This window comes from Rathayibacter sp. AY1E8 (assembly GCF_002931415.1).
In the GTDB taxonomy this organism is placed as follows: domain Bacteria; phylum Actinomycetota; class Actinomycetes; order Actinomycetales; family Microbacteriaceae; genus Rathayibacter.
The window spans coordinates 1-55570 of record NZ_PSVI01000021.1; the positions used below are offsets into that span (position 1 = coordinate 1).

Here is a 55570-nt window from a genome sequence, read left to right on the forward strand (position 1 = left end):
GCGCCGCCGACGGACTCGTCGCCGCTCTGGAGGAGGCGGGGCTCGCGGTCACCCGCTGCCGGGCGCTCGGCGAGCGCGTCAGTCCGTAGGATCGAGGAATGGCCGACTTCACCCCCGCCCCCGCCACCGGGCGCCAGTTCTCGCTCGACCTCACCGCCGAGGGACGCACCCTGCACGCCGTCGTGACGGAGGTGGCCGCAGCGCTGCGCCACCTCTCGGTCGACGGAGTGGAGATCACCGCCTCCTACCCGGAGAGCACCGTCCCGCCGTTCGGCTCGGGCATCGTCCTGATGCCCTGGCCCAACCGCGTGAAGGACGGGCGCTGGCACCACCGCGGCGAGACGCTCCAGCTCGCGATCACCGAGCCGAAGTACCACAACGCCATCCACGGCCTGCTGGTGAGCACCCCGTACCGCCTCGTCGACCAGGGCCCGTCCTTCGTCGAGCTGGCCGCGCCGGTCGTGCCCCAGGCGGGCTACCCGTTCCACCTCGAGACCTCGGTCCGCTACGAGCTGCAGGCCGACGGGCTGAAGGTCGTCCACCGCGTCGTCAACGTCGGAGCCGACGAGGCGCCCGTCGCCATCGGCACGCACCCCTTCCTCGCCATCGGCGACGTCCCGACCGACGAGCTCGAGATCACCGTCGACGCGGCGGTGCACATCGAGGTCGACGAGCGCCTCAACCCCACCGTGCAGAACCCGGTCGAGGGCACCGAGTGGGACCTCCGCTCCGGCCGCCGCATCGGCGACCTGGAGCTCGACGACGCCTGGGCCGACGTCCGGATGGTCGACGGCGAGAGCGTGCACGGCCTCCGCGCCGCGGACGGCCGCCGCGTGCTCCTTTGGGCCGACGCCTCGCACAACTTCATCCAGGTCTTCATCACCCGGATCTTCCCCGACGGCGACGACGTGAAGACCGCGATCGCCGTGGAGCCGATGACAGCTCCCGCAGAGGCCTTCAACAGCGGGCAGGGCCTGCGCTGGCTCGACCCGGGCGAGGAGTGGACCGTCGCGTGGGGCATCCGCCACGAGGGGTTCCCCACCGCGTCATGACCACCCTCGCGGCCGTCGGGCGCGACGACGAGGCCAAGCGCGTCGCCCTCGTCCGGATGAAGCGGCTCGCCACGGGCCTGCTCGTGGTGATGGCCGTCGTCTTCGCCGTGTCGTTCGCCCTGCAGGAGCGCTACCCGTGGCTGCAGTGGGTCCGGGCCGCGAGCGAGGGCGGGATGGTCGGCGCGCTCGCCGACTGGTTCGCCGTGACCGCGCTGTTCCGGCGGCCGCTGGGCCTGCCGATCCCGCACACCGCGATCATCCCGACCAAGAAGGACGAGATCGGCGCGAGCCTCGCGCAGTTCGTCGAGGAGAACTTCCTCCGCGGCGCCATTGTGCGCGAGAAGCTCGACTCCTTCGGGATCGCCCGGCGGGCGGGGCTGTGGCTCGCCGAGCCGGAGAACGCGCACCGGGTCGGCGGCGAGAGTGCCGCGGCCGTCCGCTCGGCGATCGCCCTGCTGGACGACTCCGACGTGCAGCGCGTGATCGAGGCGCTGGCGCGGCGCCACCTCCTCGACCCGCAGTGGGGCCCGCCGCTGGGCTCTCTGGTGGGCAGCGTGGTCGAGGCGGGCCACCACCGGCGCCTCGTGGACACGCTGGTGGAGCAGGCGGAGGCGTGGCTGACCGCGAACCCGCAGAGCTTCACCCGCATGGTCAGCGGCCGCCTGCCGAGCTGGCTGCCCTCCGCGGTCAGCCGAGCGGTGGACGAGCGGCTGTACCGCGAGGCGCTCGTCTTCGTCGCCGCGGTGCGCGAGGACCAGGTGCACCCGTTCCGGATCGCGATCGACGGCTACCTCGCCACGCTGGCGCAGGATCTGGGCACCGACCCCGACCTGATCGCCCGGGTCGAGGAGATCAAGAACCGCGCCTTCGACAGCCCGCGCGTCCGCGAGCTCGCCGGGGACGCCTGGGAGGCGACGAAGGCCTCCCTCCTCGGCGCGATGGACGACCCGTCGAGCCCCCTCCGCGGCAGCATCGAGTCGATCGTGGTCGATCTGGGCCGCCGGCTCTCGACCGACGCCGGTCTCGCGGCGACCGTCGACTCCTGGATCGGATCGGTAGCGGCCAACCTGGTCGACCGCTACCGCACCGACATCGCCAGCATCATCGGCGACACCATCCACCGCTGGGACCCGCGCGAGACGTCCGAGAAGCTCGAGCTGCAGGTCGGGAAGGACCTCCAGTTCATCCGGATCAACGGCACCGTCGTGGGCTCCCTGGCCGGGCTGGTCATCTTCACCGTCGCGCACGCGCTGCTCGGCTCGTGAAGCGGGGCGCCCGGGCCCGCTCCGCAAGCCCTCGTCGGCGTCGGTGGTCGGGCGTACGGTCGCACCATGAGCGATGACAACACCACCGATCCCGATGTCAAGACCGAGGGCGACGTCCTCGGCGCCCGTGCCGACGACGGCAGCGACACCAGCGCCAGCAAGGACCCGTCCGACTGGGTCACCGGCGATGAGCCGATGACCGGCCCGCAGCGCAGCTACCTCGACACCCTCGCGCGCGAGGCGGGCGAGACCCTGCCCGCCGACCTCACCAAGGCCCAGGCCTCCGAGCACATCGACCGCCTGCAGTCCTCCACGGGCCGTGGCGACGGCAGCAACGGGCACGACTGATCCCGCCGGGGCGCCCCGGGGCTGAGCATCAGTCCCCGTCGGCGCCCCCGTCCGGGGCGCGCACACCGCGCCCCGGCGTCCCTAGGGTTCCGTCATGGCGATCTCCCGCACCACGCGCAACGCCCTCGACCTCATCGACGCGATCCGGATCCCCGGCCGCATCGATCCCCGTCTGGCCCGGCAGGTGACCCTGTCCCTCCGCCAGCTCCTCGAATCCGGAGCCTTCGGCCCGAGCGAGCGGCTCCTCCGCCGCCGCGCGAGGAGGCTCCGCTCCCGCACCCGCGAAGCGGCCGCGTTCCGGCAGACGCGCTCGGCCGGCTGCACCGTCCAGCCCTGAGTCCGCTGAACGGAGCCGCTCCGCTGTGACCGGCGACGGGACAGACACCGTTCGCGCGGTCGTCTAGAGTTCCTGGCATCCGGTCCGCCGGATGCCCGCCGCAGTCTCCCGGCCGGTCGACAACGGAGTCGTCCCGGTGCGGGTCATCCCCCCGTTCGCGCGTCGAACGCCCCGCTGGTTCCAGCACCCCGCTCCCTCCTCGAGAAGGGACTCCCGCGATGACGACTCGCGTCTCGCACACCGCGACGACCGTCCGCCTCGTCCGCTGGTACCGGATCGACTCCGACTGGCTCTCGGAGGTCGTCGCCGGCCGCCTGCTCGAGCACCAGGACGGCCGCTGGCGCCTGCTCGTCGGCGAGAAGGTCCGCGACTACCCGGACGAGGTGTGGTCGCTCTGCCACGAGTGACGCCGTCGCGGAGCACCGCGGCCCGGACGAGCCGTCAGAGGTAGAGGTAGTACGTCTTCGCGCAGTCCGTCGAGCAGAACGGGTCACGGCGGCGGGCCGGCCGGACGCGGCACGCCTCGCACAGCCGAGGCCGGCGCAGGAGGACGCGGAGGACGGTCAGCACCTCTGCACGGTAGTGCGGCGACCTGGCGGCGCCCTGGCACTGTCCGGAAAGCGCGACCAGGCGGTCGTGTGGTGGGCCCCGTCGGGCTCGAACCGACGACCCGCGGATTAAAAGTCCGCTGCTCTGCCAACTGAGCTAGAGGCCCGCGCGCTCCAGGGTAGCGGGCCGTCGACGCCCCCGGAGCAGGTGCGGCCCGGAGCAGGTGCGGCCCGGAGCGCGGACGATCCCGGAGCGGACCGCGTCCTCCGCGCGGGCATACCCGCCCAGCCGCGGGCGTTACCCTCCTCGAACCCCCTACGGAGCGCGAGCGCGAGAGCGTCCGCGCGCACGACCGCGGAAGGCGGCCCCATGACAGACGGCTTCCACAAACCGACCAAGTTCCCCTCCCACGTCTTCGAGGCGTTCCAGGGAGGGGAGGACCCGGCGCAGATCAGCCGCGTCGCCCACGAGACCGCGATCGCGCTGCTGAGCCGTGTCCGGAACGACCCCGACCCGGTGGTCATCGACCGCCTGGTCGAGTACACCGACCACAACGGCATCGACGCGCTGGCCGAGCTCTGGGCGCGCTCCAGCGCGGCGAGCCTGCCGGGCGCCCTCTGGCGGATCTACCTGCTGCGGCTGGTCATCCGGCAGGACCCGGAGAGCACGAGCTTCCTCTACCAGCGCGGAGTCGAGCTGTCCGCCACGATCGACCCGGTGGTCGCCGGAGCCAGCACTCCCACGGGGCCGGCCGAGATCACCGAGCTGGCCGACCGGATCCTCCGCGGCGTCTTCGACGGCGACTTCGCGGTGGCACTGGACCGCGCCGCGGCGTTCTGCCGCGTGAGCGCCTCCGGAGCCGTCTCGGTCGCCGACGACGTGGAGCCGGTGGACCCCGCCCGGGCGAGCGAGCTGACCACCCGCGCCCTGCGCCTCTCGACCACCGCGGCCGAGCTCGTGAGCTGCGCGCGGCTGTGGCGGAGCGACTCCCTGGAGTGAAGCGCAACCCGCGTTCACCCACTGCGAACGCCGCTCGCCGCCACCGCGGAGGCCTTTGGTAGACTGGCGGAAGCCGGATCGCAGTAACCCCGGGCTCCACTTATAGCCGCTTCGAGCGGCCTCGCGCCGAGAGGCGTTCCTGCGGTCCGGCCCCTTCTCTGCTCGCATCGCCGCCACGGTGCGCGAGGCGAGGGCCCAGGAGGAGTCGATCCTCGCCCGAGTCCCCACAGACAGGCGCCAGCGGAATGAAGAACAGCAGAGCTCTCCGGATCGGCGCGCGCGTCTGGGCGGGGGCGGGGCTGCTGGTCGTCGCCGCTCTCTACCTCCTCGCCGCGCCGAGCGTCGACGACGCGGAGGGCGCCCAGTTCGCCGCGGGGGTCTCGCTCTCGCAGGGCACGGTGATGCGCGTCCTCGCGGTTCTCGACCTGCTCGCCGGGCTCTGGGTCCTCATCCGCCCGCGCAGCTACCCGGGCATCACCGCTGCGGCTGTGGCCGTGATCTCGCTCTGGCTGGCCCCCCGGCTGGGCGATCCCGCGCTCGTGCCGATCGGCACGTTGGCGCTGGATGTCCGATTCGTGACGCATCCGATCGAGGTGTCGGTCGTCGTTGCAGGCCTGGCCGTGACAGCCTTCTGGATGACGCGGAATCTTTCAGCCCGGGCGCGGGCGAGGCGGGGCTGATGACGGACGACACCACAGCGGAGGCGGCTGTCCTCCTCGAGCGCATCGCCGGAGGAGAGCAGGCCGCGTTCGCCGCGCTCTACGACCAGATGGCCGGCCGGGTCCTGGGCCTGATCATCCGCGTCCTCGTCGACCGCTCCCAGTCCGAGGAGGTGGCCCAGGAGGTCTTCCTCGAGATCTGGCAAACCGCTGGGCGTTTCGCTCCGAATAAAGGAAGCGCGGCGACCTGGATCCTCACGATGGCACACCGCAGGGCCATCGACAGGGTCCGCGCGGCTCAAGCCGGCCGTGATCGGGACATGCGCATCGGAATCCGAGACCTCGGACGCGATTACGACCAGGTCTCCGAGCAGGCGGAGGTGTCCCTCGAGCACGAGAAGGTCGCGGCCGCCATGGGCCGCCTGACGGAACTGCAGCGGCAGGCGCTGCAGCTCGCTTACTACGGCGGATACTCGCACAGCGAGATCGCGGGGATCCTGCAGTGCCCCGTGGGAACCGTCAAGACACGCCTGCGTGACGGAATGATCAGACTTCGAGAAGAGATGGGGGTGGCCCTGTGAACGATGTGCGACTCCCCGACGGGATGGACGACCCGCGCGATCTCGCGGCGGGTCACGCACTGGGCATCCTGACGCCCGAGGAGCAGGAGCGCTACGAGCGCTTCCTCTCCGAGCACCCGGAGGCGCGCGGCGAGGCCGACGCGTTCGCCGAGGTGGCGGAGGCGCTGGTCGCCGACGCACCCGCCGTGGAGCCCTCGCCGGGCTTCAAGGCCGACCTGATGGCGCTCATCGCCACCACTCCGCAGCTGCCGCTGGAGGAGCCCGACGAGGACCACGAGGCGCCCGCCGCGCCCCGTCTGGTCCCCGTCGCCTCCGAGGGCGAGCGGAGCGGTCCGACGGCTCGCCGGGACGGTGGCGGCAGCGCCGCGAACCGCGCCCGGAGCCGCTGGTTCGCCCGCCCCGCGGTCTACCTCTCGGCGGCCGCGGCCGCCGCGGTGATCGTGGTCGGCGGAGTGACCCTTCCGCCGCTGCTCTCGTCCGGCCCCGGCCAGACGCAGCAGCAGACGGCTCTGGAGCAGATCCGCAGCGCCCCCGACGCGCAGGAGACGACCGGCACGGTCGCCACCGGCGAGCAGGCGACGCTGGTCTGGTCGAGCTCGCTCGGCCGCTCCGCCCTCGTGGTGGACGACCTGGCGCCGCTGCCGGAGGACAAGACCTACGAGCTCTGGTACATCGGCTCATCCGGTCCGGTCGCCGCAGGGACGTTCGACGGGGGAGAGGGCAGCACCGTGGCCCCGCTCGAGGGGAGCCTGACCGAGGGCGGAGTCGTCGCCGTGACGGTCGAGGACGCCGGCGGCTCGCCGACTCCGACCACCGATCCGATACTGGCGATCGACATCGCCTGACGGCCCGAGCACGAGAAGAGCCGCACTCCCATGACGGAGTGCGGCTCTTCTCGTTCCCGGAGGGAACGCGGTGGAACGAGAGCGAGCCGCGACCCCGGAGGGACGCGGCTCGCTCTCGTCTGCGGCGGATCAGCCGAAGCGGCCCGAGACGTAGTCCTCGGTCGCCTGGACGGACGGGCGCGAGAACATCGTCGCGGTGTCGTCGTACTCGATGAGCTTGCCCGGCTTGCCCGTGCCCGCGATGTTGAAGAACGCGGTGCGGTCCGAGACGCGCGAGGCCTGCTGCATGTTGTGGGTCACGATGACGATCGTGTAGTCGTTCTTGAGCTCCTCGATGAGGTCCTCGATCGCGAGGGTCGAGATCGGGTCGAGGGCGGAGCAGGGCTCGTCCATCAGGAGGACGTCGGGGGAGACGGCGATCGCGCGGGCGATGCACAGACGCTGCTGCTGGCCGCCGGAGAGACCGGAGCCCGGCTTGTCGAGGCGGTCCTTCACCTCGTTCCAGAGGTTCGCGCCCTGGAGCGAGCGCTCGACGAGCGCGTCCGCGTCCGACTTCGAGATGCGGCGGTTGTTGAGCTTCACGCCGGCCAGCACGTTGTCCCGGATGGACATCGTCGGGAACGGGTTGGGGCGCTGGAAGACCATGCCCACCTGCCGGCGGACCTGCACCGGGTCGACGCCCGGGCCGTACAGGTTGTTGCCGTCGATCAGGACCTCGCCCTCGACGTGCGCGCCGGGGATGACCTCGTGCATGCGGTTGAGCGTGCGGAGGAAGGTCGACTTGCCGCAGCCGGACGGGCCGATGAAGGCGGTGACCGTGCGGGGCTCGATGGCGAGCGAGACGCCCTCCACCGCGAGGAACTGGCTGTAGTAGACGTTGAGGTCGTTGACCTCGATGCGCTTGGACATTGCTTCCTTCGGGGATTCCGGCCGGAGCCGAGTGGTGGGTGTCAGCGGCCGAGCTTGGGGGCGAAGATCTTCGCGATCAGGCGGGCGACCAGGTTCAGCGCCATGACGATCAGGATGAGGGCCAGCGCGCCGGTCCAGGCCCGGTTGAGGAACGCCTCGGCGTCGGGGCCCTGGTTCGCGTACTGCGTGTAGACGAAGACCGGGAGGGTCATCATCCGCTCGCTGAAGAGGTCGTAGTTCATCGACGCGGTGAAGCCGGCGACGATGAGCAGCGGGGCGGTCTCGCCGATGACGCGGGCGATCGCGAGGGTGATGCCCGTCGTGATGCCGGCGATGGAGGTCGGCAGCACGATCTTGACGATGGTCAGCCACTTCGGCACGCCCAGGGCGTAGGACGCCTCGCGCAGCTCGTTCGGGACCAGCTTCAGCATCTCCTCCGACGAGCGGACGACCACGGGGATCATCAGCACGGCGAGGGCGATCGAGCCGGCGAAGCCCATCCGGACGCCGGGCCCGAGGAGCAGCGCGAAGAGCGCGTAGGCGAACAGGCCCGCGACGATGGAGGGGATGCCCGTCATCACGTCGACGAAGAAGGTGATCGCCCGGGCGAGGTGGCCGCGGCCGTACTCGACGAGGTAGATCGAGGTGAGCAGGCCGATCGGCACCGAGATCAGCGCGGCCATGGCCGTGATCTCGAGCGTGCCGATGATCGCGTGGAGGGCGCCGCCGCCCGCGTCGATGACGTTGCGCATCGACGAGGAGAAGAAGAGCGGATCGAACCGCGCGACTCCGTTGGAGACGACCGTGTAGAGCAGGGAGATCAGCGGGAGCAGCGCGATGATGAACGCGGTCGCGACCAGCGAGGTCACGAGGCGGTCGACAGCCTTGCGGCCGCCCTCGACCAGGCGCGAGACCACGTAGATGGCGACGTCGAAGAGGACGGTGCCCCAGAAGATCGCGCCGACGAGGCTGAAGTCGTTCATCATGCCGGCCGCCTGGAGGATCAGGAAGACGGCGGCGAACACGACCCAGCTGCCGACGAGCAGCATCCAGGGGGTGCCCTTGGGCAGCTTGCCCGCCTGCAGCGAGAAGGGCATCGACGAGGTGGCGGCGGACATCAGTTGGCTCCCGAGAAGGCCTTGCGGCGGTTGACGATGAACCGCGCGACCGAGTTCACGACGAGGGTGATGACGAAGAGGATGAGGCCCGAGGCGACGAGGACGTTGACGCCGACTCCGCTCGCCTCCGGGAACTGCAGCGCGATGTTCGCGGCGATGGTGTTCGAGTTCTGCGAGGTGAGCAGGAGGAAGGAGACGACCGTCGCGGGCGAGAGCACCATCGCGACGGCGAGCGTCTCGCCGAGGGCCCGGCCGAGGCCGAGCATGGCGGCCGAGACGATGCCCGGGGCGCCGAAGGGCAGGACGGCCATGCGGATCATCTCCCAGCGGGTCGCGCCGAGCGCGAGCGCCGCCTCCTCGTGCAGGCGCGGGGCCTGGAGGAAGATCTCGCGGCAGACCGCGGTGATGATCGGGATGACCATGACGGCCAGCACCACCGAGGCGGTGAGGATCGTCTTGCCGGTGCCCGACGCCTGGCCGCCGAAGAGCGGGAACCAGCCGATGTTCACGTTGAGGAAGAGGTAGAAGGGCTGCACCATCGGCGCCAGCACGGTCGCGCCCCAGAGGCCGAAGACCACCGAGGGGACGGCGGCGAGGAGGTCGACCACGTAGCCGAAGGCCATCGCGATGCGGCGCGGCGCGTAGTGCGAGATGAAGAGGGCGATCGCGATCGAGAGCGGCAGGGCGATCACCAGGGCGATCACCGCCGACCAGACCGTGCCGAACACCAGGGGGCCGACGTAGGCCCAGAAGCTCGTCGCGTCGCCGGGGAGGCTGCCGGCCGGCGCGGTGAACGCGGGGATCGACTGCGCGATGAGGAAGATCGCGACGGCGGCGAGGACGAGGAGGATGAGGGAGCCGGCGGCGACGGTCGAGATCGAGAAGACCCGATCTCCGACACGCACCTTCGCCTTCGGGCGGACGACGGTCTCAGTTGCCATTCCAGGGGACTCTCTTCAGACGAGGGGGTTCGGCGGGGCGCACAGGGAGATGCTAGGGCTCGGAGGGGCGTCCGGTGGGTCGAGCCCGGCACAGGCGGGGCCCGTCCCGCGGATCGTGCTGCGAGACGGGCCCTGCCGGTGGGACTACTTGATCGACTCGATCGCGGTGGCGACGGTCGAGGCGAGCTCGGAGCTCAGGGGAGCGGAGCCGGCCTGAGCGGCGGCGGCCTCCTGGCCCTCCTCGCTCGCGACGTAGGAGGCGAAGGACTTGACGACCTCGCCCTTGTCGGCGTCCGCGTACTCCTGGCACACGATGAGGTAGCTGACCAGGACCATCGGCCAGGCGTCCGCCTCGGTGCCGGTGCGGTCGATCTTGATCGCGAGGTCGTTGTCCTCGCGGCCGTCGGCGATGGGCGAGGCGGCGACGACCGCCGCGGCTCCGTCGGCCGAGATGGTCGAGAACGCGTCGCCGACCTTCAGCTGGGCCATGTCCATGCCCTGGGCGCCGGACTCGTCGGCGTAGCCGATCGTGTTGGTGCCGTTCTTGACCGCGTCGACGACACCCGAGGTGCCCTTGGCGCCGTCACCGCTCTGGTACGGGAAGGTCTGCGCGGCGGGAGCGTCCCAGACGTCGCTCGCGGTGGCCGCGAGGTAGTCGGTGAAGTTCTGCGTGGTGCCCGAGTCGTCCGAGCGGTGCACGGAGGTGATGTTCGCCGACGGGAGGGTCGCGTCGGGGTTCAGGGCCTTGATCTCCGGGGCGTCCCAGGAGGTGATGGTGCCCTTGAAGATGCCCGCGATGGTGGCCGCGTCGAGCTTGAGCTCGTCGACGCCCTCCACGTTGAAGATGACCGCGATCGGCGAGATGTAGACCGGGAGGTCGATCGCCTTGGTGTCGGGGGCGCAGGCGGCGAAGGTGCCCGCGAGCTCCTCGTCCTTGAGCGCGGAGTCGGAGCCGGCGTAGTCGGCGGCGCCGTCGATGAAGTTGGTGCGGCCGGCGCCGGAGCCCTGCGGGTCGTAGTTGACCGTGACCTCGGGGTTCGCGGTCTGGAACGCGGCGGCCCAGGTGGTCTGCGCGGTGCCCTGAGCGGACGAGCCGATCCCGGTGATGGTGCCGGAGAGCGTGGAGGTGGTGGCGGAGCCGGAGCTGCCGCCTGCGGCCGGTGCCTCGTTGGCAGCGCAGGAGGTCAGCGTGATCGCTGCGACGGCGGCGACGACGGCCGCCTGGCCGAGACGCGAGAATCTCACAAGTATCCCTTTCGGGTAGGAAAGCGTGGAAAACAGAACAGGGCCTGGTGCAGCCCGCGAGCGAGAGTACGGAGGGGTCGTGTCCTGGCACCGACCGCTCGGTGAACGCGCGGTGAACGGGTCCGCCTCGGGGATTGCGGAGCGACGGGGCGGCGGGGAAGGCGCGGTGCGTCGGGCGGGTCCCGGCGGCGCGACCGGCCCGGTCCGGAGGGACCCGTCGAGCCGGTCGCGCAGCGCCCGGGCGGGTCAGGCCAGCGGCGTGTGCGTCTCGATCGCGACGATGCCGGAGCCGGGGTGCCCGGTGGAGAGGTGCACCACGGCGAAGCCGCCGGTCGGGAGCGCTGCCGCCTCGTCGAGGTAGGCGCCGAGAGGGGTCGCCGTGGCGAGGGCGATCTCGCGCAGGATCTCGGGGATCACCGGCCGGTGGCTGCAGAGGACGGCGGTGCGGCGGGCGCGGACCCGCTTGCCGACGAGGGCGCGGACGTCGGCGGTGCCCTGCTCGTGCGCCTCCTGGCTGAGGTCGTCGCGCAGCTTGACCGGCTTCCTGACCAGACCGGACAGCGGGGCGATGGTCGACCGGCAGCGCTTGGCGGTGCTCGAGACGAGGCGGCGCGGGCGCCAGGCGGCCACGGCCTGAGCGGCGGCCGCGGCCTCGACCCGGCCGCGCCCGGTGAGGCGGCGGGTGGAGTCGCGGCCGTCCCAGGAGGAGGCGGGCACCGCCTTCGCGTGCCGCAGGACCACGATCGCGAAGGTCTCGAGCGCACCGCGTGCGGCGATCCGGGCGAACTCGTCGACGATCGTCACGTCGTGCGGATAGGTCAGGTAGCTCCGGGCCCGCTTGAGCGTCACCCACTCGAGCGCCTCGACCTCGTCGTTCGGGAGGAAGTCGGACGCCAGGACGGCCTTCTCGGTCACCTGCGCCGCCCAGTAGTAGACGGCCTTCGGGCGCCCGCTCGGCAGCGTGTACTCGGTGCACCCCAGCGGCACCCCGAGCGCCACCGAGAGCCCGGTCTCCTCGCGGATCTCGCGGACCGCGGTCTCCGGGAGGGACTCGCCCGCGTCGACCTTGCCCTTGGGCAGGCTGACGTCCCGGCGGTGCGGCCGGTGGATCACGAGGATGTGCGGGCGGCCCTCGATGATCCGCCAGCACACCGCTCCTGCTGCGTAGACGGTGCCCGTCACGGGCGTCAGCGGCTGGAGGCCCGGTTGGCGGACCGTGTCGCCGCGCGCTTGCGATGGGTGATGTGCTGCATCAGCTGGTTCTGCAGGTCGGCGAGCGGAGCGCCCTCCTCATCGAGGTGGTGCCGCGTCCAGTCGCCGTCCGGGCCGAGCCACCAGGAGGCGGTCCGCTCGTCCATCGCCCGCTCGAACATGTCGTCGATCTCGCTGAGGTGCGCCGGCTCGACGATCCGCACCAGAGCCTCGACGCGGCGGTCGAGGTTGCGGTGCATCATGTCGGCGCTGCCGATGAAGACGTCCGGCTCGCCGTCGTTGACGAAGCTGAAGATGCGGGAGTGCTCGAGGTAGCGGCCGAGGATCGAGCGCACGCGGATGGTCTCGGAGAGCCCCTCCTGGCCGGGCTTCAGCCCGCAGATGCCGCGCACCCACACGTCGACCGGCACGCCGGCCTGGCTGGCGCGGTAGAGCGCGTCGATCACGGACTCGTCGACGATCGAGTTGACCTTGATCCGGATGCCCGAGGGGCGCCCCGCGCGGGCGTTCTCGGTCTCGGCGGCGATCCGCTTGAGCAGGCCCTTCCGCAGGTGGCGCGGCGCGACGAGCAGGCGCTTGAACTTCTTCTCGATCGCGTAGCCCGAGAGCTCGTTGAACAGACGCGTGAGGTCCTTGCCGACCTCGGGGTCGGCCGTCAGGAGTCCGAGGTCCTCGTAGATGCGCGAGGTCTTCGGGTTGTAGTTGCCGGTGCCGATGTGGGAGTAGTGGCGGAGCACTCCGCCCTTCTCCTGGCGGATGACGAGCGCGAGCTTGCAGTGGGTCTTCAGCCCGACGAGCCCGTAGACCACGTGCACGCCCGCCTTCTCGAGCTTGCGCGCCCACGAGATGTTCGCCTGCTCGTCGAAGCGCGCCTTGATCTCGACCAGGGCGAGCACCTGCTTGCCCGACTCGGCCGCGTCGATGAGCGCCTCGACGATGGGGGAGTCGCCCGAGGTGCGGTAGAGCGTCTGCTTGATCGCGAGCACGTCCGGATCGGCCGCCGCCTGCTCGAGGAACGACTGCACGCTCGTCGCGAAGGACTCGTAGGGGTGGTGAAGGAGCACGTCGCCGCGGGAGACGGCCTTGAAGACGTCCTGCCGCTGGTTGGGCTCGCTGGGCGAGAGCTGCACCGCCGTCGTCGGGACGTGATTGGGGTACTTCAGGTCCGGGCGGTCGATCTTCTGCAGGCTGAAGAGCCCGCTGAGGTCGAGTGGGGCCGGGAGCTTGTAGACCTCCTGCGTCGTGATGTCGAGCTCGCGGACCAGCAGGCCCAGCGTCTCGTCGTCCATGTCGTCGGTGACCTCGAGGCGGATGGGCGGGCCGAACCGGCGGCGCAGCAGCTCCTTCTCGAGGGCCTTGATCAGGTTCTCGGTCTCGTCCTCGTCGACCTCGACGTCCTCGTTGCGCGTCACCCGGAACACGTGGTGGTCGAGGATCTCCATGCCGGGGAACAGGTCGTCCAGCTGGTTGGCGATCAGGTCCTCGAGCGAGATGAACCGCATCGGCTCGCCCGGCGCCGCGACTCCGGCGATCCTCACGAAGCGGGGGAGCATCTGCGGCACCTTGAGGCGCGCGAACTCGACCTTCTGCGTCTTCGGGTTCCGCACCCGCACCGAGAGGTTGAGCGAGAGGCCGGAGATGTAGGGGAACGGGTGCGCCGGGTCGACCGCGAGCGGCATCAGCACAGGGAACACCTGGGCCGAGAAGTAGTCGTCCAGCACGGTGCGCTCGGCGTCGCTCAGCTCGTCCCAGCGGACGAGGTCGATGCCGCCGTCGCGCAGGGCGGGCTCGACGAGCTCCTTGAACGCTCGGGAGTGGCGCTGCTGCAGCAGGTGCGCCTTCTCCGAGATGTCGGTCAGCACGTCGACCGGCACGCGGCCGATGTTCGTCGGCAGGGCGAGCCCCGTGAGGATGCGGCGCTTGAGGCCGGCGACCCGGACCATGAAGAACTCGTCGAGGTTGGACGAGAAGATCGCCAGGAAGTTCGCCCGCTCGAGCGCCGGAACCAGCGGATCCTCCGCGAGCTCGAGCACGCGCTGGTTGAACGCGAGCCAGCTCAGCTCCCGGTCGAGGTAGCGGTTGTCGGGGAGGAGCGGGTCCGAGTGCTCCTCCTCGTCGTCGAAGTCGTCGTCGAGGTCATCGCTGAGACCGTCTTCGAGAAGCAGGTTGTCGCCGTCCATGCGACCATCCTGGCACCGCGTCCGTCCGCTCCGCGCCGCCGCTCGTGAATGACGGATGAACGGGGCCGGGTGAGGCCCTGTGGAGGAGTGCCGGCTCAGCGCAGCGGCGCGGCGCGCTGCAGGTACTGCACGTCGACGGAAGCGTCCGTGAACCCCAGCGAGCGGTAGAGCGCCACCGCCGACCGGTTCTCGGCCTCGACGTAGAGGTCGGCCGTGGTGCAGCCGCGCTCGAGCATCCGCGCGAGCCCGGCGTTCAGCAGGGTGCGGCCGAGTCCCCGTCCGGCCGCCTCGGGGGCGACCCCGAGGACGTAGATCTCGCCGGTCGTCGATCCGGGCTCGATCTTGATCCAGTCGTAGCCGAGGAGCGTGCCGTCGGCGTCGCGGAGCAGGAGGAAGTCGCCCTCGTCGAACCACGGCTCGGCGCGGCGGGCCGCCAGGTCCTCCTCCGTCATCCGCCCCTGCTCGGGGTGCGCGGCGAAGATCCGCGCGTTCAGGGCGATCCACTCGGCCGGAGCGAGGTCGCGGGCGTCCGAGAGGACGACGCCCTGGGGGACGCGGACCTCGGGGGCGGCGAGCGGCTCGAGCTCGAGGTGCAGGAGGGTGCGCACCGGTGCGAAGCCGTGGGAGGCCGCGAGGGCCCGGGCGGCGGGGTGGTCGCCGTGCGCCCAGGCGAGCAGGCCCGTCCGCCCGCTCGCGAGGACCTGCTCCAGGGTCGCGGTGCCGAAGCCGACCCCGCGCCACTCCGGATCGACGACGAACTCGAGCTCGCCCTGCCCGAGGATCGCCGCCGCCACGACCACGTCCGCGCGCAGCCCCACGAGGAGGGTGCGCGAGCCGGCCCGGGCGTCGACGAGCGTCTGGTCGCTGAAGGGGGGCTGGTGGTCGAACCAGGCGGCGCGCCCGATCAGGTGCTCGAGGCCGGCCGCCACCGCGGGATCGGCCAGATCCTCAACGGACAGGTTGAGCGACTCGCTCATTGTCCTCTTCGTACACGTTGAAGCGGTATCCGACGTTGCGGACCGTGCCGATCAGCGACTCCAGGTCGCCGAGCTTCGCGCGGAGGCGCCGCACGTGCACGTCGACCGTGCGGGTACCACCGAAGTAGTCGTAGCCCCACACCTCGCTCAGCAGCTGCTCGCGGGTGAAGACGCGCGAGGGGTGCGTGGCGAAGAAGCGGAGGAGCTCGAACTCCTTGAAGGTGAGGTCGAGCGGGCGCCCGTGCACCTTGGCGGAGTAGCTGGCCTCGTCGATCACGACGCCCGACGCCTGGATGCGCGAGGTCGACTGCTCCTGCGCGAGCCGGCCGATCACCAGGCGGATGCGGGCGTCGACCTCGGCGGGGCCGGCCGAGTCGAGGATGACGTCGTTGACGCCCCAGTCGGCCGAGACGGCCGTGAGCCCGCCCTCCGTGAGGATCAGGATGAGGGGGACGTTGATGCCCGTGGTCGTGAGGATCTTGCAGAGCGACTTGGCGCTGGCGAGGTCCTGCCGCGCGTCGACCAGGATCAGATCGCAGCTCGGGGCGTTCACGAGCTGGGCGGGCTCCGCGGGGATCTGCCGGGTCCGGTGGCTGAGGAGCCCCAGTGCGGGGAGCACCTCGGCGCCTCCCGCCGAGGTCAGTATCAACAACTGCGCCACGGATCCTCCAGAACTGGTCTGCCCGCAATACTAGCGGCGGGCCGGGAGGGGCGTCCGCCTGGGGCACAATTGTCGGATGGGCAGGGATCGGGTGGGCATCGGAGTCGTCTGGGCGCTCGCACTCGCGGGCTCCGTGCTGACGCTGGCGATCGCCGCTCCGGAGTCCCGGCAGCTCTGGCTCGCGCTGACGTTCGGCGGCTGCGTGCTCGCGACCTTCGCGGTGCAGCTCGCCGTGGCCCGCGCCGAGGGGTACCTCCTCCGCGCGATGACGAGCATCGTCGGAGCGATGGCCGTGGTCGCGGTCGCGAGCGGGATCGCCCTCCTCCTCCCCGCCTGAGCAGTCGCGCCCTCCCGTCCCGAGCGCCCGGATCCGCACCGCCTGAGCGGCCGCGTCCGCCCCGCCCCGGCGTCGGAGGCGGCGGGTAGGATGAGCGCATGCTTCTCGCCCTGGAACTCTTCTACCTCGGTCTGCTCGGGCTCGCCTCCCTCGCCATCGCGTGGGTCTCCGGCGTGGTCGTCTACAAGCTCTACCGCGGCCAGCGCTAGCCGCCGCCGGAGCCCGAGTGATCTCGCTTCCGTCGGGCCTGCCGCCCGAGCTCGTCCCCCTGTCCTGGCTGCTCGGCGTCTGGGAGGGCTCGGGCGTCATCGACTACACGATCGGCGACGACTCCGTCCAGGCTGAGTTCGGCCATCGCATCAGCTTCAGCTACGACGGCCTCCCGTACCTCAACTACAGCTCCTACACGTGGCTGATCGAGGAGGGCGCCGAGGAGGCGCCCCGGCCGCTGGTCACCGAGACCGGCTACTGGCGCCTCAGCCGCGCTCTGACCGACTCCGACGCGGGCCCGGGAATGCTGCCCGGCCGCGGCGCACCCGCCTTCCCCGACGCGGAGTCCGTCGAGACGCTGCGCAACGCCGCCGGCGGCTTCGACATCGAGGTCTCGCTCGTGCACCCGGACGGGGTCAGCGAGCTCTACCTCGGTCAGGTCAAGGGGCCGCGGATCGACCTCGCGACCGACGCGGTGATGCGCACCGCCGCGGCGAAGGACTACGCCGCCGCCACGCGCCTCTACGGCCTGGTCGACGACCACCTGCTCTGGGCGTGGGACATCGCCGCGCTCGGCCAGGGCCTGCGGACCCACTCCTCCGGACGGCTCGCCCGTGTCGACTGACGCGCCCTCCCCGCTCCTGGCCGCCCCGGGCGCCGTCGCGACGACGAGCGTCGCCGAGCCCGGCGTCGCCGCCCACTACGGCGAGCCCTTCCGCGAGCAGCGCGCTCTCGCCGCGGGCACCGCGCTCGTCGACCTCTCCGGCCGCGGCGTCGTGACCGTCACGGGGCCGGACCGCCTCACCTGGATCGACTCGCTCACCAGCCAGGCCGTCTCGCGCCTCGCTCCCGGCGCGTCCGCCGAGACGCTCCTGCTCGACCCGACCGGCCGGATCGAGCACGTCATCCGCCTCGTCGACGACGGCGAGACCGCCTGGCTCCTGCTCGACCGCGACGAGACGGCCGGCCTGGCCGCCTGGCTCGACCGGATGCGCTTCATGCTCCGCGTCGAGGTCGCCGACCGCACCGACGACTTCGCGACCCTCGCCGCCCTCGGCGACGGGCCGGCCCTGACGCTCGCTCTGTCCCTGGCCGAGGAGCCCGTCGTCTGGAGCGACCCGTGGTCGCAGGTCCAGCCGGGCGGCTGGCAGTACGCGCTGACCACAGAGCACCCCGGGGCCTCCTGGGAGCTCCGCGAGGTCCTGGTCCCGCGAGCGGCCCTCGAGGCCCTCGCGGAGACGGCCGTCGGGGTGGGAGTGGCCCTCGCCGGGGTCGACGCCCTCGAGGCGCTGCGCATCGCCGCCTGGCGCCCGCGCCACGCGACCGAGGTCGACGAGCGGTCCATCCCGCACGAGCTCGACCTCCTCCGCTCGAGCGTGCACCTCGCCAAGGGCTGCTACCGGGGCCAGGAGACGGTGGCGAAGGTGCACAACCTCGGCCACCCGCCGCGGCGCCTGGTCCTGCTGCAGCTCGACGGCTCCGACTCGGTCCTCCCCGCCCACGGCGACGTCGTCACGGCGCTCAAGGGCGGCGAGCCGGTCGAGGTCGGCACGGTCACCTCCAGCGCCTGGCACTACGAGGACGGACCGGTCGCCCTCGCGGTCGTCAAGCGGAGCGTCCCGGTGGACCTCGAGCTGACCGTGCTGGCCGGCGACTCGCGCGTGGCCGCGGCCCAGGAGGTCGTGGTCCCGCCCGGAGCCGGAGCGGAGGCGGGAGTGCCCCGCCTGCCCCGCCTCGGGGCGACGACCAGGTAGGCCACGCCGTGGTGGCCGCACGTCCCGCCGAGCGGGGCCGGGCGGCCGAGCGGCTGCGCGGTCTCGTCCGGACCCCCGAGCTGAGTCCCGCGCGCGCCCTCGCCCGCGCGGGGGCGTCGCTCCCCGCCGTGCTGCAGATCGTGCTCGCGGCGACCCTCGCCTACTCCGTCGCGCACTTCCTCCTCGGGCACCCCGCGCCGGTGCTGGCGCTGACGGCCACGATCTCGAGCCTCGGCATCGCGCGCGACACCCGCCCCAAGCAGGTGGCCGAGACAGCGACGGGGATGCTCATCGGCATCACGGCCAGCGAGGTCCTGCTCCTGCTGTGGGGGAGCGGCGTCTGGCAGCTCGCCGTCGTCCTCGCGATCGTCTTCACGCTCGGCCGGGCCCTCTCGCCCTCGCCGGGGTTCGCCGTGGCCGCCGGGACCCAGGCGATGCTGGTGATGGTCCTCCCTGCGCCGGACGGAGGCGTCTTCACCCGGAGCGTCGACGGCCTGATCGGCGGGCTCGCGGCGCTGCTCTGCACGGCGATCGTGCCCCGCCCGCCGCTGCGCACGGCGCGGGCCGAGGCGCACCGGCTCCTCACCGCGCTCAGCCGGACCGTGGAGGAGCTGGCCGAGGCGCTCCGCCGGGGCGACTCCTCGGCGTCCACCGCGGCCCTCGAGCGGATCCGCGGGACGCAGCCGGTCATCGACGGCTGGACCGCGGCGCTCGACTCCGCGACCGGCGTCGCCCGGATCTCGCCGTTCGTCCGTCGGCACCGCGGCGAGCTCTCCCGCCAGGCCGTGATGCTGTCCGCGCTGGATCTCGCGACCCGGAACCTGCGCATCGTCGCGCGCCGCACCGACTTCCTCGTCGGGGACGGCGCCCCGCGGCCGGCGCTCGCCGCAGCGGTCGCCGCCCTCGGCCCGGGCATCGCGCTGCTCGGCCGCGCGGTCGCCGATCCGTCGGTGCTCGCCCTGGCGCGTCAGGACCTCGTGCTGCTCGCGACCACGCTCGACCCCCAGCGGCTGATCCCGGAGGCGCGCCTCGCCGAGAAGACGGTGCTCGTCCTGCTCCGCCCGCTCGTCGTCGACCTGCTCACGGCGACCGGCGCCGCTCCCGCCGAGGCTCGGGCCGCCCTGCCCCCGCTCGCCTAGGGCTCAGGAGGTCGGGTGCTCAGGTCCGGCGCTCAGGAGGAGGGGGCGACCGCCTCCCACGCGACCGTCACCTCGCCCAGGCGCCAGCGCCGCGGCCCGCCGAGGACCGGCCACTCCGGCCGGAGGTCCCGGACCGCCGCGATCCAGCGCTGACCCGGACCGTAGACGGCGAGAGGGGCGTTCAGCGTCCACGCCCGCTCGAGGGAGGAGAGGAAGGCGTGCACGCCCTCGCCGGGCACGTTGCGGTGGATGAGGGCCTTCGGCAGGCGCTCGGCCGCCGTCATCGGCGAGGGGATCGCCGCGAGCCGGAGCGAGAGGGTCAGCGAGCGCGGGCCCTCCCGGCCGACCTCGATCCAGGTGCAGATGCGGCCGATCTCGTCGCAGGTGCCCTCGACCAGGACGCCGTCGGGCTGCAGACGGTCCGTCATCGTCGCCCAGGCTCCCTCCACCGCGTCCTCGTCGTACTGGCGGAGCACGTTGAAGGCGCGGATGACGCCCGCCCGCCGCCCCGCGGGCAGGGGCACCTCGAAGCCGCCGCGCTCGAAGCGCACGCGCGCGTCCGCGGGGAACGGCGTGCCGCCCTCCCTCACCCGGGCGAGCTGGCGCCGAGCGGTGTCGACCCGTGCGGGCTCGATCTCGAGGCCGAGCACCTCGACGTCGGGCGCGGCCCGGACGAGCCGGCGGTGCAGCTCGAGCGTGGTGACCGCGCTCGCCCCGAAGCCGAGATCGACGACGAGCGGGGAGGCGGTGCTGCGCAGGACGGGCAGCTCGGCGAGCCGGCGGTCGACCCGGCGGAGGCGGTTCGTGCCCGTCGTTCCGCGGGTGACGGCTCCGATGGGCATGCTCTCCAGCGTATCCGCGGGCGAGGGGGCCGCCTCTAAGCTGGACGCATGTCCGAGACCTACACCCTCATCCTCGTGCGCCACGGCAACAGCGAGTGGAACCAGAAGAACCTCTTCACCGGCTGGGTCGACGTGCGCCTGACCGAGCAGGGAGTCGCGGAGGCCACCCGCGCCGGCGAGCTGCTGACCGAGGCGGGCCTGCACCCCGACATCGTCTACACGTCGCGCCAGACGCGTGCGATCCAGACCGCCAACATCGCCCTCGAGGTCGCCGACCGCCTGTGGATCGACGTCAAGCGATCCTGGCGCCTCAACGAGCGCCACTACGGCGCCCTGCAGGGCAAGGACAAGGCGCAGACCCTCGCCGAGTACGGCCCCGAGCAGTTCCAGACCTGGCGCCGCTCCTTCGACGTGCCGCCGCCCCCGCTCGACGACGACGACCAGTACTCGCAGGCGCACGACGAGCGCTACGCCGACCTCGGCGACGCCCTGCCCCGCACCGAGTCGCTGAAGCTCGTGATCGAGCGGATGCTCCCGTACTGGGAGTCCGACATCAAGCCGGACCTCGCCTCGGGCAAGACCGTCATGATCACCGCGCACGGCAACTCCCTCCGCGCGCTGGTGAAGACCCTCGACGGCATCTCGGACTCGGACATCGCGGAGCTCAACATCCCGACCGGGATCCCGCTCGTCTACGAGCTGAACGAGGACTTCGAGCCCATCGGCGAGGCGCGCTACCTCGACCCCGAGGCCGCGGCCGCCGGTGCCGCCGCCGTCGCCGCCCAGGGCGCCAAGAAGTAGCACCGCCCCGCACACGCGAACGGCCCGCCCGAGTCCTCGACTCCGGCGGGCCGTTCCCGTCCGCAGCTCCGACGGGGACGGCACGGACACGTCCGGCCCGCAGGAGACGATCGTTCCTGCGGGCCGGACGGTGAGACGGGCCGGAGCCCGAGGTGTCGACTAGGAGTAGTCGCCCGAGATCAGGTACTGGACCTTCTTGGCGATCGACACGGCGTGGTCGGCGAAGCGCTCGTGGTAGCGGCTGGCGAGGGTCGCGTCGACGGTGTCCGCTGCCTGGCCCTTCCACGCCTCGCTGAGCACCTTGTCGAAGACGCTGACGTGCAGCTCGTCGATCTTGTCGTCCTCGTCGCGGATCTCCTCGGCGATGCGCGGATCCTGCGAGCGGAGCAGGTCGGTCAGCTTGTGCGCGACGACCACGTCGAGGCGGCCCATCTCGACGAACGTCGGACGCAGGCTCTTGGGGACCACCTTGTCGGGGAAGCGGTAGCGCGAGAGCTGGGCGATGTGCTCGGCGATGTCGCCCATCCGCTCGAGCGACGCGCTGATGCGCAGCGCCGAGACGACGATCCGCAGGTCGCGGGCGACCGGGTTCTGCCGGGCGAGGATGTCGATCGCGAGCTCGTCGAGGCTGATGGCCAGCTCGTCGATGCGCGCGTCGCTCGCGATGACCTCCTCCGCGAGGGTGACGTCGGAGTGGTTGAACGCCTGGGTCGCCTTCTCGATGGCGATCTCGACGAGTCCGGAGATCTCGACGAGTCGTTCCTGGACCTCGGCCAGCTCCTGCTGGAAAACTTCGCGCATCTGTGTTCGACCCTCTCTACGGCGCGCGCGGACGACGGCGCCGGATCTGCGGCGAGCACCTCGCACGCCGCTGCGACTGCACTCCGTGGGCGCAGGCGCAGTCATGATGACCACGGCAGGTTAACGGACGGTGCCGGGCGTTTGAACAGTACTCGACCCCCGGAGGATCGACGGGCGTCCGGTAGGGGGACGCCCGGTGGATGGTTAGCCTGGGTCCGTGGATTCGGGCTTGATCGTGGTTCTGTCGCTCGTTCTCGGTGTCGCGATCGGGATCCTTCTGACGACCGTGCTCACGCTCGCCGCCCGCCAGGGCCGCATCGCGCAGGACGTGATCTCGGTCGGGCTCCCCGAGGGGATCGAGGCGATCATCGACGCCGTCGGCTCGCCCGCCTTCGTGACCGACCCGTCGCACAACGTGCTGAAGGCGTCCACCCGCGCCGTCGCGCTCGGCCTGGTCTCGCAGGACACGCTGCTCCACCCCGACCTCGCCGCCATCGTCGACCGCGTCCGCCGCTTCGGCGACGACATCGTCCAGGACCTCGAGCTCGCGACCAGCCCGCTCTCCGACGCCGCCGTGACGCTCGTCGTCCACGCGACCCGCCTGGGCTCCCGCTACGTCCTCGTCATCGCCGAGGACCACACCGAGGCGCGCCGGCTCGAGGCCGTCCGCCGGGACTTCGTCGCCAACATCTCCCACGAGCTGAAGACCCCGATCGGCGCCGTCGGCCTGCTCGCCGAGGCCCTCGACTCCGCCGCCGACGACCCCCAGCAGGTGCGCCGCTTCGCGCACCGGCTGACCCAGGAGTCGCACCGCCTCGCGAAGATCACGCGCGAGATCATCGAGCTCTCCCGCCTCCAGGCCGCCGACGTCGCCGGCTCCGCCGAGATCATCCGCGTCGACGACGTCGTCACTGCGGCGCTCGAGACCACCCACGTCATGGCGGAGTCGCACGACGTCACCCTGGTCAAGGGCGGGATGAAGAAGGCCTACGTCGTGGGGCAGGAGAAGATGCTCGTCTCGGCGCTGCACAACCTCCTCGCCAACGCCATCCAGTACTCACCCGCCGGCTCCCGCGTGGGCATCGGCGTCCGCTCCACCGGCGGCGTCGTCGAGATCGCCGTCACCGACCAGGGCATCGGCATCCCGGAGGAGGACCTCGACCGGGTGTTCGAGCGCTTCTACCGCGTCGACCAGGCCCGCTCCCGCCACACCGGCGGCACCGGCCTCGGCCTCAGCATCGTCAAGCACGCCGTGCAGAACCACGGCGGCGACGTCCGCGTCTGGTCCAAGCCCGGCCGCGGCTCCACCTTCACCATCCGGCTCCCCGAAGCCGACCCAGCCCGGACGCCCTTCGCGGCGACCGCCCCGATAGGAGAACACGCGTGACCAGCATCCTGCTCGTCGAGGACGAGAGCGCCCTCAGCGAGCCCCTCAGCTACCTGCTCGAACGCGAGGGCTACGACGTCACCGTCGCCGAGGACGGCAACCGCGCCGTCGCCGCCTTCGACGAGGGCGACTACGACCTGATCCTCCTCGACCTCATGCTGCCCGGCATGCCCGGCACCGAGGTCTGCCGCGAGATCCGCACCCGCTCCTCCGTCCCGATCATCATGGTCACCGCCAAGGACTCCGAAGTGGACATCGTCGTCGGCCTGGAGCTCGGCGCGGACGACTACGTCACCAAGCCCTACTCCACCCGCGAACTGCTCGCCCGCATCCGCGCCGTCCTCCGACGCCGCACCGAGGAGCCCGGCGAGGAGCGGATCGTCGTCGCCGGCCCCGTCCGCATGGACATCGAACGCCACACGGTCGAAGTCGACGGCGTCGAGACCCCGATGCCCCTCAAGGAGTTCGAGCTCCTCGAGATGCTCCTCCGCAACGCGGGCCGCGTCCTCACCCGCGGCCAGCTCATCGACCGCGTCTGGGGCAGCGACTACTTCGGCGACACGAAGACCCTCGACGTCCACGTCAAGCGCATCCGCTCCAAGATCGAGAAGACGCCGAAGGAGCCGGTGCTCCTGGTTACTGTCCGCGGCCTCGGCTACCGCTTCGACGCTTGATCGCGGGCCCTGGCGGGGCGATCTGCGGCGTTGTCGTCGGTTGCGATACCGCTGGTATCGCGCCCTCCTCCGCCTTGCAGCTCACCCCGCCAGGACCCGCGATCAACCCTGTGCTGGAGGGGTGAGGAGCGGGGCCGTCGCTGCGCGACGAGCCGCGGGGTGGGGCCGTCGCTGCGCGACGAGCCGTCGAGGGGGGCCGTCGCTGCGCGACGAGCCGGGCGGGGGCGTCGCTCAGGGCGTGGTGCTCGAGTGGTCGGCGTATCGAGACCCGCGCAGCCGGACGCCGCCCGCCTGGTGGTGAGTGGTTGGCCGAGCGGGTGTGTCGAGAACTGCGGGGACGACGAAGGGCCGCCCACCGGGGTGGACGGCCCTCGAGGGCGGAGGGGGCTACTCCGCGGTGGGAGCGTCGACGCCGGGCTCGGCGGTCGGAGTGGGGAGCGCGGTCCGGGCGGGGTCGGCCGTCGGGGTGACGGTCGGCGTCGCGGAGGGCGCGGGGGTCAGCGTCGAGTAGGCCTCGAGGGCGTTCGTCAGGACGGGGACGAGGAGCTCCTTGCCCTGCTCGGAGCCGTACTGGAAGTAGACGGGGAGCAGGCCGCCGGGGATCGTGTCGATGTCGTCCATCTGGACGGCCTCGGTGCTGTCGGGGCGGACCTCGGTACGGCCGGGGACGGCGTCGACGGTGTCGCTGGTGCGGCCCGCGGAGCCCTCGTACTGCACCTCGACGCTCAGCGCCTCATCGGTGGAGTTCACGAGCGTCACGATCAGGGTGCCGGCCTCGCCGTCGTCCGAGACGATCATCGCGTTGCGGATGGCGAGATCGCCGATCGTCGCGCCGACTCCGTCGCTCGGGTCGTAGATCTTGCGCGTCGCCTGCGGGGCGACGAGGTTGCAGCCGGCGGTAGCGAGGGCGACGCCGACCGCGAGAACGACGGATGCAGCGATACGCGCCTTCACAGGAACCTCCAGATCGTCGGCCCCGCTCGCCCCGGACAGGGCGACTTCACTGTGCACGAGCCGACACCAGGCTAGCGTAGCGAGCACCGCGGCTCCGCCCGTCCGGACTCCCTTCCCGCTCGGCGCGCATGGTAATCTGTCCGCCGCTGAAAGGACGTCGCATGCAGTTCGAGGTCGGAGAGACGGTCGTCTACCCCCATCACGGAGCCGCCACGATCGCCGAGGTGAAGACCCGGACGATCAAGGGCCAGGAGAAGACGTACCTGAAGCTCCGCGTCGCGCAGGGCGACCTCGTCATCGAGGTGCCCGCCGACAACGTCGACCTGGTCGGCGTCCGCGACGTCATCGGCCGCGAGGGCGTCGAGCGCGTGTTCGAGGTCCTGCGCGCCGAGGTCGTCGAGGAGCCGACCAACTGGTCGCGCCGCTACAAGGCCAACCTCGAGAAGCTCGGGTCCGGCGACGTCGTCAAGGTCTCCGAGGTCGTCCGCGACCTCACCCGCCGCGACCGCGACCGCGGCCTCTCAGCGGGGGAGAAGAGCATGCTCGCCAAGGCCCGCCAGATCCTCGTCTCCGAGCTCGCCCTGGCCGAGAAGACCGACGAGGACGCCGCCTCCGTGCTCCTCGACGAGGTCCTCGCATCCTGAACGGTCCGGCCGGCGCGCCGACCGCGGCCGTCGTCGTCGTCGCCGCCGGCAGCGGCACGAGGCTCGGCCGCGAGCGCCCCAAGGCCTACGTCGACTGCGCGGGGCGGACGATCCTCGAGCGCAGCCTGCGCACGGTGCTGCTGCTCGCGGAGCCGGTCCAGATCGTCGTCGTGGCTCCCGCCGCCCTCCTCGAGGAGACGGCCGCTCTCGCGCACGCCGCCGGCGCCCCGGACGGCTCCGTCAGCGTCGTCGCCGGAGGCGCCAGCCGCCAGGAGTCGGTCGCTCGGGGGCTCCGGGCGCTCGGCCCGGCCGTGGAGACGGTGCTCGTGCACGACGCCGCCCGCGCCCTCACGCCCGTCGACCAGTTCGAGCGGGTGATCGCGGCGGTCCGGGAGACGCGCGGTGGAGTGATCCCGGGTCTGCCGGTCACCGACACGATCAAGCGCATCCGCGCCGACGGCGGGATCCTCGGCACGGTGGACCGCTCCGAGCTCGCCGCGGTGCAGACGCCGCAGGGCTTCCCGCGCGCGCTCCTCGACGAGGCCTACGCCTCGGCGGAGGAGGACTTCACCGACGACGCGGCGCTCCTCGCCTCGCGCGGCGGCCCCTCGATCGTCGTCGCCGGCGATCCGCTCGCCTTCAAGATCACCACCCCCTGGGACCTGGCCCGCGCCGAGCAGGTGCTCGCACCGCCGCCCGTCGTCGTCGTGCCGCGCGTCGGCATCGGCACGGACGTGCACGCCTTCGACGACGCGTCGCCGCTCTGGCTCGCCGGGCTGCACTGGCCGGGGGAGCGGGGCCTGTCCGGGCACAGCGACGGCGACCCGGTCGCCCACGCGATCTGCGACGCGCTCCTGGCGGCGGCGGGTCTCGGCGACATCGGCTCCCGCTTCGGCACGGCCGACCCGCGCTTCGCGGACGCCCACGGCGAGGTCTTCCTCCGCGCGACCCGCGAGCTGGTGGAGGCCGCCGGCTTCGCCATCGGCAACGTCTCGGTGCAGCTCATCGGCAACCGCCCGAAGTTCTCGCCGCGGCGCGAGGAGGCGCAGAGGCTGCTCTCGGAGCTGCTCGGCGCACCGGTCAGCGTCGCCGCCACCACCTCGGACGCGCTGGGCTTCACCGGCCGGGGCGAGGGGGTCGCCGCGACCGCGACGGCACTCGTCCTCCCCACCCCCGCTGTCGCCCGGTAGTCCCCGGGCGGAGCCGCCGACCCGGCCGGGAGCGGTCCGCCCGGTAAACTCGCCCGCGTGACTCTGCGACTGCATGACTCGAAGGCCCAGGCCCTCGTCGATTTCGTCCCCCTCCGCGAGAACGAGGTCGGGATGTACGTCTGCGGACCCACCGTGCAGTCCTCGCCCCACATCGGGCACCTGCGCTCCGCCCTCGCCTACGACCAGCTGCGCCGCTGGCTGGCGTACCGCGGCTTCCAGGTCACCCTGGTGCGCAACGTCACCGACATCGACGACAAGATCCTCGCCATCGCCGAGGACGCGCGGCGTCGGGCGCCCGAGGGCGCGCCGGTCGAGCAGTGGTGGGCCCTCGCCTACCGCGTCGAGCTCGAGTTCACCGCCGCGTACACGGCCCTCGGCATCCTCCCGCCGACCTACGAGCCGCGCGCGACCGCGAGCATCGCCGAGATGATCACGCTCATCCAGACCCTGATCGAGCGCGGTCACGCCTACCCGGCGCCCGACGACTCCGGCGACGTCTACTTCGACACGCGGTCCTGGCCGGACTACGGCTCACTCACCCACCAGCGCCTCGAGAGCATGGAGGCGGCGACCGACGCCGACCCGCGCGGCAAGCGCGACCCGCACGACTTCGCTCTCTGGAAGGGCGCCAAGCCGGAGGAGCCCGAGTCGGCCGCCTGGGCCTCGCCGTGGGGCGCCGGGCGCCCCGGCTGGCACATCGAGTGCTCCGCGATGTCGACGAAGTACCTCGGCACCCAGTTCGACATCCACGGCGGCGGGCTCGACCTGCGCTTCCCCCACCACGAGAACGAGCTCGCCCAGTCCAGCGCCGCCGGCCACGCCTTCGCCAGCTACTGGCTGCACAACGGCCTCGTGTCCGTCATCGGCCAGAAGATGAGCAAGTCGCTCGGCAACTCGGTGTTCGCCTCCGAGCTGCTCGAGGCGGCCCGCCCGCTCGTCGTCCGCTACTACCTCGGCTCGGCCCACTACCGCTCCACCCTCGAGTTCCACGACGGGGCCCTCGAGGAGGCCGAAGCGGCGCTGGAGCGGATCGAGGGCTTCCTCGAGCGCTCCCGCCGCCGCCTCGACGGCACGCGGTTCGCCGCGCTCGGCGAGCCGGTGGTTCCGGAGGAGTTCGCCGAGGCGATGGACGACGACCTGTCCGTCCCGCAGGCCATCGGCGTCCTGCACGAGACCGTGCGCGCCGGCAACGCCGCCCTCGACGCCGAGGACCTCGGCTCCGTCTCGGCCCTGCGCACCCAGGTGCTCGCGATGGCGGCCGTGCTCGGCATCGACCCGGAGGCGCCCGAGTGGGCGCGCTCCGACGACGAACCCTCGTACCGCGCGCTCAGCGTGCTGGTCGACCGCCTGGTCGCCGAACGCCAGACCGCGCGCGAGCAGCGCGACTGGGCGAGCGCCGACCGCATCCGAACCGATCTCGCCGCGGCGGGAATCACGATCGAAGACACCCAGACGGGTGCGCATTGGAGTCTCGATGGCGAATAAGCCCGGCCGCCCCGGAGCGGTCCGAAAGAAGAGCAAGGGCAAGGCCGTCGGTTCCGGCGGTCAGGGCCGTCAGGCCCTCGAGGGCAAGAAGCCCACGCCCAAGGCCGAGGACCGGCCCTACCACCCCGCAGGCAAGGCGAAGCTGGCGCGTGAGCGCTTCGTCGCCGCCGGCGGCAAGGGGCGCCCCGGCGGAGCCCTCTCCGCGGCCGCCCGCGGACAGGGGCGCCCCGCTCCGTCGCGCAAGCCCAAGAGCGGCGACGACTTCGAGATGGTGACGGGCCGGAACTCGGTCCTCGAGGCGTTGCGCGCCAGCATCCCGGCCACCACCCTCTACCTCGCGACCCGCATCGAGATGGACGACCGGGTCAAGGAGGCGCTCAAGATCGCCACCGCCCGCGGCCTTCCCGTGCTCGAGGTCATGCGCCCGGAGCTCGACCGCCTCGCCGGCCCCGACTCCGTGCACCAGGGCCTCGTGCTGAAGGTGCCGCCCTACGAGTACGCCCACCCGAGCGACCTGCTCGAGCGCAGCGTCTCCCGCGGAGCGGTCCCCCTCCTCGTCGCCCTCGACGGCATCACCGACCCGCGCAACCTCGGAGCGATCATCCGCTCCGTCGCCGCGTTCGGCGGCCAGGGCGTCATCGTCCCGCAGCGCCGCTCCGTGGGCCTCAACTCCGCCGCCTGGAAGACCTCCGCCGGAGCCGCCGCGCGCATCCCCGTCGCGATGGCGTCCAACCTCACCGCCACGATCAAGGACTTCAAGCGCGCGGGCGTCTTCGTCATCGGACTCGACGGCGACGGCGACGTGATGCTCCCCGGCCTCGAACTCGCCGACCGGCCGCTCCTCGTCGTCGTCGGCAGCGAGGGCAAGGGCCTCTCCCGCCTCGTCACCGAGCAGTGCGACGCCGTCGTCTCCATCCCGATCAGCTCCGCCACCGAATCCCTCAACGCCGGGATCGCGGCGTCGGTCGCGCTCTACGAGATCTCCAAACTCCGCTCCGCCTCCGAGTAGCGCGGGCACCGGCACGGCGATCTGCGGCGTTGTCGTCGGGCGCGATACCGCCGGTATCGCTTCCTCCTCCGCCTTGCAGCTCACCGCGCCGGCACCCGCGCTACGGGTCTGGATGTCGGAGGCGCCGCCTGCGGCGAGCGGAGCGGAGCGCCGCCTGCGGCGAGCGGACCGAGTGCGCCGCCTGCGGAGAGCGAGCCGGGGGGATGCGGAGAGGGCCCGTGCTGACAGCGCGGGCCCTCTTGCGGCGGTGGGAGGGGTCAGACGTTCTTCGTCCAGTCGACGTCGGCGTCCTCGTCGGTGAGCTCGGCGTCGCCGGACTCGTCGAGGACGAGGTTCGGGAGGGTCAGCGCCTCGGTGGGAGGAGCTATCACCGTCGCCTCGTCGCGGCGGTGACGCAGGATGTCGTTCACGTAGGCGGTGACCGCCTCCGCCAGGGGGACGTCGCGCGCCTGCTGCTGCGACATGAACCAGCGGTGCTCGAGCAGCTGGTGGAACATCTCAGCCGGCTCCAGGCGACCCTTGAGATCGCGGGGGATCGAGCGGATGACCGGCTCGAACACCTGCGCCAGCCACTCGTGCGCCACCATCTCCTCGTCCAGGCCCTGCTTGTCGTAGGTCGCCGTGTACGAGTCGAGGTCGTTGAGCAGGCGCCGCGCCTGGTTCTCCTGCGCGTCCAGCCCGGTGAGACGGAGCAGCCGCCGCTGGTGGTGGCCGGCGTCGACCACCTTCGGCTGGATGCGCACCGTCGACCCGGCCTCGTCGGTCTTGATCGCGAGCTCCTCGATGTCGAAGCCCAGCTCGTTCAGCCGGTTCACGCGGTCGTTGATCCGCCAGCGCTCCGACGTCGCGAACGACTCGGCACCGGTCAGCTCCTTCCAGAGGCTGCGGTACGCCGCGACGATGCCGTCGGAGACCGTGATCGGGTCGAGGTCGTCGTCGACGCGACCGCCGGCCTCGAGGTCGAGCAGCTCGCCGGCGATGTTGACGCGGGCGATCTCCAGATCGTTCTCGCGCTGGCCGTTCGAGAGGCCGCCCGAGTAGAGCTGCCCGGTCTCCGCATCGACCAGGTAGGCGGCGAAGGCGCCGGCATCGCGCCGGAAGAGAGTGTTCGAGAGCGAGACGTCGCCCCAGAAGAAGCCGATCACGTGCAGGCGGACCAGGAGGAGCGCCAGCGCGTCGACCAGACGGGTCGCCGTGTCCGGCCGCAGCGTCTGCGAGAAGAGCGCCCGGTAGGGGAGCGAGAACTTGAGGTGACGGGTGACCAGCACGGCGGGCAGGGCCTCGCCCTCGTCGTCGGTGCGGTTCGTGATCACCGCGCCCGGCACCACGCACGGCACGTCGAGGCGCTGCAGCGTCTTCAGCATCTCGTACTCGCGCCGCGACATCTCGGCGGTCGTCTCCTTGACGGCGACGACGTGACCGGAGAGGTGGGCGAAGCGGACCGTGTGCCGCGAGATGCCCTTCGGCAGGGCGGCGATGTACTCGTCGGGCCAGTCGTCGAGCCGCAGGTTCCACGGCAGGTCGAGCAGGGCCGGGTCGACGGTGGCCGAGGTGATGTTCAGGGAGCCGGACATGGTGCGCCGTTCGTGTCGCGTGTCGGACGGTGGGGGAGCCGCAGACGACGCTGCCGCCGCCCTGGAGGGGACGGCGGCAGCGTGCGGTGCAGGAGGAGGCTCAGGAGAGGCGCTCGCCCGACTCCGCGTCGAAGATGTGCACGCGGTGGTTCGCGGTCACGTATACGCGGTCGCCCGCGGTCGGGTGCACGCGGCCGTCGACGCGCGCGACGATGTCGGTGCGGCGGCCCTCGACCTCGGTGTGGCCGTAGAGGTAGCCGTCCGAGCCGAGCTCCTCGATGAGGTCGACCTCGATCGGCAGTCCGCCGGGCTGGGTCGAGACGGTGACGTCCTCGGGTCGCACGCCGAGCGTGACGACCTTCTGGCTCGTCTTCGCGAGCGCCTCGCGGGCGATCGGGAGGACGGTGTCGCCGAACTTGACGCCGCCGTCGGTGACGTCCGCGTGGAACAGGTTCATCGCGGGCGAGCCGATGAAGCCGGCCACGAAGACGTTGTTCGGGTTCTCGTACAGGTCGCGGGGCGAGCCGACCTGCTGGAGGAGGCCGTCCTTGAGGACCGCGATGCGGTCGCCCATGGTGAGCGCCTCGGTCTGGTCGTGGGTGACGTAGACCGTGGTGATGCCCAGGCGGCGCTGCAGCGTGCCGATCTGGGTGCGGGTGGACACGCGGAGCTTGGCGTCGAGGTTCGACAGCGGCTCGTCCATGAGGAAGACCTGGGGCTTGCGGACGATGGCGCGGCCCATCGCGACGCGCTGGCGCTGGCCACCGGAGAGCGCCTTCGGCTTGCGGTTCAGGTAGGGCTCGAGGTCGAGCATCTTCGCGGCCTCGAGGACCCGCGCGGCGCGCTCGTCCTTGTTGACGCCGGCGATCTTGAGCGCGAAGCCCATGTTCTCGGCGACCGACATGTGCGGGTACAGCGCGTAGTTCTGGAAGACCATCGCGATGTCGCGGTCCTTCGGCGGAACGTCCGTGACGTTGCGGTCGCCGATGAGGATGCGGCCCTCGTTGACCTCTTCGAGGCCGGCGAGCATGCGCAGCGAGGTGGACTTGCCGCAGCCGGAGGGGCCGACGAGGACGAGGAACTCGCCGTCGCCCACCTCGAGGTTGAGCTTGTCGACGGAGGCGCGAGTGGCCCCGGGGTAGACGCGGGACGCGTGGTCGAAAGTTACGGACGCCATTGTTCTTGCTCCTTCACCGGCAGGTACGTGCCGGACGATCCGAGTGAATGGAAGTGATGGTCATCATCGCGTGGGCGACTCCGACCAACCGTCACAGTATGTCACGGGGCCGACAGTCGTCGGTCGGGCACCGCGTATCCGTCGTTTGGAGGTTTCCCAGGGCTCGCGCGTAGGATTCCGGCGAGTCGCGCCCGGCGACCCCCTTCTTCCCCCTCTCTCATTCGGAGCGTTCTTGTCATGACCACCGGCGGAGCCAATGACCGTCTCTCGAAGAACCAGCGACGAGAGGCCGCCCGAGAGAAGGCGCGCCGCCTGCGCGAGCAGCAGAAGCGCCGCGACCGCGTGAGCCGCTTCGCCCTGCAGGGCGGGCTCGCCGCCGTCGTGATCGCGGTCGTCGTGATCGTGGTCTTCGCCGTCACCTCGAGCATCCGCCCCGCGGGCCCGGGCCCGGCGAACATGGCGAGCGACGGTGTCGTCATCGGCGAGAACATGGTCGCGCAGACGAGCGGCGCCGTCGCCGCCGACGGGACGCCCACCCCCAGCGCGCTCGACACCTCGGCCGGCACGGTCGACATCCGGGTCTACCTCGACTACCTCTGCCCCTACTGCGGCCAGTTCGAGAAGACCAACGGCGACCAGATCAAGGAGTGGGTGACCAGCGGTGCCGCGACGGTCGAGATCCACCCGATCGCCATCCTCACGACCCGCTCCAACGGCACCAAGTACTCGGAGCGCTCGGCCAACGCCGCCGCGTGCGTCGCGGACCGCTCGCCCGACTCGTTCTTCGACTTCAACTCCCTGCTGTTCGCCAACCAGCCGGCGGAGGGGACCGACGGACTCTCGGACGACCAGTTGAAGGATTACGCCTCGCAGGCCGGCGTCGAGGACACGGCGGCCGTGAACACCTGCATCGACGACCAGAGCTTCGTGAGCTGGGTCCGCGCCGCGACCGAGCGCGCCACCTCGGGTCCGCTGCCCGGCACGGACGTGCCCGCAGTCACGGGCACCCCGACCGTCCTGGTCAACGGCGAGGCGTACTCGGGCTCGCTGACCGACCCGGACGCCTTCAGCTCCTTCGTGCTCTCGGCCGCCGCCGACTCCTACTCGTCGGCGACTCCCGCGCCCACCTCCTCCGAGACCCCGGCGCCGAGCGACACGCCCGCCTCGACCGAGGCCCCCGCGTCGACCGAGACGCCCGCGTCGACCGAGACCCCCGCTCCCAGCGACGCCCCGGTCTCCACCGAGGCTCCGGCCTCCTCCGAGCCCACTCCGGCCGCCGCGGGCTGAGCCCCGGACGCGCACGAGCCCCGCGCATGCAGAAGGCCCCGACCGCACACAGCGGTCGGGGCCTTCTTCTCTCCTGAGCCGACGACGGGACTTGAACCCGTAACCGCCCGTTCCCATCGAGGTTCGATCACCGAGGTCACGAGTGATCATTTGCGTCTAGGAAAGACCGCCAACCCGGGGGATCTCGCCGACCCCAAAATCACCCGAGGTCATCCGAAATCCTCGATGTATGAAGAGCGATCATGACTCCATCATGACCGGGGATGCTTTTGGGGACGTCAGCGCCTCGAGCCTCGCGAGCCCCGTCGCCCACTCTGGCCCGGTACCTCGTGGCTGTAGAGATACCGACCGGTGTCTGGGTTGGTCATCACCTTCCCGTCGCGCCAGGCGAGGAGCCAGGGTGCCTCGTCGCCGACGTTGCGGAACGCCTGTTCGTAGACCGACACTTCGCGGGGTCGGGCGGGGTGGTTCGGGTCGTAGCGGGTTCCCATGAGCCGATCGTCGCGGCGACCACCGACACAGCTGGGAGTGAGCGTCGACCAGACTACGAAGATGTCGCGACTGCCTTCGACTCTGAACGAGAAGCAGGTCGAGATCCTGCGCTGGGTTGAGGAGGGCTGCCCGTCGGAGTGGTACCCCGACGGCTTCGCTCACCGCATCACGGCACGTGCGCTTGATACGCGTGGCTACGTCAGGGTCCTCGGCCGAGGGCCGAGCTGGAGTGCCATGATCACGCCGGCCGGGCGGGAGTGGCTCGAGCAGCATGCGGCCGACAGTCAGGGCCTGCCCAGTGCTGAGGCGGACGAGCTTTACGCCCGAGTTCGCGCAGCAGACGGGCTTCTAGAGCTCGAGGACGACGCTGATGAGTCCATGTATCAGCGCCTCGTCGATGAGTACCTCGAGAGCCCCAGCAGGGAGCGCGGGAAGAAGATGATCCTCCGCCGGTCCTGGTACTTCAGCAGGACTGCTGCCGTCGAGATCGTTGGGGTCTTCGAGGAGATCGTTCCGCACGGTTACGCCGTGGTCGCAGACGAAGGCCGGGTGAGACATCCTCTCGCCAAAGCTTTCCTCGCGGACCCGCGACGCAGCTTCGTCACCCCAGATCACATGGCTCGCGCCGCCCGCGTCTTGGAGGCGGCGATAGAGGATGCGGCGAGTCGTGGCTGGGAGGTGCTGATGCACGCACAGTCAGAGGAGTGGCGACGCGACACCTGGCGGGCCGGGGACGCTCACTTCGACGTTCAAGCAGCGGAGGCTCGCTACGCCGTGCAAATCCGCGAGATCTCCGCACAAGGAGGCAAGCCGATCCCTTACGGCGCTTCTAGTCGCGGCCCGGCATGGATTGGCGGACGAACCACTGAGTTCGTGTCCACAGGCCGTCTCGAGCTCCGTCTCTTCGGCCGGCTGCAGGACCACGACGGAACCCCGTTTCGTGAGGTGAAGCGCCCGCTGAAGCCCATGGGCTTGGTGATCGATGAGCTGATGCGCGCTATCGCAATCACGGAATTGGAGCTTGAGGAGCGCCGGCAGCAGGAGGAGCGAACCCGCCGACGGCAGCAGGCTCAATGGGAGGCGATTTACGCTCAAGCGATCACACAGCACGAGGAGGCTGCTCGCGTCGCCGAGTTGTCGAAGCAGGTCGAGCGATGGACTCAAGCGGAGGAGCTCCGCGCCTACGTCGATGCGGCGGAGCGGAAGGTGCTGGCCGCTGCGCCCAAGGATCTCCGCGAGTGGCTGCGATGGGCCCGTGGCCGTGCGGACGCGCTCGACCCCCTGCAGCACCCGGACCACCTCGTGCCGGTCATTCCGCCGCCGTCCGCGGAAGATCTTCGACCGTTCATGCACGGCCTCGACCCGCACGGGCCTCCCCGCTAGGGAGCTCGTCGTTGACCCGCGCGTCCGCGCCGATCGCGCCCGTACAGGCGCGGCATCTGACTCGCGTACGTATCGCGGTCTGTCTCCTGTGGGTCCGGACCACGGAGCTGATGCTGGCAGCGTCTGCGTCGAGTTCTAGCCGACCCTCTGGCCGTCCCGCCATATCTCGTGGCGGTACTCGTCCGGGCTTGGTCCGGCAGAGCTCACCTCTGCGACCGTCGCCTCGGCGTCCTCGCGTGTGGCGTAGATCCCGAAGACAATCGGCGCGTCGGCCCAGAGACGGGTGACCAGGACTAGGTGATGCTCGAAGTCACTCATGCGCCCAGTTTGCCGTTCAAGGCCAGCGCTTATTCGGCTTGGCGCGAAACGTAGCCCTCGCGTCACGCGCGGATTGCTCGTGCTCTCGCCGGGCTACCCGCCGCTCTTCCACTTCTGCACGGTCGTGGTGAAAATCGTGGCAGCGCCTGCGAGATAGCGGATGGATGCGCCTTCGTTGAGGAGGCGGCATGCGACATCTCGAAATGCAGCTTCCGCGTCGTCAGAGGTGGCCTGAGCGGCACTCCGACGCGTTATCTGCTCGTCAGGAGTACCTGCTTGACCAAAGGACGGCCGCAACCGAAGCCTGCGTAGCGCGATACCTTCGAGGAAAGGCTTGGATGTATGGCCGTCGTCGGACTACCATCACGCGAAGGTTGCACCCGCCTACTAAGCGCTCATGTGTTTCTTGCCAAGCCCTTGTCTTCAATCGGCTTGGCTTCAGTGTTGCAAGGCAGGACGGTTCGCCAACACCCGCCACGCGACCTCGTCGGTCAAGCGGCGCGCCTGAAGATGACCAGGAATTCCTGCCTGCTCCCGCACAGTCGCTCCGAGTCCCGTGAGGGCAGCTGCGTTCCTCCGGACTGCGGATGGCATCGCAGGAGCTTGGGATGAGGCGGTGGCAAAGAGAGATCCCGCTCTTGATTTGAGCCGTTCTACGTCGTCGTCACCAGGGAGTGGACGTCGGCCACCGCGGAATGGCGCCACCATCGCAAGGACATCAGCATCGAGCAAAGATGTCCAGACGGCCTCGAGATCACCTGTCGGTGAACCGTGGTGCGCAACTTTATAAAGTGAAGCCTTGCTAGGGGGCGAATGCGTCGCGACGACAGCTTGCCAGCCGCACCGGTCCGGACCTTTGGATAAGTCCGCTCCAAGTAAGGCCGCATTGGCCCCAAATTGGACCCAAAGGGCGACCGAGCACTCATTGGGGTCTATGTGCAGGGGTCGCGTCGCACCGTCGAGGCTTGGAAAGCGACTAGCCAAGCGTGTTTGCGCACGAAGGAGGGACTCGTCCGATGGAGAAAGCGCAAGCACCAAGGCCTCCGGCAGCCTCTCCGTCGCCGGACGCGCGAATATAACCCTTTGTTCTATCGCGAAATGCACCGGCCGAAACATACCTTCCGCCTGGCGACGCTTCGCTTCAGCGAAGACGGTCAGGTATTCCTGATAGATTGTTCGCCGCAGATCTGAAGCAAGCCTCCGGTCCAGGGCCACGGTAGCTGCGAACTCTTCCATCGTGAAAGCAGAAGAGGTGACGTAGGTTGCAGATGCAGCCTTTTCATATAGTCTTGCGATCCCTGAAATATGGTCATCGTGAGCGTGGGTTCCTACGACGCATTTTACGGCCTCGCCGACGTCAACACCGATATCGCCGAAGTAGTCGAGCAGTACATGCTCGCCTGTTCGCTGATTTCGGCAGGAATCGACGGTGATCCAGTCTCCACCCCCGAGGTGTACCGCGATCGCCTCTCCTATGCCTGGGCCGAAGATCGATACCTCGAACTCGTCAGTTGCCGGGGCGCTACTCGCCGGCAAGCGCTGCCCACTCGAGCGCCATGCTGCGACCCTCTTCGCGAGCTGCATCGAGGACGGATTGGGGCAAAACCCCAAGCCGCTGAAGGCGAACAGCATGAGTCTGACTAAGGCGGCCGTTCGCGCTTCGCACCGTCCTCACGGCGACATACACAACGTCATCGAGATCAATGTCTTCGTAATCGGCAATGACATCGCTCGGGAAGTCAGCGTAGAAATCTGTCGGCTTCGCTTCGTCGCTTGTGAGTGAGGCTGTGAAGCCTCCTTCGTAGACGTCTGTTACACGTCCCACCCACCTCAACATGCCGTCCACGCGGTGGCCGTTGAAAGAAGTTGATGCCCGATCCGCGCTTCTTTGCCTAGTCATAGCAAGCGTTGACCGAACATTTTGCGACCCAGTTTCCGCTCCCGGCTGTTCTGGCAATTCGCGAAGCGCGGAGGTTCGCGTCCGTGTGGATTTGAACTGTCTCGCTGAACGGACGAGCTTCTGGCTGGTGGTGCCGGATCTCTCTGCCTTTTGTTGAGTCGGAAGGAGCGTCGCACTTGTCATAGTTCGACCTCTCGAGATAGGTTGCAGACTCCGATCGCGCGGTCTTCGACACGCTGAAGTGAGTCAGTCCATTCATCGCCAAGAATTCTGATAGCTAGCAATCGTTTCTCGGATGTTGGCGAGGCGTAGGGGTCGTTATCCATGACGTCAATTGCCTCGTCTCCTCTTAAGGAGAAGTGCTCATTGTTGCTGACGTAGATAGCGTCGCCAAATAGATTCGAAGGCTCTACCTTCACCTGGTTGTATCCGGAGTAACCTTCTACGGGTGTTCCTCGGATGATGAGAGAAAGCATTTTCGAGTCCGGAACGAGATTAGACCAGGGCTTTTTTGGGACTAAGGTATAGCCGACGGCATGCAAATCTTCTTCACTGCTTACATACAAGTGATGCTCATGATTCAAGCCCACGGCCGATACTTCGACGTCTTCGAGAAGCCGAAGAGTTCCCATCGCAGCATCTCGAAGGCGAAAAAACTCTTCCGGATTCGCGGTTTGAAATTGCATTGTTTCTGCTTCCACAGAGAAGCTCAGCCAATCCAAGATAAAGCCGCGAATTTCTGGTCCGAAGACTTCGATTGACTGATTGTCGTACTCGGCCTGCCCAATCAATTTTCGGTCCAAGAACCACCGGGGCGTGAACATCTCGACATCAAAATACCCACGCACGACGATCGAAGCGCTTTCTGCGGCTGTGCCAACGTAGGTCAAAGCGAGTGGTCCTTCCACGGCGAGGAGTCCCTGGTGGCGGGCGTCACCGCACTCTATAGCGTCAGCGTCCGGGGGACCAGGGTGCGTCTTGTGGGCAGGGTTACCGCATGGAATGGACATGAATGTTCCTCGAACTTTCTTGCTTCTTAGGGGGCGTGCGTTGAGGCAGCAGATAGGGTGCAGGCGTCAGCTGTCGAAGAGTGCGATCCCGTGGTTGGGCTTGCGCTGGATGTCCCTCACCGCCCGAGTTGGGTCGTAGCTGTGGGCGCGAAGTGGTGCTGATGAGGCGCGGCCGGGTGTCACGGGGTCATCTCCACTTGCCCCGCTGGGCGTCCTGCGTGCGCCGGTCGAGAGCGTCGGCAACGATCAACCTCGCCGTTCCATCTGCCACCTCCCGGATAACGCCGAAGAGAGCGCCCCCATCCATGTACACGGGTCGGTCAGTGGCTGGCGGCCGTTGCGTTGCGACAGTGGTGGTTCCGCCTTCCGACATCGCCTCAACGCCCATGCGACGCATCGTCTCGGCGAGGATCGCCATCGACCGCGGCGAACCGTCGAGCGGGATGTACGCCTCGGGGACGTCCGACCGGTCACCTACCACACGCCACGTCGACGCGGGAACCATCTGCGCGATCGGCTGCATGGGAGTGAGGCCTCGCATGCCGCCCTGCGCGAAGAACTCCATGACGCCGCCGTCGGCCTTGTATGCAGCGGCAACAGCGCCACGGTCGGCGCCGGTGGTCTGCACCACCTGGTTGATGACGACGTCGCGACGGCCTGGGATGTTGTTGAGATCCCGGACGAACTGGTCGATCTTGGCCGTCGCTGTGGCAGTGTCCGCGGTGACGATCACCGAGCCGTCGGGCAGGGTGACGATCGCGTTGCCTAGCAGCTCCACGTTGCCGCGCTGCTGATTCGCGTTCGAGTCGAAGTAGGTGCTCTTCTGGCCGGGCGTCTGGTTGATCGTCCCGATCAGGTCGCGCGCCTGCTCCTCGGTGAGACCCATCTGCACGAGCTGCCCGACGAGCGCGTTCGTCGCCGTGTCGTAGCGGCCTGCGAGCTGCTCCTGCGACTCGCCTGCAGCGCCGGCCGCAGCGACCTCCTCCGACATCGCGGAGATGGAGTTGCGGACCTGCTGCTCGAGCGTCGCCCCCGACTCGGATGCGGAGAGGTTCGCGAGGTCGACCCCGTCGAGGGCGATCTTCGAGCCGTCGGCCGAGTAGCCGACCGCGTCGATCGCCGACGCGAGCGCCATGGTCTTGTCGTTGAGGAAGCCGAGGTCGATCTGCGGGTCGAAGAACTCGTTGAACTTGCCGCGACCGTTCTCGAGATTGTCGCTCAGCCCGCGGATGTTCCCTGCAGCGGACTCCGCCTTCTCGTCGAAAACGTCCATGTCGGACGCCAGATCCTCGATCTCGGTCGTGTCCTGCCCGAGCAGGTGCATCAGATTCGCGATCAGCAGGACCGCGTCACGTCCGGGACCAGCGACGAACTCGCCGAACGCCTCCGTACCACCCGCAGCGGACTCGATGATCGACTGCCCGAAGTCGATCGCTCCGTTCACCATGTCCGACAGGAACTGCAGCACAGGCCCGCGGTTCTCCGTCACGAACGTCGCGAGCTCACCCAGACCCTCACCGAACGCTGCAGCCAGAGCACCCTTCACACCGTTCGAGGCGACCTCGATACTGCGGAGGGCTCCCTCGATCTTCGACGCGTCGTTGCTCGCGAGAGTGTCGAACATCTTCTGCGCCGACCCTGTCACGCCGTCGAGCTGCGCGACTGCGGTCGAGAGGTCCAGCGCGAACAGCGCATCACCCAGGTCTTCGGCCTTCGGGCCGAAGAGCGCGACCGCGGCGAGGTTCCGCTGCAGCGGGTCTTCCATGTCGCGGAGCCCGGTGAGGATCTGCTGCAGGCCCTCCTTGGCGCCCTCTCCGCCGGCTGCGATCTTGGCGGTCATCTCTTCAGCGTTCAGGCCGATGAGCTTGTAGCCCTCGGCGCTGGCGGTAGACCCGTCCGTGGCACGGATCTGGACTTCCTTGAGCGCGTCGGCGACGAGGTCGCTGTTACGCGCGCCATCCTTCAGGCCCTGGTTGATGAGGCCGAGTGCCTCCTCGCCCGAGAGACCGAGCTTCGCGAGTACGACCGGGTACTCGATGAACGTGTCGAGCATGTCCTCGCTGGCGTTGATGCCGTTGCGGGCGCCGGCCGCGAGGATGTCGAATGCCTCCTGCGAGGACTTCGCGAGGCCGGAACGGAGGAGCTGGGTCGTCGCCACGGCGACCGGCTGCACGTCCTCGCTCAGTACGTCGGCGATGCCACTGAGGCCCTCAACGACTTTCTGCGCGTCACGGTTTGTCGCCTCCGGGTCGATGAGATCGAACTGGAGGCCTAGACGGGTCGTGTCCATGTTCGCTTCGATGGACTCGCCGAAGCCGTTCACGTAGGCCTCCGACGCTGTCCTGCCAAGACGTGCTGCGTCCTGCTCGCTGATGCCCGTCAGAGCCTGCAGGCGGTCCCGGCCGACCTCCTGCTGCAGGCCGTCCTTCACGCCGTCCGAGAGCGCTTGGCCGATCGCGACGCCGATGCCGATGACTGACCCCGCGACCGGAATTGCTGCGAGAGCGGCGATGACGCTGCCGCTGAACTTCGCGCCGGCGTCCTGCCCGGAATCGCCGACCGTATCGGCGAGACCGGAGGCCGCCTGCTCGGCGCCTGACGTGTCGACCTCGATGTCGATCTTCGTGCGCGCGGAGCGGAGAGCGTCGAGCTCGCGCTGCATGCGCTGCAGGTTCGCCTCGGCGCGGCTGATGTCCGCCTTCACCTCGAGATCCGTCTCCACAGACCGCAGATAGTCGAGGCGATCCCTGACCGCTTCCGTTGCCGCTTCTGCCTTGTCGATGTTCGCGTCGACCGTGGCGATGGTCTTCGCGGAGACGATCTTCCGAGCCGCCTGCTCGACGCGCTCCATGCCCTCGAGAGCCGGCCTCGCGTCCGCGTCGACCTTCTTGGTGGCCTTCTGCTTCTCGATGCGGTCGCCGGCCGTCTTCACGTCCTTCTCGGCCTTGGCAACGTCGTCGGTGTTCGCGGTGAAGAGGACTTCCAGTTCCGCGGCTCGTAATCCGGCCATGTGAGGCCTCCTCTGGTCTGTGGAAAAAACGCTGTGGGTGTATGGGCGGTACTCCCTCGGGATCGCCGTCCCTCAGGGGAGGGGGACTCCTGCCCTACCCCTGCGAGGGTCCCCAGCCGCTGGATGCGGTGATCGGTGGGCGGCTGGGTGCGGCAGCAGATCGAGCGGGCCGGTCGGCGCCCCGCTGCTGATTACAGAGGCGGTGAAGAAGCCGGGTGTTCTCACGGGTGAGCGGGGAGCCGCCGTGTGAGACGGGAACGATCTCGTCAACTTCGGGGAAGCGCGGGTCGTGATGGTGCAGGTCTCGCGCCATAGCGGCGCCGAGCCAGTCGTCAGGCCAGGGGCAATCACCCCACGCGCATCGGGCACCGGCTGCGAGAAGGCGAGTCCGAAGCTCTCGGCGTCGATGACCGTTGGCGTATCGCGCGTTGGTAGCCATCTGTTGTGCGCCGGTACCGTGACGGTCAGTTGAACCAGGCGTAGGTGAGGGTTCGCTCGATGCTGTTGGCGTGGTACTGCTGCAGCTGCCTGAGGTCGGCGACAGTCTCCGCAGCCTGCGGGTACTCGGTGAGGAACACGTCGCGAACGCGAGGCCAGGCCTTGTCGAGGCCGGTGCGGAAGACTGCGAAGGCGAGGCTCTTGTCGCTCACGCGGATCGCCTGCGAGAGCAGGTTCACGGCATCGTCTTCCTCTTCGAGTCGTGCAGCACGGTCCTGCGCGTCACGGAAGGCGATGATGTCGGCGCCGCCGGTACCGACTGCCGAGTCGAGAGCTCGCTCGAGCTCCTGCGTCTTGGCCTTGACGAGCGCGTTCTCCTGCGAGCGGAGGTCGGCGAGGGCTTCCCTCGTCTGATCCACATAGGCCTGCTTCGTCTCCTGCTTCCCCTGGTCACTGAGCGTGGGGTCGCTGTCGATGGAGCTCTGCGTGGTTCGGAGCGTCTTCGTCATATCGGCTGCTCGCGCGCGGATAGCTTCGATCTGCTTGTTGAGCTGAGTGAGCGCCATGAGAGTTCTACCTTCTTCGCCCTCGGGCGATGTACGTATCGGCTTCTGCCTGTTCGATGATCCAGTTGCTGCCCTGCTTCGTTGCCGGCAGGAAACCCTGCTGACAGTCGAGTCGGACCTTCCGTTCGGACAGTCCCGCAGCTATCGCTACTCGGTGGACCGTCCACAAACCATGTTCCACGAATGCCGAGGTATGCCGCGTGAGATTGCCGCCATCGGCAGGAATGGTGAAAGCAGCCATAGAGATAGCGCTGAGTAGGTCGTAGATGGCCGTATCGCCAACGCGATACTGCTGCCGAAGATCACCGAGCTTGGCCGCTTGGTAGAGAGCTCGCGCGTCCTGCGGGGTCAAGATCAGCGAGCCGGGGGGAATGAGATGAGTCAAGGGCTGTAGTCCTCTCGGTTTTTTTACGCGGAGGGGTATTGGCGCAATCCCCCCGGGATCGCCGCCCCCCAGAGGGAGGGGGCTGGTGGGGGCGGCGCCACGAAAAAAAGAGGACACACACGCGGGCGGTATCCCCTCGGGATCGCCGTTCCCCTGCCCCCCACCCCCCGGGGGCAGGGGAGGTGGCGTGGGTGTGGCTTAGGCCGGCGGGTCGGTCGCGCCCCGTTGCAGTCCGAGCGCCCACTGAGCAGCGGCCAACTGCAGGAACGCATCGACGGCTTCGAAGCCCTGACGGTGCCGAAGCTGCTGAAGGATGTACGTCCCGGAGGCGAACGCCGCGAGGATGACCTCGGGCATCCGATCTCGGTCTTCGGCCGAGAGTGCAGGGTCGGTGAAGACGCCGGTCAGGTGGTCGCGGATCTCGCCACCGCTGCCATCGAACGTGAGCAGCGTCATCGTCAGTTCGCGGACGAGGCTCATCTGCTGTGGGGTGAGGTCTGTCATGAGTTGGTCCTTTCGGCGAATAGGTCGATCGGTGGGTGGCTGTCGACGCGCGTTACTCGACGTCGGTCGGCGCGGTCTTTCGCAGCGCGCTCCCACTGCCGTGATCGCTGACGCCAGTACGCGGACTCTTTGAGCAGCCGCGCGTTCTCCTGCTCGAGGGCTGCGAGTCGGGTTGCAAGCGGAGTCGGTGTGGTCGTCTGGGTCAAGGTGCGTGCCTCTCGGTTGGGTTCTGGCGGTGTGTCTGACAAGTGAGATGGTCACCTGGGTCTAGGTATCTCCTCATAGTCTTTTTCTCCGTGTCTCCTCCTGTTTCCTATGGGGTACAGGCGGTGTACCCCTGCCGGTACGCTTTCCGTACCCCTGAGGGGTACGCATTACGTACCTGGCAGGGGTACGCATTACGTACCCCATGGGGAGTTGTCCACAGGCTTCAGGGGTACGGATTGCGTACCCCTAATCGGCTGGATGGGCTGGCCGTAACTGAGCACGTACTCGGCACGGTTGCCGGCCTGCCCTCGTCGGGTTCTCTCGATCGCTCCAGCTTTCACGAGTCCGGCGGTCGCGATCTTGACACGCTGAAATGCTGCCTCCCGGTCGAGAGTGGCCTCTGCTGCGTTGGCATCGAATGGGTGCGGCTCGTCCGGCACTAGCCGTCCAAGTCCGTACGCGGATTCTTCGCGGGCGGCGAAGTAGCGAGGAGGCTTGTCCTGGTCCATCGCTTTGAGCGACATCCAGATGAGTAACCGCAGCTCGTTTGCCTTCAAGTCGTGCTCTGCAGCGAAGTGGAACGCTCTCCCTACAAGCTGTGCGCCCATCTACGCCCCTAGGGCGGTCTCGAAACGCGGTGGCCGCTTCTCGTCGCCTGTCGTCGTGTCGGTCACGTCTGCCCCTTCCTGGGGAAATGAGAAGGACCGCCCGCGTGTCCACGCTGCGAGCGGTCCTCCTGGTCAGTGATGTTTAGTTGTGAGGGAAGCGGCGGCCGTCGATGGTGGCTGCTCGAGGAGCCAGTCGTCCGGCTTTGGGTGTTCCGCACGATGCGCGGCAGCTATCAGCTCGACTGCGAGACGGACGGCCTCGTCGGGTGCCAGTGGCACCGTCAGGCCCGGGACGTCGACACGTACGACGATCTCCTCGTCGTACTCATCGGGCTCGATCGCGATGCTCCCGCCCGCCCATCGTGCCTCGACGAGTGCGGCGGTCACCGCTTGCCGCCCCTCGTCAGAGCCTCGGCGTAGAGCCCCGAGAGCAGGAAGACCTCGCGGACGTTCAACAGGCGGTCGTCGCCGTCCTCGGCTCTGTGTAGCGACGTCACGGGCACGCCGACGGCTTTCGCGGCGTCGTTGATACGGACACCTGCGAGCATGCGCAGTTTGCGGAGCGACCGGCCAGGACCGTCAGGGGCGCCGATGATCTCTACGGGTGTCACGCGTGCACCGCCTTGCGCGCCACGACGCGGAGGCTCTTGCTCAGGCGCTCGAGCTGGTCCGCCATCGTCAACAATTCGGTCTTCGCGAGGGCGTAGTCGAACGTCTCCGGCATGAAGATCGCGGTGCGGTCGATGAGGGTGCCGCTTCCGTCATTCTCGTCGGCATAGCTCACCCGGTACGCGGTGACGTCCCCGCCGTTGACGGTGCCGATCGTCTCGCGTGCTCCTTCGTGCCAGTCGGGCTCGAGCAGGCCGGCGCTGTCGTCCAGCTGGTGGCCAACACACCAGTCGAAGTCGGCGCAGGGGACCGGCGACAACAACCGCAGGTTCGCGGTGCCGTGCTTCGTGCCCTCGACTTCGTATGTGCCAAGGAACACCCACGGGGCGCCGTGCTCGTCGGCGAACGCGGTGCCTGCGACGGTCGAGTACAACAACCCCGCGGGGAGTCGCGAGCCGTAGCAGATCAAACCGTGGGCATCCGCGGATACGTAGACCTCGTGCCCCTTGGATGTCTGCCCGCTGAGCGCGGCGACGGGGACGCGGCGGCGTCGCTCTGGCTCTGTGTCGGTGGCTTGTGCGAGGATAGGGTTCATCACTGGTTCTCCTTCGTAGTGGTTGGATCGGGCCGGTTGCCCTCACCTGCGGTTGCACCCGCTTTGGTGGGGGCTTTCTTTCTGAGACGGGCGCGGAGGCTCGTTGCGGCTGCGTTTGGTTTGAAGTCGAGCATCGGCACGACGCTCAACAACGCATCGCGCGAAATGTGGAAGATCTTGTGTCCTGCGGGGTCGGTAACGATGAAGTCGTCGGCCTCGAGGATTCTGCGGACGGCGGCTTCCCCTGTGGGGTCCGCGTACCAGAGGCGGGACAGATCCTGGCGTTCGCCTTCGGGACCTCTTCGGCTGGTGCTGCCGGAACGTGCGATCACGACGCCGCGCGCTCGTCCGTCCTGATGAACCTGTTCGCAGCGATGTACTCGGCGATCGCTGACCGCTCGTAGCGAATGGATCGACCCACCCGTACGAACGGGAGGCCTGCACCGGTGTGGCGATCGTTCGCGAGCGCGGAGACGGTCCGCCCGAGAAAGGCGGCGGTCTCCTGCGGGGTGTTCAGCGGCTTGAGGTCTGCCGTAAGTGAATCCATGAGCTCCTCGTTCGGTGGGGAACGCTGACGCGTTCGATCTGGAAATTGTCATCATGTTGCAGTGCCGCGATCGCCTCTGTGCGAATCAGACTCGATCACAGGGGATCACGCTCGCCCCAAGGAGAACCTAGCACGTGATTCACGCTATGCGCACTACCGGTCTAGTCATCGACGCTCGATCCTCGTCCGGAGAATCTGCAAGACTCGGTGCATGACCGACCGACCGCAGCGCAAGTACGAGAAGACCGGTCTCGGTCTCCGCGTGGCCAAGTACCGCAAGATCGCCGGATTCCGCGACGCGCAGGCTCTGGCGGATGCCGTGCCGAGCGAGGCCGTGACGCGCTCGACGATCGTCAACATCGAGCTGGGCAGGAAGAGTGATCCGTCGATTGGGGAGCTGCTGGCAATTGCCGAAGCGCTGAACCGGTCACCACTCGAGCTCCTCCTCGACCTTGAGGACCCGTTCGCGGTTGCAGAGCTCCCGACGATGGCTCGCACACTGACCAACCTCGAAGTCGAGAGGTGGTTCAGGCTGCAGTTCGAGCTGAAGAGCCTGCCCGACTCAGAGAATCGAGCGCGTCGGGTGCTCGGTCTTCTGAACGACATTACGGAGGCGTCAAGCTGGATTCACGCTGCGCACTCAGCGGCCGCGCTGCAGCCCCTTACTGGTGAAGCGCGACAAGCGATCGCCTCGTACCGGCGCATCATCGAAGGCGACGCGCGTGAGCTGCGGGACAGCTACGGAGTCGACGTCCCCGACGTCTGGCTCGCGCGTCACCTCGATGGTCAGAGCCTCACGACGCAGATCTGATGGCGCGCGCGTGGATCAGCGACCGTTGGGTTCACGACTACGTCGTCCGGGACGAAGCGGGCGTGGTCGTCGAGCGACGCGCGCCGACGTCCCGACAGTTGCAAGCCATCCGTCGGTTGCCCGACGAGTTTCGCACGCCGACATTCGGCCGAGGGATGCGCTGGCGCGTCGACTGGTACGAGACGCAACCGGACGGGCGTCAGAAGCAGCGATCGAAGTCATTCGCGGAGAAGGCGTCAGCGGCGGAATTCGTCGCCCGCATCGATCACGAGACGCGGGAGGGCTCCTACCGGCCGGCGGCGCTGGGGGAGCAGCTGTTCGCATCCGTTGCGCAGAAGTGGGTCGACTCTAAGCGGAAGATCAAGACGAGCAGTCGGCACGCGTACGAGCGAGATCTCCGCACGTACGTTCTGCCGCAGTGGGGAGGTCGCCGTCTCGCTTCGATCAAGCGCCACGAGGTAGAGGAGTGGGTCACAGCTCTCGAGCGCGGAGACGCCCCGGCTGTATTTCTCGACGAGCGCGATCGCTCGTCGCTCGCTGCAGCTTCTGTGCGGCGCCTCCACACCGTCTTCTCGGCGGTGTGCGGCTTTGCTGCCGATCAAGGCTGGATTTCTACGAACCCCGCCCGAGGGATCGAACTCGCACGCGCCTCGACGCATGCCGATGATCGTGTGTTCCTCGACTTCGAGGAGGTCGAAGCGCTCGCGGTCGCTGCGGAGGAGGCGAGCGGTCGAGCGACTGATCGCGTTCTCGTCCTCACGCTCGCCTACGTAGGGCTTCGTATCAACGAGGCGCTTGCGTTGCGCGTCGGTGACTTCTCCCGCGCGGAGAAGCGACTGCGCGTCGATCGCACGTGGACGAAGGGTGTGCAGGGCGAGCGGGTGCTAGGGCTGCCCAAGACTTCGGAGCGCCGGGTTGTTCCGGTGCCGACATTTCTGTGCGATGAGCTCGCGGATCTCGGCAACGAACGAGCGTCGGAAGATTGGCTGTTCGCGACCTCAACTGGATCATCAATACACGATGCGAACTGGCGCAACCGCGTATGGGCGAAGGCGATGCTCGGATCAGGTCTGGACATGCCGGGGCTGACGCCTCACAAGCTTCGGCATACTGCCGCGAGCATGGCGATCGCCGCAGGCGCGGACCCGCTGTTGATCGCCAGCATGCTTGGGCATGAGGACGTGCGCGAGACGTTCGCGACCTACACACACCTCTGGCCGAATCGCCTCGACGAGGTCACGACAGCTGTCGAGCGAGCTCGTCAAAGGGCGCTGTCATCAAAGCAATCATGACCAAATCATGACTCTCACGAGCCCAACGCTCGGTCAGGCCCCGCCGAAACGGGGCCTGACCGGCGATTTCAGAGCCGACGACGAGACTTGAACTCGTAACCGCCCGATTACAAGTCGGGTGCGCTACCAATTGCGCCACGTCGGCAGGTGCGCTCGCGCGCCCGGCCACCCTATCGCGGGCCCCGGATCCGCCCGGATCGGGGCCCGCCGCGTCTCACGGTTCGAGGATGCTGAGGTGCCGCTCGGCGGGAGCGGGACGCTTGGGGCCGCCGATCTTCCCGTCGGGACGGCCGACGTAGAGCCAGCCGAGCAGCTCCTCGCCCTTCTCGAGGCGATGCGCCTTCCGCACGGCCTTGTCGCGCGTGTAGGAGCCGGTGCGCCAGAAGACACCCCAGCCCGCCTCGTCGAGCAGCAGGCTCAGGAGGTGGGCGACGCCCGAGGCGACGGCCTCCTGCTCCCAGGCCGGCACCTTCGACTTCTTGACGCTGACCACGACGGCCAGCAGCAGGGAGGCGCGGTGCGTCTTCTCGATGTACTTCCGCGGGTCCTTCTTCGCCCCCGAGGCGACCGCGAAGCTGCGGCCGACCCGGTCGCGGGCGGCGCCGCGGATCTGGATGACCCGCCACGGGCGCAGCGAGCTGTGATCGGCGAGACGCGACGCCGCCGAGACGAACGCCGCGATCTCGTCGTGCCCCGGAGCCTCCGGCGTCACCTTCGAGCGCGATCGGCGCGCGAGGACGGCCTCGAGCACGGGGGAGGAGGACACGGTCACTCGCCCTCGGCCTGGAAGTTCAGGGCGATCGAGTTCATGCAGTAGCGGTCGCCGGTGGGCGTGCCGAAGCCGTCGGGGAAGACGTGTCCCAGGTGGGATCCGCAGTTCGCGCAGCGGACCTCGGTGCGGACCATGCCGAGGGTGCTGTCCTCGATCAGCTGGACCGCGTCCGGGTTCACGGACTCGTAGAAGCTCGGCCAGCCGCAGCCGGAGTCGAACTTGGTGCCGCTCTTGAAGAGCTCGGCGTTGCAGGCGGCACAGGTGTAGAGGCCGGAGCGGTGCTCGTCGAGCAGCTCGCCGGTCCACGGGCGCTCGGTGGCCGCTTCGCGCAGGACCGCGTACTGGTCGCGGTCGAGCTCCTCGCGCCACTCGGCGTCGGACTTGTTCACGGAATACGACGACATGGGTCTCCCTCGGAATCCTCGTCAGTGTACGGGGACGGTCGCGCCCCTCCACCTGGTCCAACCCCCGGGACGACGGCTCCATTCCGCCTCCACGGGCTCTGGAGGAGACTCCCCGCCGGCACGCCGCGACGCGGTCACGAGCCGTTCGGAGCGCCTCCCCTGCGGTGGCGTCGCGCCTGCCTACCCTGGGGGGATGAGCAGGACGACGGACCCGAGGCCGGGCACCGGTCTGTCCGAGCGCGAGCTGCGGGTGCTCGCCTTCGAGCGCGAGTGGACGGCCCGCACCGGGGACAAGGACGACGCCATCCGCTCCCAGTTCGGACTGTCGGCCGCCCGCTATTATCAGGTGCTCAGCGCGGTGCTCGCCTCTCCGGCCGCCCTCGCGCACGACCCGATGCTCGTCACGCGGCTGCAGCGCATCCGCGACCAGCGCGCCGGCGCCCGCGCCTCGCGACGCCTCGAGTAGACGAGCTGCTCGAGTCCACAAACGGAAGGCCGGCCGTACCCCCGATGTCGAACACGCACCCGAGAGACCGCTTCGACGAGGTCCCGGCGACGGAGGCGCGCGTCGGCGCCCACCGCCGGCCGCCGGCCCCTCACGCCCGCGCCGTCGCCCTCGCCTGGGCCGCGCTCGCCACCGGAGTCATCGTCCTGCTCGGCTTCATCGGGCTGCTGGTCATCGACGACCGGGTGCAGTTCACAGACGTGTTCACTCCGCCCACCGCGACCGCGGAGGCGACTCCGACCGCTGCCGCGACGCTCGATCCCGAGCTCGCCGTCGCCATCCTCAACGGCACCGCCACCGTCGGACTCGCCGCCAGCGCCGGCGACGCCCTGACGACGGCCGGCTGGAGCGTCCCGACCGTCGCGAACGCGAACACCGAGGACATCGCCGCCACGACCGTCTACTTCACCGACCCGGCGCTCGAGGGAGCGGCCCTCGGTCTCGTCGACTCGCTCGGAACGGGGACCGTCCTGCTCTCGCAGGACTTCGTCGAGACGGGCTCCGTCGTCGTGGTCCTGGGGGCCGATTACGCGTCCGAGCAGGGCTGATCGGGGCCCTCTGTTACGGGCACGTTTCCTCCGTGTTGAATCCCGGGCAACTCTTCCCCGCGAGGCCCTTTCCAGCCCCTCCCGGGGCCGATAGCCCGATTAGTATTCCTGACCAGGCACCAGCACATCGCTCGTGCCGCGGGCATCACAGCACTGGGGAGTACAGAGATGGCGAACGGAACCGTCAAGTGGTTCAACGCTGAGAAGGGCTACGGCTTCATCACGGTCGACGGCGGCGGACAGGACGTCTTCGTCCACTACTCCGCGATCGACATGTCGGGGTACAAGGTCCTCGAGGAGGGGCAGCAGGTCGCGTTCGAGGTCGGCACGGGGTCGAAGGGCCCCCAGGCCGAATCGGTCCGCCCGGCCTGACCGCCGAGCCTCCCGGGAGCCGTCGTCCGCCTCGTGCGGGCGGCGGCTCCTTCGTGTCGGAGCGCGTGCCGGTCGCTTGCACTCGTCCACCGCGAGTGCCAGAATCGACCTTGGCACTCGCTCCGGTCGAGTGCCAGCACAGACATTTCACGACGTCCGGGAGGGACGAGAAACACACATGGCCAAGATCATTGCTTTTGACGAAGAAGCCCGCCGCGGCCTCGAGCGTGGACTCAACACTCTGGCCGACGCGGTCAAGGTGACCCTCGGCCCGCGCGGCCGCAACGTCGTCCTCGAGAAGAAGTGGGGCGCTCCCACCATCACGAACGACGGCGTCTCCATCGCCAAGGAGATCGAGCTCGACGAGCCGTACGAGAAGATCGGCGCCGAGCTCGTCAAGGAGGTCGCCAAGAAGACCGACGACGTCGCCGGCGACGGAACCACCACCGCGACCGTCCTCGCTCAGGCGCTCGTCCGCGAGGGCCTGCGCAACGTCGCGGCCGGCGCCGACCCGATCAGCCTCAAGAAGGGCATCGAGAAGGCCGTCAAGGCCGTCACCGCCGAGCTCATCGCCGGCGCGAAGGCGATCGAGACCAAGGAGGAGATCGCGGCGACCGCCTCCATCTCCGCCGCGGACCCCGAGATCGGCGCGATCATCGCCGAGGCGATCGACAAGGTCGGCAAGGAGGGAGTCGTCACCGTCGAGGAGTCGAACACCTTCGGCACTGAGCTCGAGCTCACCGAGGGCATGCGCTTCGACAAGGGCTACCTGTCGCAGTACTTCGTGACCGACCCCGACCGCCAGGAGGCGGTGTTCGAGGACCCCTACATCCTCATCGTCAACTCCAAGGTCTCGAACATCAAGGACCTGCTCCCGGTCGTCGACAAGGTGATCCAGGCGGGCAAGCAGCTGCTGATCATCGCCGAGGACGTCGACGGCGAGGCGCTGGCGACCCTGGTCGTCAACAAGATCCGCGGCATCTTCAAGTCTGTCGCCGTCAAGGCCCCCGGCTTCGGCGACCGTCGCAAGGCGCAGCTCCAGGACATCGCGATCCTCACCGGCGGCCAGGTCATCTCCGAGGAGGTCGGCCTCAAGCTCGAGAACGTCACCCTCGACCTGCTCGGCTCGGCCCGCAAGGTCGTCATCACCAAGGACGAGACCACGATCGTCGAGGGTGCCGGCGACGCCGAGGCCATCGCCGGTCGCGTCGCGCAGATCCGCGGCGAGATCGAGAACACCGACAGCGACTACGACCGCGAGAAGCTCCAGGAGCGCCTCGCGAAGCTCGCCGGCGGCGTCGCGGTCATCAAGGCCGGAGCGGCGACCGAGGTCGAGCTCAAGGAGCGCAAGCACCGCATCGAGGACGCCGTCCGCAACGCGAAGGCCGCCGTCGAGGAGGGCATCGTCGCCGGTGGTGGCGTCGCCCTCATCCAGGCCGGCAAGCTCGCCTTCGAGAAGCTCGAGCTCGTCGGAGACGAGGCGACCGGCGCGAACATCGTCAAGGTCGCCATCGACGCCCCGCTCAAGCAGATCGCCCTCAACGCGGGCATGGAGCCCGGCGTCGTCGCTGCGAAGGTCCGCGAGCTGCCCACCGGACACGGCCTCAACGCCGCGACCGGCGAGTACGTCGACCTCATCGCCGCGGGCATCATCGACCCGGTCAAGGTCACGCGCTCCGCTCTGCAGAACGCGGCGTCGATCGCCGGTCTCTTCCTCACTACGGAGGCCGTCGTCGCCGACAAGCCCGAGAAGAACCCGGTCGCCGCGGGCGGCGACCCCACCGGAGGCATGGACTTCTAGTCCGTCCCCCCACCACGCAGAAGGCGGTTCCCCTCCGGGGGAGCCGCCTTCGGCGTTTCCGGAGGCATCTGAGCGAGCAGCGGGCGACCGAACCGGCAGGTGGTTCTGGATCCGCTCCGCGACCATAACGGCGGTTCTCCTGCGGTGGCACCGCTCTCCGCGCCGCCTCGGTCGCCTCAGCGGACACCGGCACCGGAAGCGCGTGGAAGGCGCCGGTGCGGGTCGCGACGTCCGGGGTCAGGGCGGAGATGTCTTCGGCCGAACGGATGCGGACGGCGATGCCGCAGGATCCGGTGACGCGGCATCCGTCGAGCGTCGGGTCTCATCTCCAGCGGTCTGGGCGGGCTCGCCGCCCGTTGGTCCCCAAGAGGAGAGAGTGAGCCGTGCGCGGCCGTGCGGGCCGGGTCGGCGAGGTCACGGTCGCTCGAGCGGATCGATCTGTGCCGCTCGCGGACGTCGACGGGAGAGCTCGGACCGAAGAGCCCCCCGATGGGAGAGGGGCGGCGGTGCGGATCAGACCGAGGCGGGGGAGGTCTCGCCGTTCTGGCCGACCGTCAAGAGCGGCAGCGCGACGCGGAAGGTCGCGCCTCCGCCCGGCGTCTCGACGACGTCCACGCGGCCCTTGTGCGCGGCGACGATCGAGGACACGATCGCCAGCCCGAGGCCGCTGCCGCCGGTCTCGCGGGTCCGCGAGGTGTCCGCGCGCCAGAAGCGCTGGAAGATCTTTTCGCGGATCTGCGGCGGGATGCCCTCGCCGTGATCGATGACCTCCAGCAGGGCGAGGCGGCGGGAGCGGTCGACGGCGACGCCGATCTCGATCGGAGTGTCCTCGGGCGTGTAGCGGACGGCGTTGCCGATCAGGTTCGTCAGGACCTGGCGGATCTTGTTCTCCTCCGCCATCACCATCGCCGGCACGCCCGGCTCCTCGGGGGCGGTGGCGGTGCCGGCGGCGATCTCCTCGGCGTTGACCCGGCGCGGACGCCGGCGGAATCGGGCGAGCCTCGCTCCTGCCGCGGCGATCGGGCCGGTGAGCCCGGGGTTCGTCAGCTCCATGGTCTGCGTGGCGGAGGCGCCGGCCTCGTCGGGCTCGAGCGCGGGCGTCTCCACGGGGGTGTCGTCGCGGGTCTCGACGCCGAAGTCGCGGTCGGGCCAGGAGGCCATCGCGTCCATCGCGGCGTCGCGGGCGAGCGGCATCAGATCGACGGGCGCGAGTGCGAGAGGCTTCGTCTCGTCGAGGCGGGCGAGCTCGAGGAGGTCCTCGACCAGGCCGCCCATCCGGATCGCCTCCTTCTCGATGCGCTCCATCGCCTGGCCGACGGCCTCGGGCGTCTGCAGAGCGCCCATCCGGTAAAGCTCGGCGTAGCCGCGGACCGAGACCAGCGGCGTTCGCAGCTCGTGGCTGGCATCGCCGACGAAGCGGCGCATCTGGTCGATCGTGCGGGCGCGGTCGCGGAAGGCGGAGTCGATCCGCCCGAGCATCGCGTTCAGCGAGCGGTTGAGGCGTCCGACCTCGGTGTTGGGTGTCGTGCCGTCCAGGCGCTGGCTGAAGTCGCCGTCGGCGATGGCGGCGGCGGTCTGCTCGACCTCGCGCAGCGGGGCGAAGGTGGTGGTGACCAGCAGGCGGGTGAGGAGTGCGCCGATCACGACGATCGCGACTCCGAAGCCGAGGAAGATCGTGAGGTACGTCGTCATGATGACGTCGACGCTGCGGGTCGACACCGCGAGCAGGAGCGTCTGGTACTCGGTGCCCCTCGTGAACACCGTCGACATGACGTGGTACTCGACCTTGCCGTTGGAGCTCCAGATCTCCATCGGCTTGTCGCCGCCCTGCAGCGCCTGCTCGAGGGTGAAGGTCTGCGGGAAGGCGGGGTCGGCCGCGCCGGACGCGTTCGTGTTGTCGAGCGTGCCGTACTGGTCGTAGACGGCGCCGAAATCGGCCTTGGACTCGTCGATCGCGGCCAAGTCGTTGACGGAGAGGTCGCTCGCCGTCCGCTGGACCTGGTCGGCCAGCTGTGCGTCGAGCTGGGCGACGAGCTGCGGCTTCAGCATCGTCATCGTCCCGATCCCCGAGACGAGGAGTCCCAGCGTGAGCAGGAGGACCGTGACCGCGGTGATCTTCGTGCGCAACGAGATGGAGTTCCACCGCTCGGCCAGACCCTGGTGCATGGCGGTGGAACTCCCTCGGGATCGGCGGGCGCCGCGCCTCCGGCGGGAGGTGGCGCCGAGGTGGCGGAGGCTAGGCCTTCGCGACCTTCAGCATGTATCCGAATCCTCGCTTGGTCTGGATGAGCGATTCCTCCGAATGCGTGTCGAGCTTACGTCGCAGGTACGAGATGTAGGACTCGACGATGCCCGCATCGCCGTTGAAGTCGTACTCCCACACGTGGTCGAGGATCTGCGCCTTGCTGAGCACCCGGTTCGGGTTGAGCATCAGGTAGCGGAGCAGCTTGAACTCGGTGGGGCTGAGCTCCACCGGCTCGTCGCCGACGAGGACCTCGTGCGTGTCCTGGTCCATGGTCAGCTCGCCGGCCCGGATGACCGCGTCCTCCTCGGCGTGCATGGTGCGGCGGAGGATCGCCTTGATGCGCGCGACGATCTCGTCGAGGCTGAACGGCTTCGTGACGTAGTCGTCACCGCCGACGGTGAGGCCCGTGATCTTGTCCTCGGTGTCGTCCTTCGCCGTGAGGAAGAGGATGGGGGAGGTGTACCCGGCCGAGCGGAGGCGCTTGGTCACACCGAATCCGTTCATGTCCGGGAGCATCACGTCGAGGATGATCAGGTCCGGCTCCTCCTCGAGGACCGCCGAGATGGCCTGGGCCCCGTTGCCGACCGCACGCACGGCGAAGCCGGCGAAGCGGAGGCTCGTGGTGAGCAGGTCTCTGATGTTGGGCTCGTCGTCGACGATGAGAATGCGGGGTCCGTCCATGCAGGACAGTATCTGGCCGTCGGCTGTACGGAGTCTGGGAGTCGGTTGTCCGGGCGCTCGGTGTCGGCTCGGCGGCGGGGAACGCCGGATCGGAGGTGGTGCGGCAGGAGGAGAGCGCGTCCGATCAGGACTGCGCGCGGCGGCGCCGGACCCCCACGATGAGCATCGCGATCATCATGAGGAACGCGATCGGCAGACCCACCAGCGGCACGGCGAAGACGAACTGCCAGAACGGGCCGGCGTACTCGCGGATCCCGAGCGCGGGGGCGACCAGGATCGCGAGGAACGCGAGGACCGTCACGACGATGATCGCGATGAACATGTAGGCGAGCGTGCGCTCCGCGCGTCCGACGCCCGCCGGCTCCTGTGGCTTCACTCGTCAAGGATAGGGCGGCCCCGGTCG

60 protein-coding genes and 2 tRNA genes are annotated in these 55570 nt (G+C 69.4%); 28 read left to right on the plus strand and 34 right to left on the minus strand.

Annotated elements, in window-relative coordinates; all coding sequences use genetic code 11:
- Positions 1-98: 98 nt before the first annotated feature.
- The 5 genes from C5C74_RS08105 (at position 99) to C5C74_RS08125 (ending at position 3409) form a co-directional block, all read left to right on the plus strand.
- Positions 99-1052, plus strand: coding sequence for an aldose 1-epimerase family protein (locus C5C74_RS08105; RefSeq protein ID WP_104247697.1), 954 nt, complete (start codon positions 99-101; stop codon positions 1050-1052).
- The gene (locus C5C74_RS08110) at positions 1049-2317 is read left to right on the plus strand and encodes a DUF445 domain-containing protein (RefSeq protein WP_104224715.1); all 1269 of its coding nucleotides are present in this window, start codon (positions 1049-1051) and stop codon (positions 2315-2317) included. The genes C5C74_RS08105 and C5C74_RS08110 overlap by 4 nt, the downstream gene beginning before the upstream one ends.
- 66 nt (positions 2318-2383) lie before the next feature.
- Entirely contained in the window at positions 2384-2665 is a 282-nt protein-coding gene (locus C5C74_RS08115; RefSeq protein ID WP_104224714.1) for a DUF3072 domain-containing protein, read from the plus strand.
- 94 nt (positions 2666-2759) lie between these two features.
- Complete coding sequence (locus C5C74_RS08120) at positions 2760-3002, plus strand: hypothetical protein (protein WP_104224713.1); 243 nt, start codon at positions 2760-2762, stop codon at positions 3000-3002.
- A gap of 218 nt (positions 3003-3220) precedes the next feature.
- Entirely contained in the window at positions 3221-3409 is a 189-nt protein-coding gene (locus tag C5C74_RS08125) for a hypothetical protein (RefSeq protein WP_104351301.1), read from the plus strand.
- 34 nt (positions 3410-3443) lie between these two features.
- Here C5C74_RS08125 and C5C74_RS17815 read toward each other — a convergent pair whose 3' ends face one another.
- Both C5C74_RS17815 and C5C74_RS08130 read right to left on the minus strand, forming a co-directional pair.
- Complete coding sequence (locus C5C74_RS17815) at positions 3444-3572, minus strand: hypothetical protein (RefSeq protein WP_258059535.1); 129 nt, start codon at positions 3570-3572, stop codon at positions 3444-3446.
- A gap of 69 nt (positions 3573-3641) precedes the next feature.
- Positions 3642-3717 (minus strand) — tRNA-Lys (locus tag C5C74_RS08130).
- 203 nt (positions 3718-3920) lie between these two features.
- Between C5C74_RS08130 and C5C74_RS08135 the strand changes: the two genes are divergently transcribed.
- The 4 genes from C5C74_RS08135 (at position 3921) to C5C74_RS08150 (ending at position 6635) form a co-directional block, all read left to right on the plus strand.
- A complete protein-coding gene (locus C5C74_RS08135; protein WP_104351302.1) occupies positions 3921-4550 on the plus strand; it encodes a DNA-directed RNA polymerase subunit beta in 630 nt (209 codons plus the stop codon).
- Between the two features lie 245 nt (positions 4551-4795).
- On the plus strand, positions 4796-5230 hold the full coding sequence (locus C5C74_RS08140) for a hypothetical protein (RefSeq protein WP_104351303.1): 435 nt from the start codon (positions 4796-4798) through the stop codon (positions 5228-5230).
- On the plus strand, positions 5230-5790 hold the full coding sequence (gene sigK / locus C5C74_RS08145) for an ECF RNA polymerase sigma factor SigK (RefSeq protein ID WP_104351304.1): 561 nt from the start codon (positions 5230-5232) through the stop codon (positions 5788-5790). The genes C5C74_RS08140 and sigK overlap by 1 nt, the downstream gene beginning before the upstream one ends.
- The gene (locus C5C74_RS08150; protein WP_146076502.1) at positions 5787-6635 is read left to right on the plus strand and encodes an anti-sigma factor domain-containing protein; all 849 of its coding nucleotides are present in this window, start codon (positions 5787-5789) and stop codon (positions 6633-6635) included. Before sigK ends, C5C74_RS08150 begins: the two co-directional genes overlap by 4 nt.
- Before the next feature lie 129 nt (positions 6636-6764).
- Here C5C74_RS08150 and pstB read toward each other — a convergent pair whose 3' ends face one another.
- The 8 genes from pstB to C5C74_RS08190 form a co-directional block, all read right to left on the minus strand.
- Positions 6765-7544: a phosphate ABC transporter ATP-binding protein PstB gene (gene pstB / locus C5C74_RS08155; RefSeq protein ID WP_104224707.1), complete on the minus strand. Its 780-nt coding sequence runs from the start codon at positions 7542-7544 to the stop codon at positions 6765-6767.
- Positions 7545-7585: 41 nt separating this feature from the next.
- On the minus strand, positions 7586-8662 hold the full coding sequence (gene pstA, locus C5C74_RS08160) for a phosphate ABC transporter permease PstA (protein ID WP_104224706.1): 1077 nt from the start codon (positions 8660-8662) through the stop codon (positions 7586-7588).
- Positions 8662-9603 carry a phosphate ABC transporter permease subunit PstC gene (pstC, locus tag C5C74_RS08165; RefSeq protein WP_104351305.1) on the minus strand — a complete coding sequence of 314 codons (942 nt, stop codon included), beginning with the start codon at positions 9601-9603 and terminating at the stop codon, positions 8662-8664. Before pstC ends, pstA begins: the two co-directional genes overlap by 1 nt.
- Positions 9604-9747: 144 nt before the next feature.
- Positions 9748-10848, minus strand: a complete 1101-nt coding sequence (pstS, locus tag C5C74_RS08170) for a phosphate ABC transporter substrate-binding protein PstS (RefSeq protein ID WP_104224704.1) — start codon at positions 10846-10848, stop codon at positions 9748-9750.
- Between the two features lie 246 nt (positions 10849-11094).
- Positions 11095-12030: an NUDIX domain-containing protein gene (locus C5C74_RS08175; RefSeq protein ID WP_104224703.1), complete on the minus strand. Its 936-nt coding sequence runs from the start codon at positions 12028-12030 to the stop codon at positions 11095-11097.
- 5 nt (positions 12031-12035) lie between these two features.
- Complete coding sequence (locus C5C74_RS08180; RefSeq protein WP_104351306.1) at positions 12036-14240, minus strand: RNA degradosome polyphosphate kinase; 2205 nt, start codon at positions 14238-14240, stop codon at positions 12036-12038.
- A 95-nt stretch (positions 14241-14335) separates the two neighbouring features.
- Positions 14336-15217 (minus strand): mycothiol synthase, encoded by an 882-nt coding sequence (gene mshD / locus C5C74_RS08185; RefSeq protein ID WP_104351307.1) that lies wholly within the window; start codon positions 15215-15217, stop codon positions 14336-14338.
- Positions 15189-15878: a winged helix-turn-helix domain-containing protein gene (locus C5C74_RS08190; protein WP_104224700.1), complete on the minus strand. Its 690-nt coding sequence runs from the start codon at positions 15876-15878 to the stop codon at positions 15189-15191. The genes mshD and C5C74_RS08190 overlap by 29 nt, the downstream gene beginning before the upstream one ends.
- A 76-nt stretch (positions 15879-15954) precedes the next feature.
- Between C5C74_RS08190 and C5C74_RS08195 the strand changes: the two genes are divergently transcribed.
- The 4 genes from C5C74_RS08195 (at position 15955) to C5C74_RS08210 (ending at position 19318) form a co-directional block, all read left to right on the plus strand.
- A complete protein-coding gene (locus tag C5C74_RS08195; protein WP_146076503.1) occupies positions 15955-16215 on the plus strand; it encodes a hypothetical protein in 261 nt (86 codons plus the stop codon).
- 226 nt (positions 16216-16441) lie between these two features.
- The gene (locus C5C74_RS08200) at positions 16442-17050 is read left to right on the plus strand and encodes an FABP family protein (RefSeq protein WP_104351308.1); all 609 of its coding nucleotides are present in this window, start codon (positions 16442-16444) and stop codon (positions 17048-17050) included.
- Positions 17040-18179, plus strand: coding sequence for a folate-binding protein YgfZ (locus C5C74_RS08205; protein WP_104351309.1), 1140 nt, complete (start codon positions 17040-17042; stop codon positions 18177-18179). Before C5C74_RS08200 ends, C5C74_RS08205 begins: the two co-directional genes overlap by 11 nt.
- 8 nt (positions 18180-18187) lie before the next feature.
- Positions 18188-19318 (plus strand): aromatic acid exporter family protein, encoded by a 1131-nt coding sequence (locus C5C74_RS08210; RefSeq protein WP_104351310.1) that lies wholly within the window; start codon positions 18188-18190, stop codon positions 19316-19318.
- A gap of 32 nt (positions 19319-19350) precedes the next feature.
- Here the strand turns inward: C5C74_RS08210 and C5C74_RS08215 are convergent, their stop codons facing one another.
- A complete protein-coding gene (locus C5C74_RS08215; RefSeq protein WP_104261013.1) occupies positions 19351-20160 on the minus strand; it encodes a class I SAM-dependent methyltransferase in 810 nt (269 codons plus the stop codon).
- A 48-nt stretch (positions 20161-20208) separates the two neighbouring features.
- On the opposite strand from C5C74_RS08215, the gene C5C74_RS08220 reads away from it, so the two are divergent.
- On the plus strand, positions 20209-20961 hold the full coding sequence (locus tag C5C74_RS08220; RefSeq protein ID WP_104224694.1) for a phosphoglyceromutase: 753 nt from the start codon (positions 20209-20211) through the stop codon (positions 20959-20961).
- Between the two features lie 159 nt (positions 20962-21120).
- On the opposite strand, the gene phoU is transcribed toward C5C74_RS08220, so the two are convergent.
- On the minus strand, positions 21121-21762 hold the full coding sequence (phoU, locus tag C5C74_RS08225; RefSeq protein WP_104224693.1) for a phosphate signaling complex protein PhoU: 642 nt from the start codon (positions 21760-21762) through the stop codon (positions 21121-21123).
- A gap of 217 nt (positions 21763-21979) precedes the next feature.
- Here phoU and C5C74_RS08230 point away from each other — a divergent pair, with 217 nt between their 5' ends.
- Positions 21980-23149, plus strand: coding sequence for a cell wall metabolism sensor histidine kinase WalK (locus C5C74_RS08230; protein WP_104224692.1), 1170 nt, complete (start codon positions 21980-21982; stop codon positions 23147-23149).
- Positions 23146-23823, plus strand: a complete 678-nt coding sequence (locus tag C5C74_RS08235) for a response regulator transcription factor (RefSeq protein WP_104227263.1) — start codon at positions 23146-23148, stop codon at positions 23821-23823. Before C5C74_RS08230 ends, C5C74_RS08235 begins: the two co-directional genes overlap by 4 nt.
- A 387-nt stretch (positions 23824-24210) precedes the next feature.
- Here the strand turns inward: C5C74_RS08235 and C5C74_RS08240 are convergent, their stop codons facing one another.
- Positions 24211-24777, minus strand: a complete 567-nt coding sequence (locus C5C74_RS08240) for a hypothetical protein (RefSeq protein ID WP_104224588.1) — start codon at positions 24775-24777, stop codon at positions 24211-24213.
- 161 nt (positions 24778-24938) lie between these two features.
- On the opposite strand from C5C74_RS08240, the gene C5C74_RS08245 reads away from it, so the two are divergent.
- From C5C74_RS08245 to rlmB, 4 genes are read left to right on the plus strand one after another with little or no spacing between them, the layout of a single operon-like run.
- Positions 24939-25421 carry a CarD family transcriptional regulator gene (locus tag C5C74_RS08245; protein ID WP_104224589.1) on the plus strand — a complete coding sequence of 161 codons (483 nt, stop codon included), beginning with the start codon at positions 24939-24941 and terminating at the stop codon, positions 25419-25421.
- Positions 25415-26611, plus strand: a complete 1197-nt coding sequence (gene ispD, locus C5C74_RS08250) for a 2-C-methyl-D-erythritol 4-phosphate cytidylyltransferase (RefSeq protein ID WP_104339909.1) — start codon at positions 25415-25417, stop codon at positions 26609-26611. The genes C5C74_RS08245 and ispD overlap by 7 nt, the downstream gene beginning before the upstream one ends.
- A gap of 57 nt (positions 26612-26668) precedes the next feature.
- Positions 26669-28117, plus strand: a complete 1449-nt coding sequence (gene cysS, locus C5C74_RS08255) for a cysteine--tRNA ligase (RefSeq protein ID WP_104226483.1) — start codon at positions 26669-26671, stop codon at positions 28115-28117.
- On the plus strand, positions 28107-29126 hold the full coding sequence (gene rlmB, locus C5C74_RS08260; protein WP_104351311.1) for a 23S rRNA (guanosine(2251)-2'-O)-methyltransferase RlmB: 1020 nt from the start codon (positions 28107-28109) through the stop codon (positions 29124-29126). Before cysS ends, rlmB begins: the two co-directional genes overlap by 11 nt.
- A 257-nt stretch (positions 29127-29383) precedes the next feature.
- On the opposite strand, the gene C5C74_RS08265 is transcribed toward rlmB, so the two are convergent.
- Both C5C74_RS08265 and C5C74_RS08270 read right to left on the minus strand, forming a co-directional pair.
- Complete coding sequence (locus C5C74_RS08265; RefSeq protein ID WP_104226481.1) at positions 29384-30700, minus strand: DUF4032 domain-containing protein; 1317 nt, start codon at positions 30698-30700, stop codon at positions 29384-29386.
- A 100-nt stretch (positions 30701-30800) separates the two neighbouring features.
- Complete coding sequence (locus C5C74_RS08270) at positions 30801-31877, minus strand: ABC transporter ATP-binding protein (protein WP_104224593.1); 1077 nt, start codon at positions 31875-31877, stop codon at positions 30801-30803.
- A gap of 237 nt (positions 31878-32114) precedes the next feature.
- Between C5C74_RS08270 and C5C74_RS08275 the strand changes: the two genes are divergently transcribed.
- Positions 32115-33164 carry a thioredoxin domain-containing protein gene (locus C5C74_RS08275; protein ID WP_104224594.1) on the plus strand — a complete coding sequence of 350 codons (1050 nt, stop codon included), beginning with the start codon at positions 32115-32117 and terminating at the stop codon, positions 33162-33164.
- A 528-nt stretch (positions 33165-33692) separates the two neighbouring features.
- A complete protein-coding gene (locus tag C5C74_RS08280; RefSeq protein WP_104351312.1) occupies positions 33693-35039 on the plus strand; it encodes a hypothetical protein in 1347 nt (448 codons plus the stop codon).
- 135 nt (positions 35040-35174) lie between these two features.
- Here the strand turns inward: C5C74_RS08280 and C5C74_RS08285 are convergent, their stop codons facing one another.
- The 13 genes from C5C74_RS08285 to C5C74_RS18045 all read right to left on the minus strand — a co-directional run bounded on the left by C5C74_RS08285 (position 35175) and on the right by C5C74_RS18045 (position 45736).
- Positions 35175-35357, minus strand: a complete 183-nt coding sequence (locus C5C74_RS08285; protein ID WP_104351313.1) for a hypothetical protein — start codon at positions 35355-35357, stop codon at positions 35175-35177.
- Positions 35358-35795: 438 nt separating this feature from the next.
- A complete protein-coding gene (locus C5C74_RS17045; RefSeq protein WP_146083032.1) occupies positions 35796-36989 on the minus strand; it encodes a hypothetical protein in 1194 nt (397 codons plus the stop codon).
- Between the two features lie 447 nt (positions 36990-37436).
- The gene (locus tag C5C74_RS17050) at positions 37437-38165 is read right to left on the minus strand and encodes a hypothetical protein (protein WP_146083033.1); all 729 of its coding nucleotides are present in this window, start codon (positions 38163-38165) and stop codon (positions 37437-37439) included.
- A gap of 289 nt (positions 38166-38454) precedes the next feature.
- Positions 38455-41277, minus strand: coding sequence for a phage tail tape measure protein (locus tag C5C74_RS08290; protein WP_104351314.1), 2823 nt, complete (start codon positions 41275-41277; stop codon positions 38455-38457).
- A 464-nt stretch (positions 41278-41741) separates the two neighbouring features.
- Entirely contained in the window at positions 41742-42281 is a 540-nt protein-coding gene (locus tag C5C74_RS08295; RefSeq protein WP_104351315.1) for a hypothetical protein, read from the minus strand.
- Positions 42282-42288: 7 nt separating this feature from the next.
- On the minus strand, positions 42289-42666 hold the full coding sequence (locus C5C74_RS17060; protein WP_146083035.1) for a hypothetical protein: 378 nt from the start codon (positions 42664-42666) through the stop codon (positions 42289-42291).
- Between the two features lie 198 nt (positions 42667-42864).
- On the minus strand, positions 42865-43170 hold the full coding sequence (locus C5C74_RS08300; RefSeq protein ID WP_104351316.1) for a hypothetical protein: 306 nt from the start codon (positions 43168-43170) through the stop codon (positions 42865-42867).
- A 398-nt stretch (positions 43171-43568) separates the two neighbouring features.
- Positions 43569-43985: a hypothetical protein gene (locus tag C5C74_RS17065; protein WP_146083036.1), complete on the minus strand. Its 417-nt coding sequence runs from the start codon at positions 43983-43985 to the stop codon at positions 43569-43571.
- 132 nt (positions 43986-44117) lie between these two features.
- Positions 44118-44372 (minus strand): hypothetical protein, encoded by a 255-nt coding sequence (locus tag C5C74_RS17070; RefSeq protein ID WP_146083037.1) that lies wholly within the window; start codon positions 44370-44372, stop codon positions 44118-44120.
- Positions 44369-44596, minus strand: a complete 228-nt coding sequence (locus C5C74_RS17075) for a helix-turn-helix domain-containing protein (protein ID WP_146083038.1) — start codon at positions 44594-44596, stop codon at positions 44369-44371. The genes C5C74_RS17070 and C5C74_RS17075 overlap by 4 nt, the downstream gene beginning before the upstream one ends.
- Positions 44593-45189, minus strand: coding sequence for a hypothetical protein (locus C5C74_RS08310; RefSeq protein ID WP_146083039.1), 597 nt, complete (start codon positions 45187-45189; stop codon positions 44593-44595). Before C5C74_RS08310 ends, C5C74_RS17075 begins: the two co-directional genes overlap by 4 nt.
- The gene (locus C5C74_RS17080) at positions 45189-45521 is read right to left on the minus strand and encodes a hypothetical protein (RefSeq protein WP_146083040.1); all 333 of its coding nucleotides are present in this window, start codon (positions 45519-45521) and stop codon (positions 45189-45191) included. Before C5C74_RS17080 ends, C5C74_RS08310 begins: the two co-directional genes overlap by 1 nt.
- Entirely contained in the window at positions 45518-45736 is a 219-nt protein-coding gene (locus tag C5C74_RS18045) for a helix-turn-helix domain-containing protein (RefSeq protein ID WP_104274287.1), read from the minus strand. Before C5C74_RS18045 ends, C5C74_RS17080 begins: the two co-directional genes overlap by 4 nt.
- A 211-nt stretch (positions 45737-45947) precedes the next feature.
- On the opposite strand from C5C74_RS18045, the gene C5C74_RS08320 reads away from it, so the two are divergent.
- Positions 45948-46547 (plus strand): helix-turn-helix transcriptional regulator, encoded by a 600-nt coding sequence (locus C5C74_RS08320; protein ID WP_104351319.1) that lies wholly within the window; start codon positions 45948-45950, stop codon positions 46545-46547.
- Complete coding sequence (locus C5C74_RS08325; RefSeq protein ID WP_104351320.1) at positions 46547-47839, plus strand: site-specific integrase; 1293 nt, start codon at positions 46547-46549, stop codon at positions 47837-47839. The genes C5C74_RS08320 and C5C74_RS08325 overlap by 1 nt, the downstream gene beginning before the upstream one ends.
- A gap of 72 nt (positions 47840-47911) precedes the next feature.
- Here the strand turns inward: C5C74_RS08325 and C5C74_RS08330 are convergent.
- From C5C74_RS08330 to msrB, 3 genes are all read right to left on the minus strand, one after another.
- Positions 47912-47984 (minus strand) — tRNA-Thr (locus tag C5C74_RS08330).
- A 69-nt stretch (positions 47985-48053) separates the two neighbouring features.
- Positions 48054-48611 carry a nitroreductase family protein gene (locus tag C5C74_RS08335; protein ID WP_104351321.1) on the minus strand — a complete coding sequence of 186 codons (558 nt, stop codon included), beginning with the start codon at positions 48609-48611 and terminating at the stop codon, positions 48054-48056.
- Positions 48608-49015 carry a peptide-methionine (R)-S-oxide reductase MsrB gene (gene msrB, locus C5C74_RS08340; RefSeq protein ID WP_104255437.1) on the minus strand — a complete coding sequence of 136 codons (408 nt, stop codon included), beginning with the start codon at positions 49013-49015 and terminating at the stop codon, positions 48608-48610. The genes C5C74_RS08335 and msrB overlap by 4 nt, the downstream gene beginning before the upstream one ends.
- Before the next feature lie 193 nt (positions 49016-49208).
- Between msrB and C5C74_RS08345 the strand changes: the two genes are divergently transcribed.
- From C5C74_RS08345 to groL, 4 genes are all read left to right on the plus strand, one after another.
- Positions 49209-49481 (plus strand): DUF3263 domain-containing protein, encoded by a 273-nt coding sequence (locus C5C74_RS08345; protein ID WP_104351322.1) that lies wholly within the window; start codon positions 49209-49211, stop codon positions 49479-49481.
- Positions 49482-49525: 44 nt separating this feature from the next.
- Positions 49526-50068, plus strand: a complete 543-nt coding sequence (locus C5C74_RS08350; protein WP_104266885.1) for a LytR C-terminal domain-containing protein — start codon at positions 49526-49528, stop codon at positions 50066-50068.
- 168 nt (positions 50069-50236) lie between these two features.
- Positions 50237-50440 (plus strand): cold-shock protein, encoded by a 204-nt coding sequence (locus C5C74_RS08355; RefSeq protein ID WP_104224599.1) that lies wholly within the window; start codon positions 50237-50239, stop codon positions 50438-50440.
- A 178-nt stretch (positions 50441-50618) separates the two neighbouring features.
- Positions 50619-52241, plus strand: coding sequence for a chaperonin GroEL (groL, locus tag C5C74_RS08360; protein WP_104224600.1), 1623 nt, complete (start codon positions 50619-50621; stop codon positions 52239-52241).
- 513 nt (positions 52242-52754) lie between these two features.
- Here groL and C5C74_RS08365 read toward each other — a convergent pair.
- From C5C74_RS08365 to C5C74_RS08375, 3 genes are all read right to left on the minus strand, one after another.
- Entirely contained in the window at positions 52755-54407 is a 1653-nt protein-coding gene (locus C5C74_RS08365) for a HAMP domain-containing sensor histidine kinase (protein WP_104224601.1), read from the minus strand.
- A gap of 70 nt (positions 54408-54477) precedes the next feature.
- Complete coding sequence (locus tag C5C74_RS08370) at positions 54478-55167, minus strand: response regulator transcription factor (RefSeq protein WP_055787731.1); 690 nt, start codon at positions 55165-55167, stop codon at positions 54478-54480.
- A 124-nt stretch (positions 55168-55291) separates the two neighbouring features.
- Positions 55292-55543: a hypothetical protein gene (locus C5C74_RS08375; RefSeq protein WP_244229474.1), complete on the minus strand. Its 252-nt coding sequence runs from the start codon at positions 55541-55543 to the stop codon at positions 55292-55294.
- Between the last annotated feature and the right edge of the window lie 27 nt (positions 55544-55570).

Bases quoted from the DNA above. Each gene is read 5' to 3' on its own strand.
- C5C74_RS08300 (WP_104351316.1), bottom strand. From the start codon at position 43,170: ATGACAGACCTCACCCCACAGCAGATGAGCCTCGTCCGCGAACTGACG.
- C5C74_RS17065 (WP_146083036.1), bottom strand. From the start codon at position 43,985: ATGGGCGCACAGCTTGTAGGGAGAGCGTTCCACTTCGCTGCAGAGCAC.
- C5C74_RS08355 (WP_104224599.1), top strand. From the start codon at position 50,237: ATGGCGAACGGAACCGTCAAGTGGTTCAACGCTGAGAAGGGCTACGGC.
- pstA (WP_104224706.1), bottom strand. From the start codon at position 8,662: ATGTCCGCCGCCACCTCGTCGATGCCCTTCTCGCTGCAGGCGGGCAAG.
- rlmB (WP_104351311.1), top strand. From the start codon at position 28,107: ATGGCGAATAAGCCCGGCCGCCCCGGAGCGGTCCGAAAGAAGAGCAAG.
- msrB (WP_104255437.1), bottom strand. From the start codon at position 49,015: ATGTCGTCGTATTCCGTGAACAAGTCCGACGCCGAGTGGCGCGAGGAG.
- phoU (WP_104224693.1), bottom strand. From the start codon at position 21,762: ATGCGCGAAGTTTTCCAGCAGGAGCTGGCCGAGGTCCAGGAACGACTC.
- C5C74_RS08320 (WP_104351319.1), top strand. From the start codon at position 45,948: ATGACCGACCGACCGCAGCGCAAGTACGAGAAGACCGGTCTCGGTCTC.
- C5C74_RS08110 (WP_104224715.1), top strand. From the start codon at position 1,049: ATGACCACCCTCGCGGCCGTCGGGCGCGACGACGAGGCCAAGCGCGTC.
- C5C74_RS08105 (WP_104247697.1), top strand. From the start codon at position 99: ATGGCCGACTTCACCCCCGCCCCCGCCACCGGGCGCCAGTTCTCGCTC.
- C5C74_RS08345 (WP_104351322.1), top strand. From the start codon at position 49,209: ATGAGCAGGACGACGGACCCGAGGCCGGGCACCGGTCTGTCCGAGCGC.
- C5C74_RS08295 (WP_104351315.1), bottom strand. From the start codon at position 42,281: ATGGCGCTCACTCAGCTCAACAAGCAGATCGAAGCTATCCGCGCGCGA.
- groL (WP_104224600.1), top strand. From the start codon at position 50,619: ATGGCCAAGATCATTGCTTTTGACGAAGAAGCCCGCCGCGGCCTCGAG.
- C5C74_RS08285 (WP_104351313.1), bottom strand. From the start codon at position 35,357: ATGAGTGACTTCGAGCATCACCTAGTCCTGGTCACCCGTCTCTGGGCC.
- C5C74_RS08125 (WP_104351301.1), top strand. From the start codon at position 3,221: ATGACGACTCGCGTCTCGCACACCGCGACGACCGTCCGCCTCGTCCGC.
- C5C74_RS08265 (WP_104226481.1), bottom strand. From the start codon at position 30,700: ATGTCCGGCTCCCTGAACATCACCTCGGCCACCGTCGACCCGGCCCTG.
- mshD (WP_104351307.1), bottom strand. From the start codon at position 15,217: ATGAGCGAGTCGCTCAACCTGTCCGTTGAGGATCTGGCCGATCCCGCG.
- C5C74_RS18045 (WP_104274287.1), bottom strand. From the start codon at position 45,736: ATGGATTCACTTACGGCAGACCTCAAGCCGCTGAACACCCCGCAGGAG.
- C5C74_RS08215 (WP_104261013.1), bottom strand. From the start codon at position 20,160: ATGCCCATCGGAGCCGTCACCCGCGGAACGACGGGCACGAACCGCCTC.
- C5C74_RS08120 (WP_104224713.1), top strand. From the start codon at position 2,760: ATGGCGATCTCCCGCACCACGCGCAACGCCCTCGACCTCATCGACGCG.
- C5C74_RS08245 (WP_104224589.1), top strand. From the start codon at position 24,939: ATGCAGTTCGAGGTCGGAGAGACGGTCGTCTACCCCCATCACGGAGCC.
- C5C74_RS08220 (WP_104224694.1), top strand. From the start codon at position 20,209: ATGTCCGAGACCTACACCCTCATCCTCGTGCGCCACGGCAACAGCGAG.
- C5C74_RS08195 (WP_146076503.1), top strand. From the start codon at position 15,955: ATGGGCAGGGATCGGGTGGGCATCGGAGTCGTCTGGGCGCTCGCACTC.
- pstC (WP_104351305.1), bottom strand. From the start codon at position 9,603: ATGGCAACTGAGACCGTCGTCCGCCCGAAGGCGAAGGTGCGTGTCGGA.
- C5C74_RS08365 (WP_104224601.1), bottom strand. From the start codon at position 54,407: ATGCACCAGGGTCTGGCCGAGCGGTGGAACTCCATCTCGTTGCGCACG.
- C5C74_RS08350 (WP_104266885.1), top strand. From the start codon at position 49,526: ATGTCGAACACGCACCCGAGAGACCGCTTCGACGAGGTCCCGGCGACG.
- C5C74_RS08275 (WP_104224594.1), top strand. From the start codon at position 32,115: ATGACCACCGGCGGAGCCAATGACCGTCTCTCGAAGAACCAGCGACGA.
- C5C74_RS08140 (WP_104351303.1), top strand. From the start codon at position 4,796: ATGAAGAACAGCAGAGCTCTCCGGATCGGCGCGCGCGTCTGGGCGGGG.
- C5C74_RS08115 (WP_104224714.1), top strand. From the start codon at position 2,384: ATGAGCGATGACAACACCACCGATCCCGATGTCAAGACCGAGGGCGAC.
- sigK (WP_104351304.1), top strand. From the start codon at position 5,230: ATGACGGACGACACCACAGCGGAGGCGGCTGTCCTCCTCGAGCGCATC.
- C5C74_RS08370 (WP_055787731.1), bottom strand. From the start codon at position 55,167: ATGGACGGACCCCGCATTCTCATCGTCGACGACGAGCCCAACATCAGA.
- C5C74_RS08135 (WP_104351302.1), top strand. From the start codon at position 3,921: ATGACAGACGGCTTCCACAAACCGACCAAGTTCCCCTCCCACGTCTTC.
- C5C74_RS08270 (WP_104224593.1), bottom strand. From the start codon at position 31,877: ATGGCGTCCGTAACTTTCGACCACGCGTCCCGCGTCTACCCCGGGGCC.
- C5C74_RS08310 (WP_146083039.1), bottom strand. From the start codon at position 45,189: ATGAACCCTATCCTCGCACAAGCCACCGACACAGAGCCAGAGCGACGC.
- C5C74_RS08180 (WP_104351306.1), bottom strand. From the start codon at position 14,240: ATGGACGGCGACAACCTGCTTCTCGAAGACGGTCTCAGCGATGACCTC.
- C5C74_RS17045 (WP_146083032.1), bottom strand. From the start codon at position 36,989: ATGCTGTTCGCCTTCAGCGGCTTGGGGTTTTGCCCCAATCCGTCCTCG.
- C5C74_RS08325 (WP_104351320.1), top strand. From the start codon at position 46,547: ATGGCGCGCGCGTGGATCAGCGACCGTTGGGTTCACGACTACGTCGTC.
- C5C74_RS08290 (WP_104351314.1), bottom strand. From the start codon at position 41,277: ATGGCCGGATTACGAGCCGCGGAACTGGAAGTCCTCTTCACCGCGAAC.
- pstB (WP_104224707.1), bottom strand. From the start codon at position 7,544: ATGTCCAAGCGCATCGAGGTCAACGACCTCAACGTCTACTACAGCCAG.